Source organism: Micromonospora sp. NPDC049203 (genome assembly GCF_043197215.1).
Lineage (GTDB): Bacteria > Actinomycetota > Actinomycetes > Mycobacteriales > Micromonosporaceae > Micromonospora.
Genome location: NZ_JBICSV010000004.1, coordinates 505,706 through 562,258 on the forward strand (window position 1 = coordinate 505,706; position 56,553 = coordinate 562,258).

A 56,553-nucleotide genomic window follows, 5' to 3' on the forward strand; every position below is an offset into this window, starting at 1 on the left:
AGTAGGTGCCGGGCAGCGGGTCGCCCGACCAGGGTTCGGCCCACGGCCGTACCCGGCGCAGCGTGCAGCCCAGCGCGACACTCGTCGCCGACGCGCCGGCGGTGGGGGTCTGCGCGCCCGCGGTGCACGCCTGCCGGCGGCGCAGCCCGTCGAAGACGTCCACGGTCCAGGTGGAACCGCCGCTACGCGGCTTCGGGAACGTGACGGTGGCGGTGATCTCGTGCACCTGCCCGGCGTCGGCGCGGAACGACCAGTACAGGTGGTCGCCGGTCGACGCGCCCACCCGCACCGGCTGGCCGGCGGTGACGGTCGTGGCGGTGAGGAACGAGGTGCCGGCCTTCGTCACAGTGGTCGCGCCCGGTGACGGGCTGGGCGCGGCCAGGGCCGCCGCCGGGGTGAGGGCGAGGCCGGCGGCGGTCGTGGCCGCCGCGGCGCGGATCAGCGTACGCATACTCAGTTCGTCCTCCACGTGTGCACCCACCAGCGGGTGAGCAGCCCGGCGACCAGCCCGGTGAGCAGTCCGGCCAGCGTGAGCAGGAGCAGCAGCACCCAGCCGCGGCCGAGGTCCGGCCCGTCCGGCGCGGGGGAGGCGGCCACCACGTCGATGGTCAGCTCCACCGGCATGCCGGGCCGGGCCTGGGTGCCGGGCTTGGCCGCGAACGAGTTGCTGACCACCAGGCAGACGGTCCGTACGGCCTGCTCCGCGCCGGGCGTCGGTTCGGCGCTCGGGCCGTCCTCCTCCTCGGCGGCCGACCAGCGCAGCCCGGCGGAGACCACGTCGGTACGGCCGCTGCCGGCGTCGACACCCCTGACGAGTTCCCGCCCGTCCGGCGCGGTGGCGCGGAGCAGCACGCCGTAGTCCGGGTTGACCGGCCGGTCCAGCGCGACGCTCACCGAGGCGCGCAGCTCCTGCCCCTGACGCACCGGCACCCGGTACCAGCGGTGCTCGGAGAACGCCTCCCGGTCGCTGTAGACGCCGGGCGCGAGCAGCGGGGCACCCTCGCAGGCCGTGCCGCCACCCACCACCGCCGGGGCGGCGGTGTACGTGTCCCGGGCCCGGTCGACGAGCTGCTTGATCCGGCCGGTCAGCTCGTCGGCGCTCTGCGCGGCCGTGTAGGTGCCCCCGGTCGCGCCGGCGATGCAGAGCAACTGCTTGCGTACCTTCTCGTCCGGCGCCAGGCCGAGCGTGTCGACCACCAGCCGGGTGCCCTGGGCGGCCAGTTCGCGGGCCACCTCGCACGGGTCCGGCGGGGCGCAGGTGTCCTCGCCGTCGGTGATCAGCACGATCCGGCGGGCGGTGCTGCCGGTGCCCAGGTCCTGCGCGGCTGAGCGCAGCGCCAGTCCGACTGGTGTGAAACCGGTCGGACGCAAGCCGGCGACCGCTGCCTTGGCCTGGGTACGGTCCACCGGGCCGACCGGCACGATCTGCTGGGTGTCCAGGCAGCCCTGCTTCTTGTCCTTGCCGCGGTAGGTGGCGCCGAGCACCCGGATGCCGAGCTGTGTCTCGTCCGGCAGGGCGTCGACCACCTCGTTGAACGCCTGCTGCGCGACGGAGATCCGGCTGCGCCCGTCGATGTCGCGGGCCCGCATCGACCCGCTGACGTCCAGGACCAGCTCGACCTTCGGTGGTTCGGCGACGGGTTCGGTGGTCTCGTCGTCGGCCCCGGCGGGGCTCGGCCCGATCAGCGCGGCCGCCGCCAGCAGTCCGATGAGGACAGCCGTCGATCGTCTCTTGTTGATCACCGGGCGAAGTGTAGTGAGATCCACTTTGGAGGATCATTCGGGTCGGAGGTGCCCGGCGGGGCCGCTTCCCGGCCCCCGGCGGACCGTCACGCCCGCTCGCGGGGACCCACCGTCAGCTGCACCATGTAACCCTTTCGGCCGGTGGTGCACTCGTCGGAAATCTGACCGCCCCGCACCCGTTGTGCCGTCGCCGGAGTGTGGCTAAGCTCTGTCTTGCGCGCCCCAATCGCCCGCTTCCCCCGTGGCAGGCGATCGGGGCGCGCTTTTCTGTGCGCCCGCCGCCCCGCGTCAGATCCAGCGGCCGTCCAGCCACATCCGGGCCGACCAGTCCGCGTACGGCAGCACCCGGCCCACGAAGATCGGGTAGAAGTAGGCGAAACAGAGCGCCACGAGCAACACGTACGCGCCCGCGATGATCCCGCCCACCAGCCGCCGGTCGTGCGCCTGCTGCGGATCCGGTGGCGCGGCCGTGCCGGTGACCGGCGCCGGGGTGGCGATCGCGCCGAGCACGTAGACCACGGCGAGCACCAGGAACGGCACGGCCGGGGCGGCGTAGAAGGAGAACATCGTCCGCCCGTCGAGGGCGAACCAGAACCAGGGCAGCAGGCCGGCGGCGACGCTGAGCAGGATCGCGCCCGCACGCCAGTCCCGCCGGGCCAGGCCGAGCCAGGCGGTCGCGGCCAGCGCCGGCAGGAACGACCACCACAGCAACGGCGTGCCCAGCAGCAGCACCTCCGAGGCGCAGCTCGGCGCGCCGCAACTGCCGTCCCCGGACCAGTGGAACGCCACCGGGCGGCCGAGCAGCAGCCACTGCCACGGCCAGGACTGGTACTTGTGCGGGTCGTCGAGCTGGGTGTGGAAGCCGTACGCGGCCTTGTGGTATTCCCACAGGTTGATCAGCGCGCCGACGAAGGGGGTGTCGCTCAGCTCCGGGTTGTTCGGGTAGCGCTCCGCCAGGCGGTAGTAGCCGTCCTGGCCGAGCAGCCAGCCCGACCAGGTCGCCACGTAGGTCACCAGCATCAGCACGCCGGCGGCGAGCAGCCACGGCAGTTCGTCGAGCACGGCGTCGCGCCACGGCCGGCGTACCCCGGACGAGCGGCGGACACCGACCTCCCAGAGCAGCACCAGCAACGCGAACGCCGGGACGAAGTAGACCGCGCTCCACTTCACCGAGCAGGCGCAGCCGAGCAGCACACCGGCCGCCAGCCGCCACCACGGCCAGTCCCGCCAGCCCGACGACGGCCGTCCGGCCCGGCCCGGCTGTGTCGGGTCGAGCCCGGCCTCCAGCGCCCGGGCCCAGCGCCGCCGCCGGGCGTCCCGGTCGAGCACCAGCGCGCCGAACGCGGCGAGCACGAACAGCAGCAGGAAGATGTCGAGGATGGCCGTGCGGGACAGCACCAGGTGGTAGCCGTCGAGGGCGAGCAGCAGGCCGGCCGCGCAGCCGAGCACCGTGGAGCGGAACATCCGCCGCCCGATGCGGACCAGCAGCAGCACCGACAGCGTGCCGGCCACCGCCGCGCCGAAGCGCCAGCCGAACTCCGGCGAGGTGGTGATCAGGTGGCCCGGCACCGAGACGCCACTGTCGGCGTCCTGGTAGCCGAAGGCCCACTCGCCGATGCCGATCATCCACTTGCCCAGCGGCGGATGAACCACGTACGAGGGGCCGTTGTCCTTGTAGTTCCACTCGAAGCCGCGGTCGATCAGCCCGTACGCGTCCTTGGCGTAGTAGGTCTCGTCGAAGATCTTGCCGGGCGGGAAACCGAGCCCCACGAAGCGCAGGATCGCCGCGATGGCCACCACCACGCCTGTCGCCAGCCACGCCTGACCCCGGCCGATGCGGTCGTCGACGGTGGCGAGCCGGCGCCGCACGGCGGCGGGGATCCCGCCCCCGGCGCCGTCGTCCCGGTCGGTGGTGGAAGGGTCCGGGTTCGCGCTCTGTGCTGTCGACGCACTCGTCACCCGGCGATCGTAGGCTGCGAGGGTGCCCGGTGGCGTCCATCGTCTCCGAAATTGGTACGACCATCGATGAGGGAGCGCACGTCGTGGGGGAAATGTCCGAGGTAGGACGGCTCGTGTTGCTCGGCGCGCCGCTCGGCAACCCGGCCGACGCGTCCGCCCGGTTCCGCGAGGTGCTGGCCGCCGCCGACGTGGTCGCCGCCGAGGACACCCGGCGGCTCACCCGGCTGGCCCGCGACCTGGACGTGACGGTGCCCGGCCGGATCGTCTCGTACTTCGAGGGCAACGAGGAGCGGCGTACGCCCGAGCTGGCCGAGGTGCTCGCCGCCGGCTACACGGTCGCGCTGGTCACCGACGGCGGCATGCCGAGCGTCTCCGATCCCGGCTACCGCCTGGTCCGGGCCGCGCTGGACGCCGGCGTGCCGGTCACCGCCGCGCCCGGACCGAGCGCCGTCACCACCGCGCTGGCGCTCTCCGGGCTGCCCTGCGACAGGTTCTGCTTCGAGGGCTTCCTGCCGCGTACCCCCGGCACCCGCCGTTCCCGGCTGCGCGCGCTCGCCGCCGAGGACCGCACGCTCGTGTTCTTCGAGGCGCCGCACCGCATCTCCGGCGCGCTCGCCGACCTGGCCGAGGCGTTCGGCCCGGACCGGCCCGCCGCGCTGTGCCGCGAGCTGACCAAGACGTACGAGGAGGTGGTCCGCCGGCCGCTCGGCGAGCTGGCCGAGTGGGCCGCCGAGGGCGACCCGCGCGGCGAGATCACGCTCGTCGTGGCGGGCGCCCCGGCCACGCCGGCGGTCCGGCCGGACGACGAGACGCTGCGCGCGGCGGTGGCCGAACGCGAGGCGGGCGGGCTGTCCCGCCGGGACGCGATCACCGAGGTCGCCACCGCGTACGGGCTGCGGCGGCGCGAGGTGTACGCGGTCGTGCACCAGTGAAAGGAAGGGCCCCCTGTTAACGCCTGCGGTAGAGGAAGGGCCCCCTTCTAACACCTCATCTCACCAGGCGGCGGCCAGGAACCCGACCGTGATCAACGCCGGCCCGGCCAGCGCCAGGCCGACCGCCCAGCGCCGCTGCCGTTCGTCGGCGAGCCGGGCTGCCCCGGTCCACCTGGCGATGCCGGCGGCGCAGCCGGCCACCAGGGCCAGCCCCAGCAGCCAGCGCAGGTGCCGTCCGGCGCCGGTGTCCGCATAGGCGGTGGACCCGCCCGGCCCGGTCATCCGCGCGCGCAGCGAACTGCCGGTGCCGGTGCGTCCGGCCGGTACGCCGCTGACCCGTACCCCATGGGCCTGGAACCGGTCGCCGTCGGCGGAGAAGATGCCCCGGCAGCGCTGGGTGAGCCCGCCGCCCGCGCACTGCGTGATCATCACGGTGCCGCCTGTCGAGTGACCCACCGCCAGCCAGAACGGCCCGGCGCTCACCCAGGCGAAGAACGCGGCGAGCAGGCTCAGCGTCAGCAGTACGGCCAGCCCGGCGGGCGGGCTCGGCGGCGCGACCGGGCGGGCGCGCTCCCGTCGCGCCGGGTGCCGGGCGGGATGCGGGCGCGGCTCGTCGCGCAGCGGCGTGCCGTCCCAGTGCACCTCCTCGATCGGCGCCCAGCCGCCGGACGGCGCGGACGCGCGCTGCCAGCGCGGCTGGCGTACCGGCACGCGGTTCGGCACCGCGTCCACCGGCGCTCCGGTGGTCGGCTCCACCTCCACCGGCGGGTCCGCCGGGTCGAGCCGTGGCTGCGGGGCGACGGGTCCGCCGGGCGGCGCGGGCCGTGCCGCACGCCGGGGGGCGGCGGCGGACGGCTCGGGCGCCGCTGGTCTGCTGGTCACGATGTTCATTTCACACCGGTACGTCGGGCTTGTCGGGCAGCTCACGCCGCGTGTCGGCGACAAATCGGACGTACGGTCGGAGCGCGCACCCCATTGGTTCGCGGCGCACCCACGTCAATCACTAGGCTTGCTGCTCATGAGTCACGTTCTCGCCGCGGTCGCCTGGCCCTACGCCAACGGCCCGCGCCACATCGGCCACGTATCCGGATTCGGCGTTCCCTCCGACGTCTTCGCCCGGTACATGCGGATGGCCGGTCACGACGTGCTCATGGTCTCCGGCACCGACGAACACGGCACCCCGATCCAGGTGCAGGCCGACGCGGAGGGGGTCACCCCGCGCGAGCTGGCCGACCGCTACAACCGGGTGATCGCCGAGGACCTGCGGGCGCTGGGCCTGTCGTACGACCTGTTCACCCGCACCACCACGCGCAACCACTACGCGGTGGTGCAGGAGCTGTTCACCGGCCTGCACCGCAACGGCTACATCGTCCCGAAGGTCACCACCGGGGCGATCTCCCCCTCCACCGGCCGGACGCTGCCCGACCGCTACATCGAGGGCACCTGCCCGATCTGCGGCTACGACAGCGCGCGCGGCGACCAGTGCGACAACTGCGGCAACCAGCTCGACCCGATCGACCTGATCGACCCCAAGTCGAAGATCAACGGGGAGACGCCGGAGTTCGTCGAGACCGAGCACTTCTTCCTCGACCTGCCCGCGCTGGCCGACGCGCTGCGGCAGTGGCTGGACACCCGCGACGGCTGGCGCCCGAACGTGCTGCGGTTCTCCCGCAACCTGCTCGACGACCTCCAGCCGCGAGCCATCACCCGCGACCTGGAGTGGGGTGTGCCGATCCCGCTCGACGACTGGCGCGACCGCCCGGACAAGCGGATCTACGTGTGGTTCGACGCGGTCATCGGCTACCTGTCCGCCTCCATCGAGTGGGCCCGCCGCACCGGTGACCCGGAGGCGTGGCGCAAGTGGTGGTCCGCCGACGCGGAGGGGAAGGACGCCCTTTCCTACTACTTCATGGGCAAGGACAACATCGTCTTCCACTCGGTGATCTGGCCGGCGCTGCTCGGCGGCTACTCCGGCGAGGGCGCCCGCGACGGCGAGCCGGGCGAGCTGGGCCGGCTCAACCTGCCCACCGAGGTCGTCTCCAGCGAATACCTGACCATGGAGGGCCGGAAGTTCTCCTCCTCCCGCAAGGTGGTCATCTACGTACGGGACTTCCTGGAGCGCTACGACGCCGATGCCCTGCGCTACTTCATCGCGGTGGCCGGGCCGGAGAGCAACGACACCGACTTCACCTGGGCCGAGTTCCTGCGCCGCAACAACGACGAGCTGGTCGCCGGCTGGGGCAACCTGGTCAACCGGTCGGTGTCGATGGCGGCGAAGAACTTCGGCGCGATCCCGCCGGTCGACCCGGCCGGGCTCACCGAGGCCGACCAGGCGCTGCTGGACACCGCGAAGGCGGGCTTCGCCACCGTCGGCGACCTGATCGCGCGGCACCGGCAGAAGCAGGCAATCGGCGAGGCCATGAAGGTCGTCGCCGAGGCCAACAAGTACCTCTCCGAGCAGGCGCCCTGGAAGCTCAAGGGCGAGGACGACAAGCCCCGGATGGGCACCATCCTGCACGTCGCGCTCCAGGTGGTCAGCGACGCCAACACGCTGCTCACCCCGTTCCTGCCGCACTCCGCGCAGAAGATCCACGAGCTGCTCGGCGGCACCGGCACGCACGCCCCGATGCCGGTGATCGAGGAGGTCGACGACCTCGACGGCGGGCCGTCGTACCCGGTGCTGACCGGCGACTACACGGTCGGGGCGCGCTGGGAGTCCGTACCCCTGGAGGTGGGCCGGCCGCTCGCGGCGCCGAAGCCGGTGTTCCGCAAGCTCGACCCGTCGATCGTCGAGGAGGAGCTGGCCCGCCTGGCCGGCTGAGCACACGCGCGGCAGCGGCCCGGGTGTTCCCCGGGCCGCTGCCGTCTCGCCGGTCAGGCGTGGGCCATGCGCGGCTTGCCGATGAACTCCAGCACCGCCTCGTTGACCTCGCCGGCGTGCGTCCACGGGAGGCCGTGCGGCGCGTCCGGCAGCGTGACCAGCCGGGCGTCGGGCAGCATGTCCACCAGCCGCTGGCCGGTCGCGGCGAACGGCAGCACCGCGTCCTTGGTGCCCTGGATGATCAGCACCGGCACGTCGATGTTCGGCAGGTCGGGGCGGAAGTCGGTGAGCCAGGCGTCCACCGAGTCGTGGGTGCCCTTCGCCGACGCCTGCGTGCCGATCTGCCAGTGGGCGTGGTACGCCTCGTTGCTGACCGCCCGGTCCCGCTTCCCGCCGGAATCGAAGAACGCGTCGCAGAACGCGGTCAGGTAGGCGAACCGGTCCGCCAGGATGGCCTGCTGGAAGCCGTCGAACACGCTCTGCTCCACGCCCTGCGGATCGTCGGCGGTCTTCAGCAGGTACGGCGCCAACGGCGAGATCAGCACCGCCCGGTCCACCCGGTCCGACCCGTACGCCCCCAGGTAGCGGGTCACCTCACCGGTGCCCATGGAGTGTCCGACCAGGATCGCGTTGCGCAGGTCCAGCTCCGTCATCAGCACGTCCAGGTCGGCCGCGAACGTGTCGTAGTCGTAGCCCATGGCCGGCTGGGCGGAGTTGCCGAATCCACGCCTGTCGTACGTGATCACCCGGTATCCGGCGTTCAGCAGGTTGCCGCTCACCTTCTCCCAGGTCGCCCCGTTGAACGGGAAACCGTGGATCAGCACGATCGGCTGGCCGGAACCGTGATCCTCGTAGTACAGGTCGACGGGTGCGGAGTTCTCCGTACCGACGGTGACGAAAGGCATGTCGGGATTCCCCCTCGCGCGGGTTTCTCGGATGCCCACGCCTTCCCGACCCGCACCCGTCTATGCGTGCCGGGCCGGATAGGGCAGGTCCACCACCCGGTCGTCGGTCAGCTCGCCGCCGGGCGCCCAGACCTCGTACACGCCGCGTTCCAGACACTGCGCGCCGGTCGCGGCCACCGCGTCCGGATCCGGGCGGCGCAGCCGCAACCGCAGCCAGCCGCCCTCCTCCCGCAGCACCAGGCACTGCGCTCCGCGCCAGGCCGCCGTGCGCACCCGGCGGGCCGCCGCGTCCACCGGGTACCGGGCCGCACGGGTCATCGCCAGCACCCGGAACCCGCCCGGCTGGTCCGCGACCGCCTCGTACTCCGAACCCGCGTACGTGCCGACGAGCCGGGTCGAGCGCGGCGCCTCGCCGGTCGGCACGTACTCCTGGTCGGCGGCCAGACCGGGCACCGCCGCGAGCAGGTGCCGCCACTGCGGGCCGGCCAGGCGCAGCCAGCCCCGCTGCTCCGCCTGGTAGGTGTAGAGCACCACCTCCACCCCCTCGGCCGGGTAGGCGAGCAGCGTGGCGTTCGCCGGCATCGGCAGGTCGGCGAACTCCCGGGTGACGAACTCCGGCACGAGCTGCCCGTTACTCGGCACGAACCCGGTGCCGAGCACCGGCGGCCCGAGCCGGTCCCGGGGCGGCAACGCCATGAGCCCCCGGTGCGCCTCACCCACCGGCACGTCGTAGTCGGCCGGGTCGGCGGCCCGCCAGCGCAGCGCGTACGCCACGTCGCCGCCCTCGGAGTCGCCGCGCAGCACCGCCATCCCGGCCGGCGTCCGCAGGTGCGCCACGTCGTGCTCCCGGTAGCAGAAGCCGTGCGGCAGCCAGCCCCGCACGTATCCGGCGAGCTGCCGGGCGGAGAGCACCTTCACCATCCGGGTACCGGGCCGGATCACCGCCGAGGCGCGCACCGCCGCGAGCGTCGGGTCGGCCGCCGCGCCCGGCTGCTGGCTGAGCTGGTGTACGTACTCCCACCCCCGGTCCCGGTGCACCGGCATCAGCAGCGGCGCGTCCGTCTCGTCGGCCGTCCCGGGGCCCCCGTGCACCGCGTCGACCTCTGTCGCGTGCACGAACCGGCGCCACGGATAGCCGTTGCCGGGCCGGGGACACCACTCGAACCCGGGCGCCTCGTCGGCGCTGAACAACTCGTACGCCGCGCCCCGGGCGATCTCCTCGGCCGGGTGCGCGCGCCCGGCGTACGTCACGCGCAACCCGGCCCGGTCGGAGGCGGGCCCGCCGGCCTGGTCGGTGACGGTCACTCCAGGACGCTAAGCCCGCCACATGTGGGCGACGTGAACGGCCGGTGGCGGTCCGGGAACGCCGCCCCGGGCCGGTGTGTGATGCTGGCCGCGATGAGCGAGCAGACCGAGACCCGCAAGCAGCGCGCCGCCCGCCGGGCGGGGGAGTTCCCGCCCGTCCCCGAGCCGCTGCCCGTACCCGTGCCGGACAGCCACACCCACCTCGACATCACCGTCGGCGAGTTCGGCACGCCGCCCGGCGGCTCCGGCGACGACCCGCTGGCCGCCGCGATCGAGGTCGCCACCCGGGCCGGCGTGGACCGGCTCGTCCAGGTCGGGGTGGACGTCGACTCGTCCCGGTGGAGCGCCGACGTCGCCGACCGGTACGCGGCGGTGCTCGCCACCGTGGCGCTGCACCCGAACGAGGCGCCCCGGCTGGCCGACCTGGACGAGGCGCTGCGCCAGATCGAGACGCTCGCCGGCCGGGACCGGGTCCGGGGCGTCGGCGAGACCGGGATGGACTTCTTCCGTACCGGCGAGGAGGGGCGAGCCGCGCAGGAGGAGAGCTTCCGGGCGCACATCGCCATCGCCAAGCGGCACGGCAAGGCGCTCGTCATCCACGACCGGGACGCGCACGCCGACGTGCTGCGCATCGTCGACGACGAGGGCGCCCCGGAGACGGTGGTCATGCACTGCTTCTCCGGCGACGCCGACTTCGCCCGCGAGTGCGTCCGGCGCGGCTTCCTGCTCAGCTTCGCCGGCACCGTCACGTTCGGCAGCGCCGCCGCGCTGCGCGAGGCCGCAGCCGTCACCCCGCCGGCGCAGATGCTCGTGGAGACCGACGCGCCCTACCTCACCCCGATGCCGTACCGGGGGCGGCCCAACGCGTCGTACCTGATCCCGCTGACCGTCCGCTTCCTCGCCGAGACCACCGGCACCGACGTGGAGGCCCTCTGCGCCGCCCTCTCCACGAACGGTGAGCGCGCGTTCGGCCCGTGGCGTTAAGAAGGGGCCCCTCCATATCGCGAGGCGTTAAGAAGGGGCCCTTCCTTCCCCGCGGGCGGGGGCGCTTACGCTACGGGGCGTGACCGGACTCCTCGGCCCGGCGGAGATCCGGGAACTCGCCGCGCGCCTCGGCGTCACGCCGACCAAGAAGCTCGGCCAGAACTTCGTGCACGACCCGAACACGGTGCGCCGGATCGTCACCACCGCCGGGCTGACCCCCGACGACGTGGCGCTGGAGGTCGGCCCCGGGCTCGGCTCGCTCACACTCGCCCTGCTCCCGGTCGCCGCGCACGTGCACGCCGTGGAACTCGACCCGGCGCTGGCCGCCGCGCTCCCGGAGACCGCCGCGCGCTTCGCCGGTACGGCCGCCGAGCGCCTCACCGTCCACCCGGCCGACGCGCTGCGGGTAACCGCCGCCGACCTGGCCGGCCCGGCGCCGACAGCGCTGGTGGCGAACCTGCCCTACAACGTCGCCGTGCCGGTCGTGCTGCACCTGCTCGCCGAGCTGCCCACGCTGCGCCACGGCCTGGTGATGGTGCAGAAGGAGGTAGCCGACCGGCTCGTCGCCGGTCCCGGCTCCAAGGTGTACGGCATCCCGTCGGTCAAACTCGCCTGGTACGCCCGCTCCCGCGCCGCCGGCAAGGTCCCGCCGAACGTGTTCTGGCCGGTGCCGAACGTCGACTCCGGCCTGGTGGCGTTCACCAGGCGTGAACCGCCCCGGCCGGACGTACCCCGGCGGGCGGTCTTCGCCGTCGTCGATGCCGCGTTCGCGCAGCGCCGCAAGACGCTGCGGGCCGCCCTGGCCGGCTGGGCGGGCGGCGCCGACCGGGCCGCCGCCGCGCTCACCGCCGCCGGCGTGGACCCCGGTGCGCGGGGCGAATCGCTTACCGTCGAGCAGTTCGCCGCCATCGCCGCGTCGGCCCCGGACGCCCCCGGCGGCGAGCAGTAGGCTGGCGCCGTTGCCCGACCCCTCGCCGAGGAGCTGACAGTGCCGAAGCCGCTCGACATCCGCCCACGTCCGGTGGGGTCCGCCCGGTGACCGAGGCATGGCGACCGGAGGACGAGGACGGGCAGCGGCGCGGGTCCAGCGGCCCGGTCAAGGTGCGGGTGCCTGCCAAGGTCAACCTGCATCTCGGGGTCGGGCCGCTGCGGCGTGACGGCTACCACGAGCTGAACACCGTCTACCACGCGATCTCCATCTACGACGAGCTGACCGCCCGCCGCGGCGACACGCTCACCCTCACCATGGAGGGCGAGGGCGCCGGCGAGCTGGCCCTGGACGACACCAACCTGGCGCTGCGCGCCGCGCACGCGCTGGCCGGCTACGCGGGCGTCGCCCCGCACGCCCGGCTGCACCTGCGCAAGCAGATCCCGCTCGCGGGCGGGCTGGCCGGTGGCAGCGCCGACGCCGCCGCCGCGCTGGTCGCCTGCGACACGCTCTGGGGCACCGGGCTGTCCCGTGACGAACTCGCCGGCATCGCCGCCGACCTCGGCTCCGACGTCCCGTTCCTGATCCACGGCGGCACCGCGCTCGGCACCGGCCGGGGCGAGGCGGTCAGCCCGGTGCTGGCCCGCCCCACCTCCTGGCACTGGGTGGTGGCGATCGCCGACGGCGGCCTGTCCACCCCGGCCGCCTACCGGGAACTGGACCGGCTGCGCGACACCGGCGCCGCCGGCACGCCGCTGGGCAGCACCGACGCGCTGCTCGCCGCGCTGCGCCAGCGCGACCCGAGGGTGCTCGCCGCCACGCTCGGCAACGACCTCCAGGACGCCGCGCTGACCATGCGCCCGGCGCTGGCCGAGACACTCAAGGCCGGCGAGGCGGCGGGCGCGCTGGCCGGCATCGTCTCCGGCTCCGGCCCCACCTGCGTCTTCCTCGCCACCGGCGAGTCCGACGCGGTCCGGATCGCCGCCGAGATCACCGCCGCCGGGGTGTGCCGGGAGGCCCGCGTCGCGCACGGCCCGGTCGCCGGCGCCCGCGTGGTCTGACGCCCCGTACCCTTGACTCAGGCGTCCCGGGCCCCCGGGACGCCTGAGTCGTGAGGGGTGGGTCAGTGGCCAACATCGTCAACCTGGACCGGGTGTCCAAGGGGTACGGCGCCGCCGGGCCGCTGCTCACCGACGTCTCGCTCGGCCTCGACGACGCGGACCGGGTCGGTGTGGTCGGCCTCAACGGCGCCGGCAAGTCGACGCTGCTGCGGCTGCTCACCCGCACCGAGGAACCCGACGACGGCCGCGTCACGCACCGCCGCGACCTGCGGGTGGCCTGGCTGCCGCAGCGCCTCGACCTGGCCCCCGACCTCACCGTGCGGGACGTGGTGCTCGGCACCGCCTGGCTCGGCGAGAGCATGGGCGCCGAGCACGAGTGGGCCGGCGACGCGGGGGTGCGTGCCATCCTCGACGGCCTCGGCATGCCCCACCTCGGCCTGGACACCCCGGTCGGCCCGATGTCCGGCGGGGAACGCCGCCGGGTCGCGCTCGCCGCGCTGCTGGTCCGCGACGCCGACCTGCTCGTCCTCGACGAGCCCACCAACCACCTCGACGTCGGCGGCGTCGACTGGCTGGCCCGGCACCTCGTCACCCGCAAGGGCGCGCTCGTCGTGGTCACCCACGACCGCTGGTTCCTCGACGCCGTCTGCACCACCACCTGGGAGGTCGCCGACCAGACCGTCCGGGCGTACGAGGGCGGCTTCGCCGCGTGGACGCTGGCCCGCGTGGAGCGGCAACGCGTCGCCGCCGCCACCGAGGCCCGCCGGCAGAACCTGCTCCGCAAGGAGATCGCCTGGCTGCGCCGGGGCGCTCCGGCACGCACCTCCAAGCCGAAGTTCCGCATCGACGCGGCGAACGCGCTCATCGCCGACGTGCCGGAACCCCGCGACACCATGTCGCTGCAACGGCTCGCCACCGCCCGGCTCGGCAAGCAGGTGTACGACCTCGAACACGTCCGGCTGCACGCCGGCCCGAAGGAGATCCTGCACGACACCACCTGGCAGGTCGGTCCCGGCGACCGGGTGGCGATCCTCGGCCGCAACGGCGCCGGCAAGACCACACTGCTGCGGATGCTCGCCGGGGTGACCGGCCCCGACGGTGGGCGCTTCGCCGCCGGGCAGACCGTCCGGCCGGCGTTCCTGTCCCAGGAACTCGCCGAACTCCCCGGCCACCTGCGCGTGCTGGAAGCCGTCGAGGAGGTGGCCCGGCGCGTGCAGTTCGGCGACCGGGAGATCAGCGCCGCCCAGCTCGCCGAGATCTTCGGCTTCGACGACAAGCGGCTCTGGACCCCGGTGAGCGACCTGTCCGGCGGTGAGCGCCGCCGTCTCCAGATGCTGCGGCTGCTCGCCGGGGAACCCAACGTGCTGCTGCTCGACGAGCCCACGAACGACCTGGACACCGACACGCTCGCCGCGCTGGAGGACCTGCTCGACTCGTGGCCCGGCACGATCGTGGTGGCCAGCCACGACCGCTACCTGATCGAGCGGGTCACCGACGTCGCGTACGGCATGTTCGGTGACGGCCGGCTGGTGCACCTGCCCGGCGGCGTCGACGAGTACCTGGCGCGCGCCGCCGCGGCCGGCGGCCCGGCGCCCGCCGACCTCACCCCGGCCACGGCGGCGCCGGCGCGCGAGGGCATGTCCGCCGCCGAGGTACGCGTCGCGAAGAAGGAACTCAACCGGCTGGAACGGCAGATCGCCAAGCTCGAACAGAAGGAGGCGGGCCTGCACGAGCAGCTCGCCGCGAACGCCACCGACTACGCCCGGGTCGCCGAGCTGGACGCCCAGCTCAAGGAGGTACGGGCGGAGCGGGACCGCACCGAGGAGACCTGGCTGGCCCTGGCCGAGGAGCTTCCGGGCGGCTGACCTGCCGCCGGGGTGGGGGGTGTGCGGCGTCACTGACCGGCGTACGGGACAATCACCGGTGGAACCCTCGTCCGAACGGTCTTTTGGAGACGCAGAGATGGCCCACACCCCCGTCAACCACCCCGCGCGGCCGATCTACCGGGCGATCGGCGGGATCGTTGGTCTGTACTTCGTCGTCTTCGGCGGCCTCGGCATCATCGCCAGCGCCGGCAACGACTTCCTCGCCCAGGACGACACCAAGGTCCTCGGCCAGGGCACCAACATGGCGTTCTCGCTGCTGTCGGTGCTGGTCGGCGTCGTGATCCTGGCCGGCACCGCGATCGGCCGCAACCTCGACGTGGCGATCAACCAGTGGCTGGCCTACACGCTGATGGTGATCGGCCTGGCCGCGCTGGCGTTCCTGCAGACCGACGCCAACATCTTCAACTTCTCGATCATGACCGACGTCGTGGTCCTGACCCTGTCGCTGGTGCTCCTGATGGTGGGCATGTACGGCAAGGTCGGCTCCGACGACGAGCACGAGGCCTGGCAGAAGGCCCGCCTGGTGCTCTGACCCCGTCGTACCGAAGGCCCGGCGCAGCGCGCCGGGCCTTCGGGGTTTTCCGGACGTGAGCGGACGACCCGGGCGACAATTGCCCCGAATCAGTCACAGGGCTGGAGGGCATCATGGCGCACTTCCCGGTGAACCACCCCGCGCGGCCGCTCTACCGGGTGCTGTCCGGGCTCATCGGCCTCTACATCCTGGTCTTCGGCGTCTTCGGCGTCTTCCAGACCTGGGGCGAGGGACTGTTCGGCCGGGACAGCGACTGGGCGCTCGGCCTGCGTACCAACCTGGCATTCTCGCTGGTCTCGGTGGTCTTCGGCGCGGTCCTGCTGGTCGGCGCCTCCCGCCGCGGCAACCTCGGCCACTACATGAACCTCACCGCCGGCGTGGTCTTCCTGGTCACCGGCGTCCTGATGATGTCGGTGCTGCAGACCCCGGCGAACTTCCTGAACTTCTCCATGTCGACCGTCATCGTGTCGCTGCTGTTCGGGCTGGTCCTGCTCGCCACCGGCCTCTACGACAAGGTCGGCACGTCGGAGCACGCCGAGGAGGAACGGCAGCGCCGCTACCACCCGGTCGCCGAGGGGCCTCGATGACTACCGCCGGCCGTGGAGCGCGCGAAGCGCGTCGAGTGCGACAGCTGTGAGAACGCCACGGCCGACACCGGCGCGGCCGAGCAGCTCCATCCCCCGGGTGACGGCGACGAAGTAGACCGCCAGCGACTGCACGTTCGCGTCCTCCGGGAGATCCCCGTTCTCCCGCGCGTGTTCCAGGCACTGCGCGTAGACCCCGGCGAGCTGTTCGATGCCGGCCTTGGTGACCGTCGAGAGCGCGTCGTCCTCGCCGGTCGACTCGACAAGCGCGCGTGTGGTGAGCGAGACGCGTCGATCACCGCTGCTGAACTCGATCGCCATGCGGAGCATGTGACCCCGGATTCGTTCCAGCGGCGAGGCGCCCTCGTGCCCGAGCGCTTCCGAGACGGCGCGCGTCGCCTCCTCCCGGTCCTCGGAGAGCGCCCGGAGGAACAGTTCCCGCTTGCCGCCGAACGCGTTGTACAGGCTCTGCTTGCCCAGGCCGGTCGCCCGCACCAGGTCGTCGAGGGTCGCGGCGGCGAGGCCGTGCACGGCGAACACCTCGCTGGCGCTGCTCACGACATCGCTCTCGAGGAACTTGCGGGGGCGAGGCACGTGGGCAAGCCTACGTTATTGACCATACGGTCAAAAACTTGCTAGCGTGGTGGAGCACGCATCGACGGGAACTGCTCCCCTCGGCGGCACGACGATCAAGGACGGGCAGAATGAAGAGCAACGAAGAGATCGTTCGCGAGGCGTACCGGCTGGCGGAGGGGGACGTCCTCGACGGGCCCGGTTTTCGCGCCCTGTTCACCGAGGACGGCACCTTCAACGACGTGCCCAACTCGATGACCTTCCGCGGGGACCAGATCCCGCAGGCGCTGACGGGCTTCGCCGGGGTCTTTCCCGACGTCCACCGCGAGCTGCTCGACGTGCACGCGCTCGGTGACGTGGTCGCCGTAGCACTGCGCATTCAGGGCACACACCTCGGCGCGTTTCCCACCCCGGTCGGTGAGATCCCGCCGACCGGCAACCGGATCGACGTGCCGACGGCCGACCTCTGGTATCTCCGTGACGGAAAAATCGAAAGGTTCGACTGCTACAACGCGGCGAACGTGCTGCTCGCCCAGATCGGGGCCGGCCCCGACTTCACCTCGGCGATCGAGGCCGCCAGGACGGCCGCCGCAGGGGCGTAGCTCAACTCCGGATCGGGCCCGGCTGCGAATCCAGGTGCGACAACCCGTTCCAGGCCAGGTTCACCAGGTGTGCCGCCACCGTCTCCTTGCGCGGCTTGCGCACCTCCAGCCACCAGCGGCCGGTCAGCGCCACCATGCCCACCAGTGCCTGCGAGTAGAGCTCCGCCAGCTTCGGGTCGTAGCCCCGGATGGAGAACTCGCCCGCCAGGATGTGCTCCACCTGGTGCGCCACGTCGTTCATCACGCTGCTGAAGTTGCCCGTCGCGGACATCAGCGGTGATTCGCGGACCAGCACCCGGAAGCCGCTGGTCTCCTCCTCGATGTAGGTCAGCAACGTCAGCGCGGCCTGCTCCAGCAACTCCCTCGGATGACCCGCGGTCAGCGCCGTGGTGATCCGGTCCAGCAGCGAGCGGACCTCCCGGTCCACCACCACCGCGTAGAGCCCCTCCTTGCCGCCGAAGTGCTCGTAGACCACCGGCTTGGAGACCTTCGCGCGCGCCGCCACCTCCTCGATCGAGGTCGCGTCGAAGCCGCGCTCGGCGAAGATCTGCCGGGCGATCACGATCAACTGCTCGCGCCGCTGCGTCGCGGACATGCGCACCCGGGAGGGCTTGGTCGCCGGCACGGGCCGCCGGCGGGCGCGGTCGTTGCCGGAAACGTCGGTCACCCGTCCATCCTGCCAGGCGCGGCGCTCGCGGTCAGACCGGCCGCTGTCGTACGCCCGTTCTAATCTGCGGCCGTGGTCGCTGAGGAGTCCAATCCCCGCTCACGCCCTTATCGGGGCTGGAAGCCGGAACTGCACGCGCAGGCGCTTGCTCTGCGGCGAGCCGGCTGCCCGGTGGGGGAGATCGCCAGGGCGCTCGACGTCTCGAAGTCCACGGCATATCTGTGGACTCGGCATCTGCCACTGGACCCGGAACTGGTGCGCCGGCGCCGGCGGATCGCCCAGCGGGCGCGGGCTGACGCTCAGTGGAGCGCACATCGGGCGGCGCGAGACGCAGCCCGGGCTGAGGTGGTGGCGGCGTCGGCGGAGTGGGTGCGGCAGATCGATCGGCGCGAGCTGATGCTGATCGGTGCGGCGATCTACTGGTGCGAAGGCGGCAAGGCGAAGCCGTGGCGTCCGAACGACTGCCGGATCAAGTTCGTCAACAGTGATCCACTGCTGGTGATGCTCTTTCTGCGCTTCCTGGACGTCGTCGAGGTGCCGGCAGAGGACCGGAGGTTCCGGGTGAGCATCCACGAGACGGCGGACGACGCGGCCGCGGTGCGCTGGTGGGCGGCTCGGGTGGGCGTGCCGGCGGAGAGCTTTCAGCCCACCACGATCAGGAGGCATCGACCGCTGACCACGCGCAAGAACAGGGGCGTCGACTACCACGGCTGCCTGACCGTGCAGGTCGTCGGCGGGGTCCGGCTCTACTGGAGGATCGAAGGGATCATGAAAGGAATGAGCGATGAAGATCCACCTCGTGACCGGTAAGGTGTAGGCAGCCGGCGGGTGGATTGCTGTTTGCCCGTTTTCGACCATCCCGGGTCGTCTAATGGCAGGACGTCAGGTTTTGGTCCTGATTATAGGGGTTCGAATCCTCTCCCGGGAGCTTCTGCTGTTTGCCCTCCGTCGCGTGGTTAGCATGACCGCGAGACTGTCGCCGTCCCGACGGGAGCACGTCGTGTCCCAGCCCCACCTCCGCACCGTTGTCGTGCTCGCCGCCGGTGAGGGCAAGCGGATGAAGTCGTCCCTGCCCAAGGTGCTGCACCCGCTGCTCGGCCGTACCCTGCTCGGTCACGTCCTGGCCGCGGCCGGCCCGCTCGGCGCGGACCGCACCGTGGTCGTGGTCGGCCACGGCGCCGACCGGGTACGGGAGCACCTGACCGAGGTCGCCCCGGCCGCCACCCCGGTGCTCCAGGAGCAGCAGCTCGGCACCGGGCACGCGGTACGCATCGCGCTGGACGCGGTGCCGGACGCGACCGGCACGGTCGTGGTGATCAACGGGGACGTGCCGCTGCTGCGGCCGGAGACGGTCCAGGCGCTCGTCGAGGCGCACGAGGAGGCCGCCGCCGCGGCGACGGTGCTGGCCGCCGAGGTGCCGGACCCGACCGGCCTGGGCCGGATCGTGCGGGACGTGCAGGGGCGGCTGGAGCAGATCGTCGAGGAGCGCGACGCCACCCCCCAGCAGCGCGCCCTGCGGGAGATCAACGCGGGCATCTACGCGTTCGACGCGGCCCGGCTGCGGGAGGCGCTGGGCAAGCTCTCCACCGACAACGACCAGGGCGAGGAGTACCTGACCGACGTCTTCGCGCTGCTGCGTGACGCCGGTGAGCCGGTGGCCGTGCACTGCGCCGCCGACCACGTGGAGACGCTCGGCTGCAACGACCGGGTCGAGCTGGCTGCGCTGCGCCGGCTGCTGCGGGACAGGATCAACGAGGGCTGGATGCGTACCGGGGTCAGCATCCTCGACCCGCACACCACCTGGATCGACGTGACGGTGACCGTCGAGCGGGACGCGGTGATCGACCAGAACACGCAGCTCCAGGGTGCCACAGCGGTCGGCCAGGGCGCGCTCGTCGGCCCGGACACCACGCTCGTGGACACGGTGGTGGGCGCGGGGGCGAGCATCGTGCGCAGCCACGCGCTCGGCGCCGAGGTGGGCCCGCAGGCGAGCGTCGGCCCGTACGCGTACCTGCGGCCGGAGTCACGGCTGGGCCGCAAGGCGAAGGTCGGCACGTTCGTGGAGACCAAGAAGGCGTCGATCGGTGACGGCTCGAAGGTGCCGCACCTGTCGTACGTGGGTGACGCGACGATCGGCGACCACAGCAACATCGGCGCGGCGACCGTCTTCGTCAACTACGACGGGGTGCGCAAGCACCACACCACCATCGGCAGCCACGCCCGTACCGGAGCGGACAACATGTTCGTGGCGCCGGTGCGGGTCGGCGACGGCGCGTACACCGCTGCCGGTTCGGTGATCACCGGGGACGTGCCGCCGGGCGCGATGGCGGTGGCGCGTGGCCAGCAGCGCAACGTGGAGGGCTGGGTGCTGCGCAAGCGGGCCGGCACGGACGCCGCCGAGGCGGCGCGGCGGGCCGGTGAGAGTGTGCCGGACACGGGCGGCGCCGCAAGCGAAGGTGACTGAACCCACGGGGATCGGCGGGCTGTGGGTGGATCGCTGAACCGGGGGCATACTGCAACCGAACAGTCCCCGGCCCCACCGCCGCCGGGCACCACCGACATACGGGAGCAGACGGGCCCATGGGCAGCATCGTCGCCGAAAACCGCAAGAGCCTGATGCTCTTCTCCGGGAGGGGTTTTCCGGAGCTGGCCAAGGAGATCGGTGAGGTGCTCGGCGTCGCGCCGACGCCGGCCGACGCGTACGACTTCGCCAACGGCGAGATCTTCGTACGGTACAAGGATTCGGTCCGTGGTTCGGACGCCTTCGTGGTGCAGTCCGTGACGCACGGCGTGAACACCTGGGTCATGGAGACCCTGATCATGGTCGACGCGCTGAAGCGCGGCTCGGCCAAGCGGATCACCGTGGTGCTGCCGTTCTACCCGTACGCGCGGCAGGACAAGAAGCACCGTGGCCGGGAGCCGATCTCGGCGCGGCTGATCGCGGATCTGCTGAAGACCGCCGGCGCGAACCGGATCCTGACCGTCGACCTGCACACCGCGCAGATCCAGGGCTTCTTCGACGGCCCGGTGGACCACCTGTTCGCGATGGACGTGCTGGCCGAGTACGTGGAGCACAAGTACGCGGGCCGGCCGATGACGGTGGTCGCGCCGGACTCGGGCCGGGTCCGCGTGGCGGAGCGCTGGACCGACCGGCTGGGCGGCTGCCCACTGGCGTTCATCCACAAGACCCGCGACCCGCTCAAGCCGAACCAGGTGGTGGCGAACCGGGTGGTCGGTGAGGTCGAGGGCCGGGTGTGCCTGATCGTGGACGACATGATCGACACCGGTGGCACGATCACCAAGGCGGCGGACATCCTCAAGGAGCAGGGCGCGGCGGAGATCGTGGTCGCCTCGACCCACGCGCTGCTGTCCGACCCGGCCACGGAGCGGCTGAAGAACAGCCCGATCAGCGAGGTCGTGGTGACGAACACGCTGCCGCTGCCGTCGGAGAAGCAGCTGGACAAGCTGACCGTGCTGTCGATCGCCCCGCTGCTGGCGCGGGCGATCCGGGAGGTCTTCGACGACGGTTCGGTGACCACCCTGTTCGGTGGCCTGAGCTGACCGTTCCGGTCCGGTCGCCGGTGCTCCGGCGGCCGGGCCGATGCCCTGCGGAACCGGCGGGGCGGTGATATGGGGGACTGCCGGAGAGCCGGGAATTCCCTCGGGTAGACTGGTGCGGTTGCCACGGCGAGGGTGCCCGGCGGGCTGCTGACAAGCACCGCACGGAGGCGCCGTCATCGACGCGGTGCTCCGGGCGGTCGTTCATGACCCTAGCCCCAGCGAGCCCCTCGCCCCAGCACCGCCAGACGACAAGCCGCCGCAGCGAAGCATCAGGAGTTTCCCCGTGTCCGAGGTAAAGATCAGCGCCGAGCCCCGTACCGAGTTCGGCAAGGGTGGTGCCCGTCGTACCCGCCGGGCCGGCAAGGTGCCCGCCGTGCTGTACGGCCACGGCGAGAAGCCCAAGCACATCGCGCTTCCGGCGCGCGAGTTCGCCGCCGCGATCCGCAAGGGCGGCGCGAACCAGCTCTTCGCGATCGAGGTCAGCGACGGCACGCAGGTGCTGGCGCTGCCGAAGGCGATCCAGCGTGACCCGATCAAGGACACCTTCGAGCACGTGGACCTGCTGCTGGTCCGCCGGGGCGAGAAGGTCACCGTCGAGGTCCCGGTCCAGCTGACCGGTGAGGCCGCGAAGGACACCCTGATCGTGCACGACCACGACACGCTGTCGGTGACCGCCGACGCGACCAAGGTGCCGGACCACCTGGAGGCGTCGATCGAGGGCGCCGAGCCGGGCACCACGATCACCGCCGCCGACGTCGAGCTGCCGTCCGGCGTCGAGCTGGCCACCGACGACAGCACCGCTGTCGCCTCGGTGACCGCCGCTCCGACCGCCGAGCAGCTCGAGGCCACCCTCCCCGAGGTCGAGGAGGCCACCGAGGAGGCCGAGGCCGAGGCCGGCGAGGAGACCGCCGAGGGTGCCGAGGGTGCTCCGGCCGCCGAGGGCGAGGAGGCCCCGGCCGAGGCGAAGACCGAGGCCTGACCGGTCCGCAAGGCTGTGCGACAGGCGTCCCCGTTCCCGGGGGCGCCTGTCGGCGTATCGGGACGGCTGGTCGGAAGCGAGCGGGAAGGGGCGTCGGGTGACGGACGAGGCGGGACCGTGGCTGGTGGTCGGCCTGGGCAACCCCGGCCGGGAGTACGCGAACAACCGGCACAACGTCGGGTTCATGGTGGCCGACCTGCTGGCGGCCCGGGTGGGCGCGAAGTTCGGGCGGCACAAGCGCGCGATGGCCGAGGCCGCCGAGGGGCGGCTGGGGTTCGGCGGCCCGAAGCTGGTGCTGCTCAAGCCGTTGACGTACATGAACCTCTCCGGCGGCCCGGTGGCCGGGCTGGCGCAGTTCCACAAGATCCCGCCGGCGCACGTGATCGCTGTGCACGACGAGCTGGACATCCCGTACGGGCAGGTGCGGGTGAAGTGCGGCGGCGGCGAGGGCGGGCACAACGGCCTGCGCTCGATGTCGAAGTCGCTCGGCACCAAGGACTACGTGCGGGTGCGGTTCGGCATCGGCCGGCCGCCGGGCCGGCAGGACCCGGCTGACTACGTACTCTCGGATTTCTCCCCGCCGGAGCGCAAGGAGCTGGAGTTCCTGGTGGACCGCGCGGCGGACGTGGTCGAGTCGGTGGTTCTCAAGGGCGTGGAGCCGACGCAGAACCTCTACCACGGGGGCTGACCGGCGGCCGGTAGTCTGCGCCTCGGTTGACGGGAGCGAAGGTCGGCGACGGGAGCATCATGGGCAGTCCTCCGATGATCGACGGCGGGTTCGCCCGGTGGCTGGCGTCCCGGGCCGGTCAGGCGCTGACGGAACTGCGCGCGGAGATGGGCTTCGCCGACGCGGGCGCGCTCCGGTCGGCCGGTGACAAGGTGTCGCACGACCTGATCCGGACCGAACTGGCGAAGTGGCGGCCGGCGGACGCGGTGCTGTCGGAGGAGGACGAGGGCTCGCGGCTGGCCCGGACGGCCGAGCTGACCGACGCGGCGCTGTCGCGCCTGAACGCGGACCGCGTCTGGATCGTCGACCCGCTGGACGGCACCCGGGAGTACGCGGAGGAGGGGCGCGCGGACTGGGCGGTGCACGTGGCGCTCTGGTCGCGTAACGCGTCGGCGTCGCACGGCCTGGTGGCGGGCGCGGTGGCGCTGCCGGCGCAGCACCGGGTGCTGGGCACGGACCACCCGCCGGCGTATCCGCCGATGACAGTGGAGGCGGCCACCGGGGGCGGCGCGCGGGTCATCCGGTTGGCGGCCAGCCGTAGCCGTCCGCCGGTTTTCCTGACCGACCTGGCAGAGGACGTCGGCGCTCATCTGGTTCCGATGGGCTCGGCGGGCGCGAAGATCGCCGCCGTGGTCACCGGCGAGGTCGACGCGTACATCCACGCGGGCGGTCAGTACGAGTGGGATTCGGCCGCTCCGGTCGCTGTGGCGACGGCCACCGGTCTGCATGCTTCCCGGATCGACGGTTCTGCGCTGAAATACAACGGGGCCGACCCGCGCCTACCGGATCTGCTGGTCTGCCGCAAGGATCTCGCGAGTCGGTTGCTTGCAGCGTTGCAGCGGCATTCCGGGTAACCTGAGCGTTCTTCCTCACGACTCCGACCTGAAAGGTCTGGAATCCGATGTACGGATCCGAGCGAATCGAGTTCGTGTCATGACGTCCCCCGCCGCGTACCAGGTGTCGCATCTCGACGCGCTCGAGGCGGAGAGCATCTTCGTGATGCGCGAGGTCGTCGCCGAGATGGAACGGCCGGTGCTGCTGTTCTCCGGCGGCAAGGACTCGATCGTGATGCTCCGGTTGGCCCAGAAGGCGTTCGCGCCCGCCAACATTCCCTTCCCGGTGATGCACGTGGACACCGGGCACAACTTCCCCGAGGTGCTCGACTACCGCGACCAGCGGGTGGCCGAGCTGGGCCTGCAGCTCATCGTGGCGAGCGTGCCGGAGGCGCTGAACAAGGGCCTGGTCCGCGAGTCCGCCGACGGCATGCGCAACCGGATCCAGACGCCGGTGCTGCTGGAAGCGGTGGAGAAGCACCGCTTCGACGCGCTGTTCGGCGGCGCCCGGCGCGACGAGGAGAAGGCGCGGGCCAAGGAGCGGGTGTTCAGCTTCCGCGACGAGTTCGGCCAGTGGGACCCGAAGAACCAGCGTCCGGAGCTGTGGGCGCTCTACAACGGCCGGCACCACCCGGGCGAGTCGATCCGGGTGTTCCCCCTGTCGAACTGGACCGAGCTGGACGTCTGGCACTACATCGCGCGGGAGCGGATCCCGCTGCCGTCGATCTACTACTCGCACGAGCGCGAGGTGATCGAGCGCGACGGCATGCTCTACGCGGTGAACGAGTTCTTCCGGGCCCGCGCCGGTGAGCAGCCGTTCAAGGCCCAGGTGCGGTACCGGACCGTGGGTGACGCCTCCTGCACCGCGGCGGTCCGCTCGGACGCCGACACGGTGGAGAAGGTGATCGAGGAGGTGGCCGCCACGCGGATCACCGAGCGCGGCGCGACCCGCGGTGACGACCGGGTCAGCGAGGCCGCCATGGAGGACCGCAAGCGAGAGGGCTACTTCTGATGAGCGTCGAGACCCTGGCCCCGGCCGAGAGCGAGACCGCGCGGCCGATGGACCTGCTGCGGTTCGCCACCGCGGGCAGCGTCGACGACGGCAAGTCGACGCTGATCGGCCGTCTGCTCTACGACACCAAGTCGCTGTTCAGTGACCAGCTCGCCGCCGTCGAGGCGGTCAGCGCGGCCCGGGGCGACGAGTACACGAACCTGGCGCTGCTCACCGACGGCCTGCGTGCCGAGCGGGAGCAGGGCATCACGATCGACGTGGCGTACCGCTACTTCGCCACGCCGCGCCGGAAGTTCATCATCGCCGACACCCCGGGGCACATCCAGTACACCCGGAACATGGTCACCGGCGCCTCCACCGCCGACCTGGCGCTGATCCTGGTGGACGCGCGCAAGGGCCTGGTGGAGCAGTCCCGCCGGCACGCGTTCCTCTGCTCGCTGCTGCGGGTGCCGCACCTGGTCCTGTGCGTCAACAAGATGGACCTGGTGGACTGGTCGCAGGAGGTCTACGAGCGGATCGCGGACGAGTTCACCGCGTTCGCCGCGAAGCTCGACGTGCCGGACCTGACTGTGGTGCCGGTCTCCGCGCTGCAGGGCGACAACATCGTCACCCGGTCGGAGAACATGCCGTGGTACGAGGGCCCGTCGCTGCTGCACCACCTGGAGCGGGTGCACATCGCCTCGGACCGCAACCTGGTCGACGTGCGGTTCCCGGTGCAGTACGTGATCCGGCCGCAGTCCACCACCGTCACCGACTACCGGGGGTACGCCGGTCAGGTGGCCTCGGGCGTGCTCAAGCCGGGCGACGAGGTGATGGTGCTGCCGTCGGGCTTCACCAGCCGGATCGCGGCGGTGGAGACCGCCGACGGCCCGGTGGACGAGGCGTTCCCGCCGATGTCGGTGACGGTCCGGCTGACCGACGAGCTGGACATCTCCCGCGGCGACATGATCTGCCGGCCGAACAACGCCCCGATGGCCGTGCAGGACATCGAGGCGATGATCTGCTGGATGGACGAGACGCGGCCGTTGCAGGTCGGCGGCAAGTACGCGATCAAGCACACGACCCGCTCGGCGCGGGCGATCGTGCGCGGGCTGCACTACCGGCTGGACATCAACTCGCTGCACCGCGACGAGACCGCCGGTGAGCTGAAGCTCAACGAGATCGGCCGGGTCCGGCTGCGGACCACTGTTCCGCTGCTGGCCGACGAGTACCGGCGTAACCGCACCACCGGCGGCTTCGTGATCATCGACGAGTCGACGAACCGTACGGTCGGCGCCGGCATGATCGTCGAGGCCGGCTGACCCTGGGTTGTAAGGAAGGGCCCCTTGTTAACAGTGCGCTGTTAACAAGGGGCCCTTCCTCTACCGCAGGCGTTAATAAGGGGCCCTTCCTTACACCTCACCCGAGGCGGGTGACGCCGCCGGCCGGGAGGACGGTCAGCGTGCCGGGGGCGGTGAAGCCGCGCTCGGCGTACGCCTCGGTGACGGCGGCGGCCACCGCTTCGGCGGCGCCGGCGTCGACCAGGGCGAGCACGCAACCGCCGAAGCCGCCGCCGGTCATCCGCGCGCCGTACGCCCCGGCGGACAGCGCCGCCTCGACCGCTGTGTCGACCTCCGGCACGGTGATCTCGAAGTCGTCGCGCATGGAGACGTGCGAGGCGGTCAGCAGCGGGCCGGTGTCGCGGACCCGGCCGGCGCGCAGCAGCGCGACCGTGTCGAGCACCCGCTGGTTCTCGGTCACCACGTGCCGGACCCGGCGGCGGGTCTCGTCGTCGTCGAGGCGGGCCAGGGCGGCGTCGAGGCCGGCCACGTCGACGTCGCGCAGCGCGGTCACCCCGAGCGTCTCGGCGGCCCGCTCGCAGCTGCGGCGCCGCGCGGCGTACTCGCCGTCGGCGTGCCGGTGCGGCGCCCGGCTGTCGATCACCAGCACGGCCAGCCCGGCGTCGTCCAGGTCGAACGGGATCTGCTCGATCTCCTCGGTGCGGCAGTCGAGGAACAGCGCGTGCCCGGCCCGGCCGCGGATCACGGCGGACTGGTCCATGATCCCGGTGGGCGCGCCGACGTAGTCGTTCTCGGCCCGCTGGGCGAGCCGGGGCCACCGCTCGGCCGGCAGGTCGAGGTCGCCGAGGTCGACAAGGGCGGCCAGCACCGCCGACTCGATCGCGGCCGAAGAGGAGAGCCCGGAGCCGACCGGCACGTCGGAGGCGACGGCGAGCCGCGCGCCCGGCACGTCGTGGCCGTCGGCGCGCAGCGCCCACACCACCCCGGCCACGTAGGCGGCCCACCCGTCGACCCGGCCGGGCTCGTCGGCCTCCGCCGCGTCGAACTCGACCGGCCGCTCGTCCAGCTCCGACCAGACGGTCCAGCGGCCGTCGGGGGCGGGCGCGGCGGCGACGACGGTACGCAGCGGCAGCGCGAAGGGCAGCACGAAGCCGTCGTTGTAGTCGGTGTGCTCGCCGATCAGGTTGACCCGCCCGGGAGCCGCCCAGCGGCCCGCCGGTTCGGCGCCGTACCGCTGCCGGAAGCCGGCCGTGGCGCGGTCGGCGACGTTCATGAGGGCTGCCCCGCGACGTGTGCCCGGTAGAACTCCCAGGCGTCGCCGACCATGTCGTGCAGGGTCGGCTTGGCCGGCGTCCAGCCCAGCTCGTCGCGGGCGAGCGACGAGGACGCGACCAGCTCGGCCGGGTCGCCCTCGCGGCGGGGAGCCACCTCGACCGGCACCGGGTGCCCGGTGACCTCGCGGACCACGTCGACCACCTGCCGGTTGGTGAAGCCGTTGCCGTTGCCCAGGTTGTAGATCCGGTGCCGGCCCGGGGTGGCCGCGTCCAGCGCGAGCAGGTGGGCGCGGGCCAGGTCCTCGACGTGGATGTAGTCGCGGACGCAGGTGCCGTCGACTGTGGGGTAGTCGTCGCCGAAGAGCTGGAGCTTCTCCCGCCGCCCGGCGGCCACGTCGAGCGCGATCGGGATGAGGTGCGTCTCCGGGTCGTGCCGTTCGCCGATGGCCAGCCCGTCGCGCAGGTACGCCCCGGCGACGTTGAAGTAGCGCAGTGAGACGGCGGCCAGGTCGTGCGCGATCGCCTCGGAGGTGAGCGCCATGTCGACGGCCAGCTTGGTCGCGCCGTAGGTGCTGGTGGGGGCCTTGACGGCGGTCTCCGGGATGGGCAGCTCGGTGGGGTTGCCGTAGACGGCGGCGGTGGAGGAGAAGACCATCCGGGGCACCCGGGCGGCGCGGACCGCGTCGATGAGCGCGATCGAGCCGACCGTGTTGTTGTGCCAGTACAGCTCGGGGCGGATCATCGACTCGCCGGCGGCGATCAGGGCGGCGAAGTGCAGCACGCCGTCGAACCCGGCGTCGGGGGTGAGCACCTGGGCGGCCTCGTGCACCGGCAGGTCGACGTGGGTGGCGTCGGGGGCGAGGGCCTCCCGGTGACCGGTGCGCAGGTCGTCCAGCACGGTCACCCGGTGTCCGTGGTCGAGCAGCATCCGGGTCACCACGCTGCCGATGTAGCCGGCGCCGCCGGTGACGAGCAGTTTCACGTCGGTCCTCCTGCCTGGGCCGCGTCCCGCGGCGGCCGTCCCGCGCTCACCCTACGGCCGGGGGCGGGGTCGCGGCTGTCATGTTGAGCGCGCCTCCATTCCATCATAATCCTTCACGATTGAACAGATTCGAACATTCGGCCACCCGTACGGTGGCCGCTGTCTACCATCCATCTCATGCGGGAGGGTGGTGGTCCCGGGCCCCGGCGGCGACCGTCGGGGCGGCCCCGACGCGAACCCGGCCCGCTGGCCCGTACCGTGGCGCGTCTCGTGGTGCGCGGCGCCGACGGCGCGACCCGCCTGGTGACCGCCCTGCTCGGGGCCAGCCCCACCGCCGGGCGGGAGCGGATCAGCGAGGCCGAACTGCGTGACCTGGTCGCGGCCAACACGCTGCTCGACCCGGACGAACGGCGGATCATCGACGAGGTGCTGGTGGCCGGCGCCCGCCTCGTCCGCGAGGTGATGGTGCCCCGCACCGAGGTGGTCTTCCTCAGCGCGGCGCTGCCGCTGGCGCAGGCGCAGCGGCTGGTCCGGACCGACCCGCACACCCGCTACCCGGTGGTCGACGGCACCCACGACGACGTGGTCGGCCTGGTGCGCCTGCACGACGTGCTGCTGCGGCCGGAACCGGACCGGTCGCTGCTCGTCGGCGACCTGATCCGGGAGGTCAAGCGCCTGCCGGACAGCAAACGCGTGCTCGCGGCGCTCACCGAGATGCGCCGGGAGGGCCACCACTTGGCCGTTGTCGTCGACGAGTACGGCGGCACCGCCGGCATCGTCACCTGCGAGGACCTCGTGGAGGAGTTGGTCGGGGAGATCCGGGACGACGAGCACGGCCCGCTCGAACCGGAGCCCGCCGGCCTGCCCGCGGTCGTCGACGGCCGGCTCAACCTGGCCGACTTCGTCGAGCGCACCGGGGTGCCGCTGCCCGCCGGGCCCTACGAGACGGTGGGCGGGTACGTGATGGCCGCCCTGGGCCGGCTGCCGGTAGCCGGCGACGAGGTGCCGGTGGCTGTCGACCCGGCCACCGGATCGGTGGTCGCCGATCCGGCGGGCTGGCTGCTGCGCGTGCTCACCCTCGACGGCCGGCGGGTGTCCCGCCTGGCGGTCTCCGCCGCGCGGCTGCCCGAGCCCCGCCGCGAGCTCAACGGCCCGCTTCCGTCCGTACCCGCCCGATCCACCGGCCCGTCATGACGGACGCCGGGGCTTGCTGACAGAATTGCCGCCATGTCCGACGTACCCGCCCGCCCGCGCGTCTTCTCCGGCATCCAGCCGACGGCCGACTCGTTCCACCTCGGCAACTACCTGGGCGCGCTGCGGCACTGGGTCGCGTTGCAGGACAGCCACGACGCCTACTACTGCGTGGTCGACCTGCACGCGATCACCGCCGGGCACGACCCGTTGGTGCTCAAGCGCCGCAGCCGGGTGGCCGCCGCGCAGTTGTTCGCGCTCGGCCTCGACCCGGAACGCAGCACGCTGTTCGTGCAGTCGCAGGTGCCCGAGCACTCGCAACTGGCCTGGGTGCTGGGCTGCATCACCGGGTTCGGCGAGGCCGGCCGGATGACCCAGTTCAAGGACAAGTCGCAGAAGCAGGGCAGCGAGCGGGCCAGCGTCGGCCTGTTCACGTACCCGATCCTCCAGGCAGCCGACATCCTGCTCTACCAGGCGAACGCGGTGCCGGTCGGCGAGGACCAGCGGCAGCACCTGGAACTCTCCCGCGACCTGGCGCAGCGGTTCAACTCGCTGTTCGGCAGCACCTTCACGGTGCCCGCCCCGCACATCGTGAAGGACACCGCAAAGATCACCGACCTGCAGGACCCGACGGCCAAGATGTCGAAGTCGTCGTCCTCCCCGGCCGGCATCATCGACCTGCTGGAGGATCCGGCCCGCTCGGCCAAGAAGATCCGCTCGGCGGTCACCGACACCGGCCGTGAGATCGTCTTCGACGCCGAGGGCAAGCCGGGGATCACCAACCTGCTCACCATCTACTCCGCGCTGTCCGGCCGCTCCATCGACGACCTGGTCGCCGCGTACGACGGCAAGGGCTACGGCGACCTGAAGAAGGACCTCGCCGAGGTGGTGCGGGAGTTCGTCACGCCGATCCAGGAACGCACGAACGCCTACCTGAACGACCCGGCCCAGCTCGACAAGCTGCTGGCGCGGGGCGCGGAGAAGGCCCGGTCGGTGGCCGCCGGGACGCTGCGGGACGCGTACGAGCGGGTCGGTTTCTTCCCGCCGGTGCGGTTCGAGTAACGGCCCGGAGGGGCGGAGACGGGTGACGCAGCCGGTGGCCGGAGGGATGGCACGCGACGTGGCGGGCAGTGACACGGCGCCGGGCGGCGCGGACACGATCCAGATCGGGATCGCTGTCGACGTCCCCGAGCCCTGGGGCGGGATGCTCACCCGCCGCCGGGTCGAGGCCGGCGATCCACTCGCCGTACCCGCGCACGTCACCCTCCTCGGGCCCACCGAGATCCCGGTACGCGCGCTGCCCGCCGTCGAGGAGCACCTGGCCGGGGTCGCCGCCACGCACCTGCCGTTCACGCTGCACCTGCGCGGCACCGGCACGTTCCGCCCGGTCACCCAGGTGGTCTTCGTGGCGGTGGCGGCCGGGATCAGCGAGTGCGAACTGCTCGCCGCCGCCATCAACTCGGCCCCCGAACTGCGGCGCGAGCTGCGCTTCCCGTACCACCCGCACGTCACGGTGGCGCAGGACGTGCCGGCCGAGGTGCTCGACAAGGCGTACGAGGACCTGGCCGACTTCTCCGCGTTGTTCCAGGTGGAGGCGTTCACGCTGTTCTCGCACAGCGGCGCGACCCGGTGGCAGCCCCGCCGCGACTTCCGGCTCGGCGGCCGGAGCTGAACATCCGACCGGCCGGGGCCCCTCCACCACGGGCGGAGATCGGCGAGGATGACGGGGTGAACGTCTTCGGCCGGATCGAGGCGGCGGTGGGGCGCCGCATCGACGCGGCCCGGGGCCGGTCGTCGGCCTTCGACCACGTCTGGCGGGCCGGGACGCTCTACGCCGACCTGCTCGCCGGGCGGCTCGCCGCCGCCATCGCGTACTACGGCTTCTTCGCCGTGTTCGCGCTCGCGCTCGTCGCTTACTGGGTCTTCGGCGCGGTGCTGCGGGACAACGAGGAGGTCAGCCGCGGCGCGGCGCACTTCCTGGAGGAGAACCTGCCGTTTCTCGACCCGGCCCAGATCGCCGAGAGCAGCGGCACGGTGGGCGTGGTCGGCCTGGTCATCCTGGTCTTCACCGGCATCGGCTGGGTGGAGGCGATCCGCTCCTCGCAGCGGCTGATGTACGGCTTCAACCAGCAGCCCGGCAACCTGGTGGTGCGCCGCCTCGTCGACCTGGGCGTGCTGGTCGCGGTCTTCGTGCTGCTGTTCGTCTCGGTCGCCGCGGTGGACGCGCTGGAGTCGCTGCTGCGCTTCCTGCTGCGCAGCACCGGCTCGGTGGGCCTGACCACGATCAGCGCGGTGCTGAGCGTGCTCGTCAACGCCGTGCTCGCCGCCGCGCTGCTGCTCGCCGTGCCCCGGCTGCGGATGAGCCGCCGCCGGCTGCGCCCGGCGATCCTGACCATCGCCGTCGGGATCACCCTGCTGAACACAGTGGGGCGCTACTACGTGGTACGCACCGAACGGAACCCCGCGTACACCGTGGTCGCCACCGCAGTGGGCCTGCTGCTCTACCTCTACCTGCTCAACCAGCTGGTGCTCTTCGGCGCGGCGCTCGCCGCCACCAGCCCGTACGGCCGGGTGGTGGACCTGGCCGAGGGCGGTGCCCGGGAGGTGGACGTGGAGGCGGACGTGCTCGACGAGGAGACCGAACCGGGCACGCCGGGAGGGGCGGGATGAGCGCACGGATCCGGATCGACGCCGAGTCGGCGGTGCCGCCGTACGAGCAGGTGCGGGCGCAGTTCGCGGCGCGGATCGGCGACGGGCGGCTGCCGGTGGGCACCCGGCTGCCGGCGGTGCGGCAGCTCGCGGCGGACCTGGGGCTGGCGGTGAACACGGTGGCCCGGGCCTACCGGGAGCTGGAGGCCGCCGGGCTGGTCCAGACGCGCGGCCGGCACGGCACGGTGGTCGCGCCGGGGCGGGACGACGCCGTCGACCGGTTGCAGCAGGCCGCCGCCGGGTACGCCGCCGAGGCGCGCCGCCTGGGCGTCCCGCCGGAGCGGGCGGTCGCCCTGGTCCGTGCGGCGCTGGACGCCGGTACACGTGGCTGAGCGTGGTCCCCTGAGCGGGGAGTCTCCGCCGATGCGTTCCCCGGGGCGGATCCCGGCCGACGATGATGGGCCGGTGGGCGCACTCGTGACACTCGACCTGCCGGACGACTCGCCGATGCTCGGCCTGCCGTGGATCATCACGTTCGGTCCGCTCGGCGCCGACGACGAGTGGGAGCCGGTGGTCTGCGGCCCGTACGAGCGGGCGCACGCGCTGGCGCTGGCCGAGGCGGTGGTGGCCGAGGAGCAGCTGATGGCGGTGGTGGAGCCGCTGCTGCCCGCGCTCACGCCGGAGGAGATCCGGGGCGAGATCGCCGCCGCGCAGATCGCCGCCGAGGACGAGGCGGCCGAGATCGACCAGGCCGACCTGTACGGCGACTTCGAGGACGTCATCGACGAGGAACTGGAACGGGCCGCCGAGCGCGAGCCGGAGCCCGAGCCGGCGAAGGCACCCGACCGGGAGGAGATCCGGGCCGGGTTCGCCCGGATCGCCGCGCTGCTCACCGCCAAGGGCGGCTGAGGACGCTCAGCGCGGCGGCCCGTCGAGCACGCAGAACTCGTTGTCCTCCGGGTCGACGAGCACCACGAACCCCTCCGCGCCGGTCTGCCCGACGTCGGCGAGCCGGGCGCCGAGCCCGATCAGTCGCTTGACCTCCGCCGTCTGCCCCTCGTCGGCGACCAGGTCCAGGTGGAGCCGGTTCTTGCCGCGTTTCGGGGTGCCGCTGCCCTGCAACCAGACGGTCGGGCCGGGCCGGCCGGGCGGCGGGTAGAGCTTCGCGTTGCCGTCGTCGCCCTGGGAGACGGTGTAGCCGAGGGCGGCCGACCAGAACCGGGCCATCAGGTCCAGGTCGCTGACGTCGAGGGTGTACTGCGCGACGTGTGCGGTCATCCCCCGGTGGTACCCCGGGCCCTCGGGACGGACACCGGCCCCCCGGGAGCGGACTCCCGAGGGGCCGGGGCCACCTCACCCCCCACCACAAGGGGTCGGCAGCCCAGCCGCCCGTCGGCGCGGGGCACAACGGACGGCCAGGTCGATGGCGGGTTACCCGGCTGGACGCCGTTCGAACCACGCGGCCGCGTCCACCGGCAGGACGTGCCCGTCGCCCCGCTCGGTGAGCTCGGCGCTCGCGACCAGCGGGCGGCCGTGGCCGCTCACCGTCACGTCGGCGCCGCTGATGTTGACCACACAGGTCACCTCGGCGTCCCCGGCGGCGCGGCGGAACGCCAGTACGCCGGGCTCGGTCTCCAGCCAGGTGATCCCGTCCAGGCCGGCCAGCGCCGGGTGCTCGTGCCGGGTGCGCAGCGCGGTCCGGTACAGCTCCAGCGTCGAGCCGGGCACCCCGGTCTGGGCGGCCACCGACAGCGACCGCCAGGTCGCCGGCGCCGGCAGCCAGCTCAGCTCGCTGCCGTCGGGCCCGAAGCCGTACGGGGGCAGGTCGCCGCCCCACGGGATGGGTACCCGGCAGCCGTCCCGGCTCTCCCCGGTACGCCGGAACGCCGGGTCCTGCCGCAGCTCGTCGGGGAGGTCCAGCACCTCCGGCAGGCCCAGCTCCTCGCCCTGGTAGACGTACGCGCAGCCGGGCAGCGCGAACATCAGCAGCGCGGCGGCGCGGGCACGGCGCAGGCCGACCTCGCCGTCGCCGTACCGGGTGACGTGCCGCTGCCGGTCGTGGTTGGAGAGCACCCAGGTGGTGGGCGCGCCGACGATCGTCGCCTCGGCCAGCGCGGTGTCGATCACCTTGCGGAACGAGTCGGCCGACCAGGTGGCGTCGAGGAAGTCGAAGCTGAACGCCTGGTGCAGCTCGTCCGGGCCGATGTAGCGGGCCAGCCGCTGCGGGGTCTCGGCCCACGCCTCGGCGACCGCCATCCGGCCGCCCGGGTAGCTGTCCAGGATCGGGCGCCAGGCGCGGTAGATGTCGTGCACCTCGTCCTGGTCGAAGTACGGCAGTCGGCCCTTGCCCAGCAGCTCGGACTGGCGCTGGCCGGTGGTCATCGAGTTGAAGCCGACGTCCGGCAGGCCCTCGGCCTTGATCATCCCGTGGGCCACGTCGATCCGGAAGCCGTCCACGCCCCGGTCCAGCCAGAAGCGGAGCACGTCCTCGAACTCGGCCCGCACCTCCGGGTGGCGCCAGTTCAGGTCCGGCTGCGCCGGGTCGAACAGGTGCAGGTACCACTGGCCGTCGACCACGCGCGTCCAGGCCGGGCCGCCGAAGATGCTCTCCCAGTCGTTCGGCGGCAGCTCGCCCTGCTCGCCCTTGCCGTCGGCGAACAGGTAGCGCTCGCGCTCCGGCGAACCCGGTCCGGCGGCGAGCGCGGCGGTGAACCACGGGTGCGCGCTCGAGGTGTGGTTCGGCACCATGTCGACGATGATCCGCAGACCGAGCGCGTGGGCGTCGGTGATCATCTCGTCGAAGTCGGTCAGGTTGCCGAACAGCGGGTCGACGTCGCGGTAGTCGGCCACGTCGTAGCCGGCGTCGACCTGCGGCGAGGTGTAGAACGGCGTCAGCCAGAGCGCGTCCACGCCGAGGTCGCGCAGGTACGGCAGGCGCTGCCGGATGCCCTGGAGATCACCCACACCGTCGGAGTTCGCGTCAGCGAAGCTGCGGACGTACACCTGGTAGACGACAGCGGACCGCCACCAGTCGTCGTCGGCGGTGCGTGGGGTGGCGCTGGGGGCGGAGGTCATCGCTGTCGATCCCGTTCTGTGGCGGCTTCTGGTGCGGCGCAGGGTGTCAGAGCAGAATGCCGCCACGGCCCTGCAAGAGTCAAGCATTCCTTGCGCAAGAAATGACGGCCATCACCCACGGGCTGGCGCCACCGCCCGCCGCCCCGTCTCCCGCATCCCGAGACGCCCCACCTCTCGCGCCCCGCTCTCGGCTCTTCCGCTCCGAGGGGTGATCAAGGGGTTTGTGCCCGGGATGGAGATCGACTCGGCCACGAACTCCTTGATCAACCGCAGGAGGGGGGTGCGGCGGCGGGGAGGGGAGAGGAGAGGGGTGTCAGGCGGGGATGGGAAGGGAGGGGGAAGGGGTGGCGGGGCGCTGGCGGGCCGGCGGGCTCGCGGGCTTGGCCACCGCTGTCGAGCCGCGCACCACCAGCTCGGGGCGGAACAGGTATTCGGAGTTGGGGGAGGGGTGACCGTTGATCTCGTCGACCAGGGCGCGGACCGCGGCGACCGCCATGGCGGCGACCGGCTGGCGCACCGTGGTCAGCGGCGGGTCGGTGAAGGCCATGAGCGGGGAGTCGTCGTACCCGACCACGGAGATGTCGCCGGGCACCGACAGCCCGCGCTGGCGGGCGGCCCGGATCGCGCCGAGCGCCATCAGGTCCGAGCCGCAGACGAGTCCGGTCACGCCACGCTCGATGAGCCGGCCGGCGGCGGCCTCGCCACCCTCGACGCCGAACAGCGACAGCTCGGTCAGCTCGGACAGCTCGTCGGAGGTGATGTCGGTCAGGCGCCCCATCGCGGCCTTGTAGCCGGCGACCTTGCGCTGCACCGGCACGAACCGGTCCGGGCCGGTGATCAGGCCGATCCGGCGGTGCCCGAGCGCGACCAGGTGGGCGACCGCCAGTTCGGCGGACTCCCTGTCGTCGCAGGAGACGAACGGCGCGGGGATCCCCGGCGCGTACCCGTTGATCATGACGATCGGCAGCGGCCGGGCCAGCAGCGTGCGGTAGCGGTCGTGGTCCGCCGCGGTGTCGGCGTGCAGGCCGGAGACGAAGACGATGCCGGAGACCTGCCGGTCCAGCAGCATCTCCACGTACTCGTCCTCGCGGACGCCGCCCGGTGTCTGCGTGCAGAGCACCGGTGTGTAGCCGGTGGGGGCGAGCGCGGACTCGATGATCTGGGCGAACGCCGGGAAGATCGGGTTGTCCAGCTCCGGCACGACCAGGCCGACAAGTCCGGCGCTGCGCTTGCGCAGCCGGGCCGGTCGCTCGTAGCCGAGCACATCGAGGGCGGTCAGGACGGCCTGCCGGGTCTCGGGGGCCACACCGGGGCGGTCGTTGAGCACCCGCGACACCGTGGCCTCGCTGACTTCAGCCTGTTGGGCGATGTCGGATAGTCGAGCGCGCATGTGCGGCACTTTAGCCCAACGGCAAAGTCTTGCGTACACTTCTGCAAGCCCTTCCATTCTCTGCAACCTCTTGCTAACGTCCCCGCAACATGCGAGAGCAGCGGCGCAGCATCTCGGCGCCGGTCAGCAAGAAATTTCAGAGGTTTCCACTGGCGGGCCGCCCTTCCCCCGGCGGGCCGCCATGACGACAGGAGTACCGATGCGCATCCGTACCGCGGGTGTGGTCGCCGTCCTCGGCCTGGCGCTCGCCGCCTCCGGCTGTGGTGACAGCGGCAGCGACGACAAGCCGGCCGCCGGCGAGTCCGCCAAGGCGACCGGCGGCAAGCTGGTGATCTGGGCCGACGACAAGCGCACGGCCGCGCTCAAGCCGTTCGCCGAGGAGTTCGGCAAGGAGAACGGCGTGACCGTCGAGGTCCAGGCCGTCTCCAAGGACCTGCAGACCAACTTCGTCACCGCCTCGCAGCAGGGCAGCGGCCCGGACGTCGTGGTCGGCGCGCACGACTGGATCGGCAACCTGGTCCAGAACGGCGCCATCGACCCGGTGCAGCTCCCGGCCGAGCAGAAGTCCGGCTTCAACGAGACCGCGATCAAGGCGGTCACGTTCAACGGCCAGCTCTACGGCGTGCCCTACGCCACCGAGAACGTGGCGCTGATCCGTAACACCGAGCTGGCCCCCGAGGCGCCGAAGACGATCGAGGACCTGGTCGCCGCCGGCAAGAAGCTCAAGGCCGAGAAGAAGGCCAGCGAGATCCTGTGCCTGCAGTCCGGCCAGAACGGCGACGCGTACCACATCTACCCGCTCTACACCTCGGGCGGCGGCTACCTGTTCGGCACCGCGGCGAACGGCGACTACGACCCGAAGGACCTGGGCGTGGGCAAGCCGGAGTCGATCGCTGCCTTCCAGAAGATCGCCAAGCTGGGTGAGAAGGGCGAGGGTGCGCTGAAGCGCTCCATCACCGGCGAGAACTCCATCGCCACCTTCACCGGCAAGAAGTGCGCGTTCCTGGTCTCCGGCCCGTGGGCCGTGGCCGACGCCAAGAAGGCCAACATCTCCTACGACATCTCCCCGGTCCCCGGCTTCGCCGGTGGCAAGGAGGCCCAGCCGTTCGTGGGCGTCCAGGCGTTCTACGTGGCCGCCAAGGGCAAGAACAAGGCCCTGGCCCAGGAGTTCGTCACCAACTACGTGACCAAGCCCGAGCTGGCCGTCGCGCTGTACAAGGCCGAGCCGCGCCCGCCGGCGCTGACCGCCGCCTTCGACCAGGTCAAGGGCGAGGACCCGGACCTGGCCAAGTTCTCCGAGGCCGGCAAGAACGGCCAGGTGCTCCCGGCGATCCCGGCCATGGCCGCGATCTGGGACCCGTTCGGCAAGGCGGAGGCCGCCATCATCGGCGGCGCCGACCCGGCCAAGACGATCACGGCCGCCGGCAAGACCATCCAGGGTCAGATCAAGTAATGAGCGCGCCGCTGTCCGGCCCGGGGTCTGCACCGCAGGCCCCGGGCCGGGAGCCCGTACGCCGTGGGCTCCCGCGCACGTCCCGTACCGCGCGGCAACACGCGCCGATCACCGCGACCGGCCTCGTCGTCAAGGTGATCCTGCTCGGCCTGGTGGCCGGGATCGCGATCTGGGCGGCCTTCCCGCTCATCGAGGCCGAGCACTGGATCGCGCTGGGCGTCCTGGCGGTCACCACCGCCGGCCTGTTCTACCTCTACCTGAGCCGCCGGCACATCCCGGCCAAGTACCTGGTCCCCGGCACCCTCTTCCTGATCGCCTTCCAGGTCTTCCCGGTGCTCTACACCGCGAGCACCGCGTTCACGAACTTCGGCGACGGCCACCGGGGCAGCAAGGACGACGCGATCGTCGCCGTGCAGACCTCCTCGGTGAAGCAGGTGCCCGGCTCGACCGAGTACAACCTCACCGTCGCCACCACCGGCGACCCGGCGACCGGTGACCTGGTGTTCCTGCTCGGCGACCCGAAGACCAAGGAGGTCTTCGCCGGCGACGCGGGCGGGCTGCGCAAGCTCGACGCCGCCGACGTCGAGGTGAGCAGCCTCAGCGGCAAGATCACCGCCGCGGACGGCTACACCCTGCTGAACATCGGACAGGCCAGCGCCCGCAGCGAGGCGGTCACCGCGCTCGTCGTGCCCACCGACGAGGGCGCCATCCGCTCCAACGGCCTGACCCGGGCGTACGAGGGCAAGGCCATCCGGGCGTACGACGCCGGATGCGACTGCGTCAAGGACAGCGAGACCGGCAAGACGTGGACCGCGGACGAGAGGTCCGGCTCCTTCGTCGCCGCCGACGGCGAGCGTCTCGCCCAGGGCTGGAAGGTCGACGTCGGGCTGAAGAACTTCAGCGCCGTGCTCACCGACCCGAACATCTCCGGCCCGTTCTTCGGCACGCTGGCCTGGAACTTCGCGTTCGCGATCGGCTCCACCGGGCTGACCTTCCTGCTCGGCATGGCCATCGCGCTCGCGCTGCACTCACCCCGGATGCGCGGCACCAACCTCTACCGGATGGTGCTGATCCTGCCGTACGCCATGCCGTCGTTCGCCATGCTGTTGATCTGGCGGGACATGTTCAACACGGACTTCGGTCTGCTCAACAACCTGTTCGGGCTGAACGTCGACTGGTTCGGCGGCAACTGGTCCGCCCGGATCGCCGTGCTGCTGGTGCAGTTGTGGCTCGGCTACCCGTACATGTTCCTGGTGGCCACCGGCGCGTTGCAGGCCATCCCCCGGGAGCTGACCGAGGCGACCTCGGTCGACGGCGCGTCGCCCTGGCAGTCGTTCCGGGCGGTCACCCTGCCGCTGCTGCTGGTGGCGCTGTCGCCGCTGCTGATCGCGTCGTTCGCCTACAACTTCAACAACGTCAACGCGATCCTGTTCACCACCGAGGGCGGCCCGTTCGCGCCGGACAACCCGACGAACGGCGCCACCGACCTGCTGATCACCTACACGTACCGGCTCGCGTTCGGCGCGCAGGGCGCCGAGTTCGGCCTGGCCGCCACCGTCTCGATCTTCATCTTCGCGATCGTGGCGACGGTGTCGGCGATCAGCTTCCGGCGGACCCGCAAGCAGGAGGAGGTGTACTCGTGACCACCATCGCGGAGACGCCCGCACCCACTGGCACCCGCACGCCGGCCCGCCGCTCGCGCAGCCGCTGGTTCGCCCAGGTGGGCTGGCGGCACCTGGTCGGAGTGGTGGCTGTGGCGTTCAGCCTCTTCCCGATCCTGTTCGTGATCTCGGCGGCGTTCAACCCGCTCGGCACGCTCTCCTCCACCGAGCTGCTGCCGACCGGGGCGTCGCTGGAGAACTTCACCAACCTGTTCGACAACACCGCGTTCGGCCACTGGTTCCTCAACTCGCTGCTGCTCGCGGGCGTGGCCAGCTTCGCGTCGATCTTCCTGTCGTCGCTCGCGGCGTACGCGTTCTCCCGGATGCGTTTCGCCGGGCGCCGGGTCGGCCTGCTGGCACTGCTGCTGATCCAGATGTTCCCGCAGTTCCTGGCGATCGTGGCGATCTTCCTGATCTTCACCACGCTCACCGACCTCTACCCGGCGATCGGGTTCAACACCCCGTGGGGCCTGTTCCTGCTCTACATGGGTGGCGCGCTGGGTGCGAACACCTGGCTGATGAAGGGCTTCTTCGACACGCTGCCGAAGGAGCTGGACGAGTCGGCCACCATGGACGGCGCGTCGCACGTGCAGGTCTTCTTCCGGATCATGCTGCCGCTGGTGGCGCCGATCCTGGCGGTGACCGGCCTGCTCGCGTTCATCGGGTCGATCAACGAGTTCATCATCGCCAACGTGTTCCTCACCGAACCCGAGTCGAAGACCCTCGCGGTCGGCATGTTCGGCCTGGTCGCGGGCGAGCGCAACAACAACTTCGGGATGTTCGCGGCGGGCACGCTGCTCACCGCGATCCCGACGGTGCTGGTGTTCCAGCTGCTCCAGCGCTACATCGTCTCCGGGCTCACCTCCGGAGCGGTAAAGGGCTGAGCCTCCTCGGCTCACGCTGCGGCAAGGGCGTCGTGTCGGCGTACACCGGAGCGGTTCTCGGGCGGACCGCCGCGGTCGGGTGAAACCGGCCGCGGCGGGTGCCCGCCCCTCTCCCTGTCGGTACGACGCGAAAGGCAGCACCATGTCCCTTCAGCCGCACCACGACGGTTCCGCCACCTACGTCCCGGAGCAGGAGCCCGCGCTCGGGCAGACGGTGCCGGTCCTCGTCCGGGTCCCGGCCGGCACCGGCGTCTCCCAGGTGCACGTGCGCACTACAGGCGACGGCGAACCGCGCTTCGCCGAGGCACGGATCGACCGCACCGACGGCGGCGACGTGTGGTGGCGGGCCGACGTCGAGGTCCGTAACCCGGTCAGCAACTACCGCTTCCTGCTCGACGGCGAACGCGGCACCCGCTGGCTGAACGCCGCCGGCCTGGCCGGGCACGACGTGCCCGACAACGGCGACTTCAAGCTGGTCAGCTACGCTCCGCCGCCGGCCTGGGCCCGCGACGCGGTGATCTACCAGATCTTCCCGGACCGGTTCGCCCGCTCGGCCGCCGCCGATGGCCGGACCGTGCCGGACTGGGCCATCGGATGCGACTGGGACACCCCTGTCATCGGACGCGGCCCGGAGACGCCCCGGCAGTTCTACGGCGGCGACCTCGACGGGATCACCGAGCGCCTGGACCACCTGGACCGGCTCGGCGTCAACACCGTCTACCTCACGCCGGTCTTCCCGGCCCGTTCCAACCACAGGTACGACGCGTCGAGCTTCGACACCGTCGACCCGCTGCTCGGCGGCGACGCGGCGCTGGCCCGGCTCGCCGACGCGGTGCGCGCCCGGGGCTGGCGGCTGCTCGGCGACATCACCAGCAACCACACCGGCGACGCCCACGACTGGTTCACCGCCGCCGTCTCCGACGTGCACGCGCCGGAACGCGACCTGTACTACTTCGACCTGGCCGGCGGCGACTACGAGTCGTGGAACGGGGTGAAGTCGCTGCCCAAGCTCAACTGGGGCAGCGCGGAGCTGCGCCGACGGTTCGCCACCGCCGAGGACTCGCTGCTGCGCCGCTGGCTGCGCCCGCCGTACGGGCTGGACGGCTGGCGTGTCGACGTGGCGAACATGACCGGCCGGCGCGGCGCGGACGCGTACACCCACGAGGTGGCGCGGCTGCTGCGCGAGGTGGTCGCCGAAACCCGGCCGGACGGCCTGCTGCTGGCCGAGCACGGCCACGACCACACCGGTGACCTGGACCGCGACGGCTGGCACGGGACGATGAACTACGTCGGCTTCACCGACCCGGTCTGGTCCTGGCTGCGTCACGGCGACGACCCGGTGCCGAACTTCCTCGGCACCCCGGGCGGGGTCCGGCGGCGCGACGCGGACGCGGTGCTCGCCACCATGAACACCTACCGGTCGCTGGTGTCGTGGCGGTCGTACACGCACTCGTGGCAGCTGCTCGGCTCGCACGACTCGGCCCGGATCCGCACCGTGGTCGGCGACGCGGCCCGGCAGGAGGTGGCGGCCGGGCTGCTCGCCACGATGCCCGGCACGCCTGTGGTCTTCGCCGGGGACGAGCTGGGCCTGACCGGTACGAACGGGGAGGGCTCGCGTACCCCGATGCCGTGGCACCGGCCCCAGAGCTGGGACCGGCGCACGTTCGACGCGTACCGTGCGTTGCTGACGCTGCGCCGCGACGAGCCGGCGCTGCGGCACGGCGGCCTGCGGTGGGTGCACGCGGACGCGGACACGCTCGTCTTCCTGCGCGAGGCGCCCGGGTCGACGGTGCTGGTGCTGGCGAGACGCGCCCCCGGCACCCGGGTCCGCCTGGCCGGCCTGCCCGCCGCCGAGAACGTCTACGGCGACGCCCCCGCCCTCCACCCCGATGCCGAGGACGCGGTGATCCTCCCCGCCGACGGCCCCACCTTCCAGGTCTGGCGCCTGCACCAGCCCTGACCTCTCGCGATCTTGCGGTTGCGGCCCTTGTGGCGCGGCTTTCGCCCGTTGTGTCGGGGCGGTAACCGCAAGATCGCGGGGGAGGTGGTCACGGTATGACGGCAGCTCGGCCGGGTCATTACTACAAAGCGTCGTTGATGAGGGAGGATGGGACGCGTGGAAGCTCTTCGACTGATTCTTCTCTACGTCCATCTGATCGGTTTCGCGTTGCTGCTCGGCGGTGGGATCGCCCAGTACGTCAGCGGCCGGCTGCGGATCAACGCGGCCATGCTCTGGGGCGCGATCATCCAGGTCCTCACCGGCATCGGGCTGTCCGCCCCGCTGCGTGACGGCGACGAGCCGGCGCCGGCGAAACTTGTTACCAAGTTGGTGCTCGCGCTGGTCATCTTCGTCATGGTCTTCTTCTCCCGGAAGCGGGAGACCGTCAACCGTGGCCACTTCCTCGCGATCGTCGGGTTGACGCTGGTCAACGCGGCCGTCGCGGTGTTCTGGCGTTAGTCCGCCAGGCGTCGGGGAAGCTCGGGAAAACGGACGTTCGCGACACCATCGCGCACGCCCACCGGCCGGATAAGTGACGTGCCCCACGCAAGGGTTACACCGAGGTAACGGACGCTCAACAGTCGTGCACGATTGTCGGCCGGTGGGTGGGCGCGGGCGTACGCTCCCGTCCGTAACGTGGGACGCCGGCGGCACATCGCACGCCGGCGCAAGGGCTGCACACCGCGCACGACGCGGGTGCAAGGGGAAGGAGACGTCTTGCGCTCTGTGCGTGGGATGCGGATCGCCTCCGCCATCGTGGCGGGTGGACTCGTGCTGGGCGCTGCCGCGTGTGGTGAGGCTCCGGACGACGACAACAACGCCGGCGGCGACGGCGGCAAGAAGTTCAGCGCCTGCATGGTGACCGACGTCGGCGGCGTCGACGACAAGTCCTTCAACGCCTCGGCCTGGAAGGGCCTGCAGGAGGCGCAGAAGGAGAACGACAAGATCGACATCAAGTACGTCCAGTCGAAGGCCGAGGCTGACTACGAGGTCAACCTGACCGGGTTCGTCAACCAGAAGTGCGACTTCATCCTGGCCGTCGGTGGCCTGATGTCGGACGCCACCAAGGCGGCGGCTGAGAAGAACCCGAACCAGCAGTTCGCCATCGTCGACGCCAACCCGGGTGTGTCGAACGTCTACCCGATGCAGTTCGACACCGCGCAGGCCGGGTTCCAGGCCGGCTACCTGGCCGCCGGGATGAGCAAGTCCGGCAAGGTCGGCACCTACGGCGGCCTGCCGATCCCGCCGGTCACCATCTTCATGGACGGCTTCGCCGACGGCGTGGCGTACTACAACAAGGCCAAGAGCAAGAACGTCCAGGTGCTGGGCTGGGACAAGGCCACCCAGAAGGGCTCCTTCGCCAACTCGTTCGAGAAGCAGGACGAGGGCAAGAAGGTCTCCGACGCGCTCGTCGCGCAGGGCGCCGACATCGTGATGCCGGTCGCCGGTGGCGCCGGTCTCGGCACCACCTCCGCGGCCAAGGCCTCGGGCGGCAAGTACTCGGTCGTCTGGGTGGACATCGACGGCTGCGAGAGCACCCCGGACTGCTCGGCGATCCTGACCACCGTGGTCAAGAACATCCCGGACGCCGTCAAGGAGGCCGCTCTGAAGGCCGCCGGTGGCGAGAAGCTCCAGGCCACGCCGGGCTTCGTGGGCACGCTCGCCAACAACGGCGTCTCGATCGCCCCGTACCACGACTTCGACAGCAAGGTCCCGGCGGACCTGAAGGCCGAGGTCGACAAGATCAAGACGGACATCGCCGCCGGCACCATCACTGTCACCTCGAAGGCCCAGCCGACCAAGTGACAGTCCCGCCGGCCGCCGCGATGCCATCATCGGCAGCGAGGGCCGGCGGGCACCAGGCATGACGATCCGGCCGTCCCGGCGCAACGGGGTCCCGAACCCCGGCGCCGGGGCGGCCGATCACCTTGAATCCCCCGAACATCCCCACCCGGCGCGGTGGCGGCGCGGCAGGTCGCTACGCTGCACCATCGCTCGCACTCCAGGAGGTTGCGCTGAGACTCGAACTGCGCGGCATCACCAAACGGTTCGGTGATCTGGTCGCCAACGACCACATCGACCTGACGGTGGAGCCTGGAGAGATCCACGCCCTGCTCGGCGAGAACGGCGCCGGCAAGTCGACCCTGATGAACGTGCTCTACGGCCTCTACCAGCCGGACGAGGGCGAGATCCTGGTCGACGGCAAGCCGCTGAAGCTGAAGGGCCCGTCGGACGCGATCGCCGCCGGGATCGGGATGGTGCACCAGCACTTCATGCTCGTGCCGGTCTTCACCGTGGCCGAGAACGTGATGCTCGGCGCCGAGCAGGTCAGGGGGCCGTTCGCCGGCATCCTCGACCGGCGACGGGCCCGGCGCGAGGTCGCCGAGGTGTCCGAGCGGTACAACCTGCGGGTCGACCCGGACGCGGTGATCGAGGACCTGCCGGTCGGCATCCAGCAGCGGGTGGAGATCGTCAAGGCCCTCACCCGCGACGTCGACCTGCTGATCCTCGACGAGCCGACCGCCGTGCTCACCCCGCAGGAGACCGAGGAGCTGCTCACGGTCATGCGGTCGCTCAAGGCCGCCGGCAAGTCGATCGTGTTCATCACCCACAAGCTGGGCGAGGTGAAGGCCATCGCCGACCGGATCACCGTGATCCGGCGCGGGAAGACGGTCGGCACCGCCGAGCCGAGCGCCAGCCGGGACGAACTGGCCGCGCTGATGGTGGGACGCAGCGTCCGGCTGACGGTGGACAAGAAGCCGGCCACGCCGGGCAGGCCGGTCCTGGAGGTCGCCGGCCTGGTTGTGGACGACGACCGGCAGGTACGCGCTGTCGACGGCGTCGACCTGACAGTGCACGCCGGTGAGGTGCTCGGCGTGGCGGGCGTGCAGGGCAACGGCCAGACCGAGCTGATCGAGGCGATCATGGGCCTGCGCCCGACGCTCGCCGGCACGATCAGCCTCGACGGCGAGCCGACGTCCGGCTGGTCGACGAAGAAGGTGCTCCACGCCGGCGTCGGCTACGTGCCGGAGGACCGCAGCGTGGACGGCCTGGTCAAGGAGTTCTCCGTGGCGGAGAACCTGGTGCTGGACATCTACGACCGGCCGCCCTTCGGCAAGGGCCTGTCGCTCAAGCCCGAGGCCATCGCGAAGTCGGCCCGGGAACGGATCGAGCAGTTCGACGTCCGTACCTCCTCGGCCGACGCGGCGGTCGGCACGCTCTCCGGCGGCAACCAGCAGAAGGTGATCGTGGCGCGGGAGCTGTCCCGGCCGCTGAAGCTCTTCATCGCGGCCCAGCCCACCCGGGGCGTGGACGTCGGCTCGATCGAGTTCATCCACAGCCGGGTCATCCGCGAGCGGGACATCGGTACCGCGGTCATGGTGGTCTCCAGTGAGCTGGACGAGGTGATCGGCCTGGCCGACCGGATCGCGGTCATGTACCGCGGGCGGATCATCGGCGTCGTCGGCCCGGACACCCCGCGCGAGGAGATCGGCCTGCTGATGGCCGGCATCACCCCGGACGCCGCCACCCCGGACGCCGCCACCCCGGACGCCGCCACCGCGACCGACGACGGCCCTGGCAACGAGGACGAGGCATGACCAACCCGAACCCCGTCTCGGGCTCCCCGGACAAGGAACCGGCGACCGAGGCGCAGGAGTCGCTGAGCGAGGCCCGGGCGACGCCGACGCAACCGGCCGGTGACACCGAGCAGACGGTGCCCGCCACCGCGACCGCGAAGAAGCCGGCCCCGGCGGGAGAATCCCGCCCCGGCATGGGCCGGATGTTCCTGGACAACCTCTGGGCGGCCAACACGGTCACCGTGACAGTGCTCGCGGTGCTGCTGGCCATGGTGGTCGGCGCGGTGCTGATCATCGTGTCCGACCCGGAGGTGCTGGCCACCTACAGCTACATCACGGCTCGCCCCTCGGACGCGCTGAACGCCAGCTGGACGGTGGTCAGCGAGGCGTACGCGAACCTGTTCAAGGGCGCGATCTTCGATCCGGAAGCGGTCGGCTTCACCGCCGCCCTGAGCCCGATCTCGGAGACGCTCACCTACGCCGCGCCGCTCGTCTTCACCGGTCTGTCGGTGGCGCTGGCCTTCCGCGGCGGCCTGTTCAACATCGGCGCCCAGGGACAGGCGACGATCGCCGTCATCCTGGCCGCCGTGGCCGGCTTCGCGCTGCCGCTGCCGCCCGTCGTGCACCTGCTGGTGGCGCTGATCGCCGGCGCGCTCGGCGGCGCGCTCTGGGGCTTCATCCCCGGCATCCTGAAGGCACGGGCGGGCGCGCACGAGGTGATCAACACGATCATGCTCAACTACGTGGCGGTCTACTTCCTGTCCTGGATCATCGTCCAGAACGGGGTGCAGAACCCGAACCGGTCGGACGCGATCAGCAAGCCGGTCGAGTCCACCGCGCAGCTGCCCCGCCTGCTCGGCGACGACCTGCGGGTGCACGCCGGCATCCTGCTCGCGGTGGCGGCCACCTGGTTCATCGCCTGGCTGCTCAACCGCTCCACGCTCGGCTTCGAGCTGCGGGCCGTGGGCGCGAACCCGGACGCGGCCCGGACCGCCGGCATCAGCGTCACGAAGACGTACGTCCTGGTGATGGTGTTCGCCGGCATGCTTGCCGGTCTCGGCGGCTCGACCATGGTGCTCGGCACCACCGCCACCGCGCTGACCCCGCTGGTGATCGCGCAGATCGGCTTCGACGGCATCCTGGTCGCGCTGCTCGGCCGCGTGAAGCCGTGGGGCGTCCTCCTGGCCGCGCTGCTGTTCGGCGCGCTCCAGGCCGGCGGCAACCGGATGCAGTCCTACTCCGGCATCTCGCTGGAACTGGTCACCGTGCTCCAGGCGCTCATCGTCATCTTCATCGCCGCGCCTGCCCTGGTGAAGACGATCTTCCAGCTCCGGGCGGCCCGCGCCGCCCGGTTGCAGACGAGCCTCGCGAAGGGCTGGTGAGCATGTCCACCACCGCTGTCCCCGAGGTCGCCGTTACCGCGGTCGACGAGGGTTTCTGGACCCGTAACCGGAAGATCGGCGCGGTCCTGCTGGCGCTCGGTGTGCTCGCGGCGGTGCTGTTCGGCGCGCTCGCGACCGACCAGCACGCGCGGTTCACGCTCAGTGAGACCGAGGGCGGGGCCGCCCTGGAGATCAACGGTACGGTCGGCGCGATCCTGTTCGGGCTGATCACCGCCGCGGCCGGAGGCGCGCTGCTGGCCGGTGTGCCCAAGCGCTGGTTCATGCTGCTGCTCGGTGCCGGGCTGGTCGCCTTCGTGCTGAGCTTCCTGTGCTGGCAGGTCTCCGCCGCGCCCGAGGGGCGCAACTTCATGCCGCTGGTGAACGTCGTCCGCGGCACGTTCATCCTGGCCCTGCCGCTGATCTTCGGTGCGCTCGCCGGTGTGCTCTGCGAGCGTTCCGGCGTGGTGAACGTGGCGATCGAGGGCCAGCTCCTGATGGGCGCGTTCTCCGGTGCGCTGTTCGGCAGCATGTCCGGCAGCGTCTGGGTGGGTCTGGTGGCCGCCGCCGTCGGCGGCGCGTTCATCTCGTTCCTGCTGGCCGTGTTCTCCATCCGCTACCTGGTCGACCAGGTGGTCATGGGCATCGTGCTCAACCTGCTCGCGGTCGGCATCACCGGCTTCCTCTACGAGCGGCTGATGCAGACCGACGCGGCGAAGTACAACAGCGCGCCCCGGTTCGGCAACTGGGAGATCCCGCTGCTGTCCGACATCCCGCTGCTCGGTCCGGCGCTGTTCCGGGGCAACATCTTCCTCTACCTCGGTCTGCTGCTGGTGCTGGTCATCCACCTGGCGCTGTTCCGTACCCGGTGGGGCCTGCGGACCCGCTCGGTGGGTGAGCACCCGACCGCGGCGGACACGCTGGGCGTGAAGGTGCTGCGGCTGCGCTACCGCAACGTGATCCTGGCCGGTCTGGTGGCCGGCGTCGGCGGCGCCTCGTACACGCTGGCGCTCTACTCGTTCACCAAGAACATGATCGGCGGTAAGGGCTTCATCGCCCTGGCCGCGCTGATCTTCGGCCGGTGGAGCCCGACCGGCGCGCTGCTGGCGGCGCTCTTCTTCGGCTTCGCCGACCAGCTCGCCACCTACCTCGGGGCGATCGGCAGCAGCATCCCGAGCCAGTTCCTGGCGATGCTGCCGTACCTGGCGACGATCCTGGCCGTGGCCGGGCTGGTCGGCAAGGTCCGGGCACCGGCCGCCGACGGCAAGCCGTACATCAAGGGCTGACCGCCCGCCGCGACACCGATGCCCGGCGGGGCGACCCGCCGGGCATCGTCGTCTCCGGCCGCAACCGCGACCGATCGGCGTTGACTGGGCAGAATGGGGATTGTGATGGAGATCGACTGGGAGCGGCTGCGGGCCGCCGCCACCGAGGTGATGCGGCACGCCTACGTGCCGTACTCGAAGTTCCCGGTGGGCGCCGCCGCGCTCGTCGATGACGGCCGGGTCGTGGTCGGCTGCAACGTGGAGAACGCCGGCTACGGGGTCACCCTCTGCGCCGAGTGCGGTGTGGTCTCGCAGCTGCACGCCACCGGCGGCGGCCGGATCGTGGCGCTGTCCTGCGTCGACGCCACCGGTGAGCCGCTGATGCCGTGCGGCAGGTGCCGGCAGTTGCTCTGGGAGCAGGGCGGGCCGGAGTGCCTGGTCGAGGCGAAGGGCGGGCCGTTGCGGATGGCCGAGCTGCTGCCGCACGCCTTCGACGTGGCCGACATCGAGGCGGTGACCGGCGAGCACCCGGTGCCTGTGGTGCCGGACCGGCTGGCCGCCTGGCGGGGCCGGGGCACCGTGTTCGTGCACCCCGACCTGTCGGCCGGGCAGCAGGTGTGGACCGCGTACTGGGAGCGGTCGTCCGGTGAGACCGGCGCCGAGACCGGCGTGCTGGAGGAGGGCTCGACCTGGGACGACCCGGCCGGGGCGATCGAGTGGGGGCTGGCGCGGACGCCGCGCGTGGTGGTGGTGGACGCTTCGGGGACGATCTTCTGGGCTGGTGAGGGTGAGCCTCCTACGGAGATTCCGGTTCGTTGGGGTTGAGCCGGTTGAGTCGGGGGTTGCGGTTGGGGCCGGGGGCCGACCGCGCCCGGCTCCGGGCGGTCAGGCTTGATCCCTCCGCCGGGCACGGTCGGCCCCGGCCCGACGTGGGCACCGAACGCGGCGAGTGCGGCCGACGTTGTTGATCTATTGATGGGAACTCAAAGGTGAGTGCTTTTACGGCGGTTGATGTCATTCGGGCCAAGCGGGACGGGGGTGTGCTGAGCGACGGGCAGATCGACTGGGTGGTCGACGCGTACACCAGGGGCCTGGTCGCCGACGAGCAGATGTCGGCGCTGGCCATGGCGATCCTGCTGCGCGGCATGACCGCTCCGGAGATCGCCCGGTGGACCGCCGCCATGATCGCCAGCGGCGAGCGGCTCGACCTGTCGCCGGTGTCCCGGCCGACAGTGGACAAGCACTCCACCGGCGGCGTCGGTGACAAGATCACCCTGCCGCTGACCCCGCTGGTGGCCGCCTGCGGCGCGGCGGTGCCGCAGCTGTCCGGCCGGGGCCTGGGCCACACCGGCGGCACGCTGGACAAGCTGGAGTCGATCCCGGGCTGGCGGGCGGCGCTCACGAACGACGAGTTCATCGCCCAGCTCCGCGACGTGGGCGCGGTGATCTGCGCGGCCGGCGACGGGCTCGCCCCGGCCGACCGCAAGCTGTACGCGCTGCGCGACGTCACCGGCACCGTCGAGGCGATCCCGCTGATCGCCAGCTCGATCATGAGCAAGAAGATCGCCGAGGGAACCGGCGCGCTGGTGCTCGACGTGAAGGTCGGCTCCGGCGCGTTCATGAAGAACGTCGACGACGCCCGCGAGCTGGCCCGCACCATGGTCGAACTGGGCGGCGCGCACGGCGTACGGACCGTCGCCCTGCTCACCGACATGACCACCCCGCTCGGCCTCGCAGTGGGCAACGCCGTCGAGGTGACCGAGTCGGTGGAGGTGCTCGCCGGTGGCGGCCCGGCCGACGTGGTGGAGCTGACGCTGGCGCTGGCACGGGAGATGCTCGACGCGGCCGGCCTGCCGGACGCCGACCCGGCCACCGCGCTGCGCGACGGGCGGGCGATGGACGCCTGGCGCACGATGATCCGGGCGCAGGGCGGTGACCCGGACGCCCCGATGCCCGTCGCGAACGAGGTCGAGGTGGTCACCGCGACCGAGGACGGCTGGGTCGCCGAGGTCGACGCGTACGCGATCGGGGTGGCCGCCTGGCGGCTCGGCGCCGGCCGGGCCCGCAAGGAGGACCCGGTGAGCATCCCGGCGGGCGTGGTGCTGCACAAGCGCCGCGGTGACCGGGTGCGGGTCGGCGACCCGCTGTTCGAGCTGCGCGCCGAGCACGCCGAGCGGATGCCCGCCGCGCTGGCCGAGGCACGCGCCGCGGTGCGGGTGGCGCCGGACGCGCCGGAGGCGACGCCGCTCGTCGTCGAGCGGATCGGCTGAGGGCCATGGTGCCGCCCCGGTCGGAGTCGCTATCCTCCCAGGCCAGGGGGGACCGACCGGCGAGGACCCGAACAGACAGGGACTGACCGTGCGCGTACCCGCTCCCGACCCCCGGGCCGTCCGGGAGGCGAGCCTGGACGAGTTGTCCCGGCTGGGCCTTCCGCTGCCACCGCCACAGTTCCCGCTGGTGTGGGAGCCGGACGACGAGATCGAGCTGCGTCCGACAGCGGAGATCGAGGCCCGGATAGCGGTCCTGCACGTGATCCTGGCCCGCTGCTTCGGGATGCCCGCGCAGGCGGCGATGGGCTGGCTGCTGGAGTCGCACCTGGTCGACTCGGTGACGCCGCCGGAGTGGCAGTTCGTGATGGGCGGCCGGGGTGACCACAGGTCGTTCGTGCTGCACCACGACGCCCTGTTCTCGCTGGCCTGGGTGCTCGGGCTGGCGAAGGAGCTGGACCCGACGGTGCCGGTGGACGAGCGGCTGGTCGAGCGGATGCCGAACCTGGTCGCGGGGGAGACGTTCGGCCAGTGGCAGGCCCGGATCCTGGCCGCGCCGCAGCATCCGGGCGACGCGGCGGCCCTGCTCGACCTGCACTACTGCCTGGACTGGGCGTACCTGGAGACGGAGAAGGCCGGCGGGCCGCTGCCCGGGCTGGTGGACGCCAACGCGATCGGGCAGCGCCGGTGGGCGCTGGAGTGGGCGGTGGTGCTGCGCGGGCCGTACCACGAGGAGCCGCCGGGCTGGGAAGAGGTCGACCTGTCCACCTGAGCGCGGTCAGCGCGGGCGGTGCACGCCGAGCCGGACCGAGAGCGTGACCGGCACCGGTTCGGGCAGCGTGGCGATGCGCGCGGCGAGCCGTTCCGGGTCGGCGTGCCAGGCGCTCGGTCCCATCCCGACGAGCGTGGCGACCTCGGCGCGGGTCAGCGCGAGCCGGGCCCGGTGCCCGGTGGCGGACTCCTCGGTGAAGTGGGCGCCGAGGCTCCCGGCAACCCGCTCGGCCTTGTCCGGGTCCACCCGCAGCAGGTCCAGCGCGTCGACGAGTTCGGTCAGGTGGTCGGCGGCCGGGGTGACCACGAGCAGCGCGCCGCCGGGGTCGAGCACCCGGTGGAACTCCGGGCCGTTGCGCGGCGCGAACACGTTCAGCAGCACGGCGGTGGACCGGTCGGCCAGCGGTAGTCGCTGCCAGGTGTCGGCCAGCGCGGCGGCGGCCCGCGGGTGGGCCTTGGCTGCGCGGCGCAGCGCCGGCTTGGAGACGTCCAGGGCCAGGCCGGCGGCGTCCGGCAGCGCCGCCAGCACCGCCGCGAGGTAATGCCCGGTCCCGGCGCCGGCATCGACGACCAGGGGGTACGGCTCGACGCCCGCGACGCGTACCGCTGTGGTCGCGAGCGCGGCGGCGACGGTGTCGTAGTGGCCGGCGGCGAGGAAGCCGGCGCGGGCGGCGACCATCTCGGCGCTGTCCCCGCTGTGCGGGGCGCGGCCGGCGAGCAGGTTGACGTATCCCTGCCGGGCCATGTCGAAGCTGTGCCCGCGCGGGCAGCGCAGCGCGCGTGCGGTGCCGGCGGTGGTCTCGGTGAGCGGTTCGGCGCAGACCGGGCAGCGCAGCCGGTCGAGGATGCGATCGTCCACGGCTCAGTGCTCCGCAGCCGGGCGGCCGGTGAGGTGGCCGATCACGCGCTGGCTGAGCGTGCCGAGCGCGGACACCTCGGCCGGGGTGAGCCGGTCGATCAGGTGCCGGCGGACGGCTGCCACGTGCCCCGGCGCGGCGGCCTCGACGGCCCGGCGCCCGGCCGGGGTGAGCACGACGACCGAGCCGCGGCCGTCGGTGGCGCACTCCTCCCGGGTGACCAGGCCGCGTTGCTGCATGCGGGAGATATGGTGGGACAGGCGGCTGCGGGACCAGAGCATCCGGTCTGCCAGCTCGCTGAGCCGTAGCCGCTGCTCCGGGGTCTCGGAGAGGTCGCTCAGGACGTCGTAGTCGGGCTCGGAGAGCCCGGCGTCCTGCATCAGCTCCCGGGCCAGTTCCAGGTCGAGCAGGCGGCGCATGCGGCGGTAGCCGCGCCACGCGCGGTCCTCCTGCTCGTCCAGCCAGCGGGGTTCGTCCACAGACCGATCCTACCGGTGTTGTTGACATGTCACCAAGTTGCGGCCTAGGTTGATGACATGTCAACCAAACTGCCGTCCCGGCTGGTGCGGCTGTCGGCCGGCCTGGCCCTGTTCGGCGGCAGCGTCGCGCTGATGGTCCGCGCCGACCTCGGGCTCGCGTCCTGGGACGTGCTGCACCAGGGCCTCGCCGACCGCACCGGCCTGCCGATGGGCCTGCTGGTAAACGGCGTGGCGCTGCTGGTGCTGCTGCTGTGGATCCCGCTGCGGCAACGCCCGGGCGTCGGCACCGTCGCGAACGTCGCGCTCGTCGGCCTGGCCCTCGACGCGACGCTTGCCCTGCTGCCGCCGGTCGACCCGCTCGCCGGCCGGATCGGCCTGCTGGTCGCGGGCGTCCTGCTCAACGGCCTCGCCACCGCGCTCTACCTCGGCGCCCGCCTCGGCCCCGGTCCGCGGGACGGGCTGATGACCGGCCTGGCCGCCCGCGGCCTGCCACTCGGCCCGGCACGCACCGGGATCGAGGTGACGGTGCTGACGGTCGGCTGGCTGCTCGGCGGTGCCGTCGGCCCCGGCACCCTGCTCTACGCGATCGGCATCGGGCCGATCGTCGCCTGGCTCGTTCCCCGGCTCACCGCGCCGGCCCCGGCCGCCGTCCCGACAGGAGTGACCTCACCATGCCCCGCCTGAACGTCGTCGTCGCCAGCACCCGCCCCGGCCGGGTCGGCCGTCGCATCGGTGACTGGTTCACCGCCGCCGCCGTCCGCCACGCCGGCTTCGACGAGGTACGCCTGGTCGACCTGGCCGAGATCGGGTTGCCCTTCCACGACGAGCCGCAGCACCCGTCCGAACGGGACTACCTGCACGAGCACACCCGCGCCTGGAGTGCCGAGATCGACGCGGCGGACGCCTTCGTCCTGGTCATGCCGGAGTACAACTACGGCTTCAGCGCGCCGTTGAAGAACGCGATCGACTACCTCTACCACGAGTGGCAGCACAAGCCGGTCGGCTTCGTCAGCTACGGCATGACCTCCGGGGGCCTGCGTGCGGTGCAGATGATCAAGCAGGTGGTGACCACGTTGAACATGACGCCGGTCAACGACCAGGTGGTCGTCTTCCTGCGGCAGGCGCTGGACGAGTCGGGTGAGCTGCGACCCGACCCCGGCCGTGAGGAGGCCGCCGCGCTCATGCTCGACCGGCTCGCGCGGCTGGCCGTCGCGCTCGCGCCGCTGCGGTCCGAGGTGGCGCGGTGAGCGCGGTGAGCGCCCGGCTCTGGGAGCTGTTCGGTGAGCGCGGGCGCGGGGTGCTCGCCACGCTGCGCCGGGACGGCCGGCCCCAGCTGTCGAACCTCGACTACCTGGCCGAGCCGGGTCTGATCCGCTGCTCCACCACCGGCGACCGGGCGAAGGTGCGCAACCTGCGTCGCGACTCCCGGGCCAGCTTCCACGTCACCACCGCCGACGGCGGGGCGTACGCGGTGGCCGAGGGCACCGTGACGCTCACCCGGCCGGCCGCCGCCACCGACGACGCCACGGTCGAGGAACTGGTCGAGGTCTACCGGCGGATCCGGGGCGAGCACCCGGACTGGGCCGAGTACCGGGCCGCCATGGTGGCCGACGGGCGGGTGGTCCTGCGGCTCGCGGTGGAGCGGGTGTACGGCTGGCGTCCCTGACCGGCCCGGTCGGCCGCCCGGCGGGCACCGGGGGTGACTAGGGTCTGAGCATGGTCGCAATCTCGTACGAGGACATCGTCAAGGTCCCGAAGGCGCTGCTGCACGATCACCTCGACGGCGGCCTGCGGCCCGCGACGATCGTGGAGCTGGCCGCCGAGGTCGGTCACGAACTGCCCACCACCGACCCGGCTGCGCTCGGCCTCTGGTTCACCGAGGCGGCGAACTCCGGCTCGCTGGAGCGCTACCTGGAGACGTTCGCGCACACGGTGGCGGTCATGCAGACCCCCGCCGCGTTGCGCCGGGTCGCCCGGGAGTGCGCGCTGGACCTGGCCGCCGACGGTGTGGTCTACGCCGAGGTGCGGTTCGCGCCGGAGCAGCACCTGGAGCAGAACCTGACCCTGGACGAGGTGGTCGACGCCGTCGTCACCGGCTTCCGGGAGGGCAGCGCGCTGGCCGCCGAGGCGGGCACCCCGATCCGGGTCGGCACCCTGCTGACCGCGATGCGGCACGCGGCCCGCTCGCAGGAGATCGCCGAGCTGGCCGTGCGGCACCGCGACACCGGGGTGGTCGGCTTCGACATCGCCGGCGCCGAGGCGGGCTTCCCGCCCACCCGGCACCTGGACGCGTTCGAGTACCTCCAGCGGGAGAACTTCCACTTCACCATCCACGCCGGTGAGGCGTTCGGCCTGCCGTCCATCTGGCAGGCGATCCAGTGGTGCGGCGCCGACCGGCTCGGCCACGGCGTCCGCATCGTCGACGACATCACCCCGGGCAACCCGCCGGTGCTGGGCCGGCTGGCCGCGTACGTGCGGGACAAGCGCATCCCGCTGGAGCTGTGCCCGTCGTCGAACGTGCAGACCGGGGCGGCGGCCTCGATCGCCGACCACCCGATCGGGCTGCTGCGCGACCTGCGGTTCCGGGTGACGGTGAACACCGACAACCGGCTGATGAGCGGCACCTCGATGTCGCGGGAGATGGCGCTGCTGGTGGAGGCCTTCGGCTACGGCTGGAAGGAACTCCAGTGGTTCACCATCAACGCGATGAAGAGCGCGTTCATCCCGTTCGACGAGCGGCTGCGGATCATCGACGAGGTGATCAAGCCGGCGTACGCCGAGCTGATCGGCTGATCACGACTGGCGGGGGTGGCCGGAGAGCAGCGCGGCCACCCCGCGCAGCACCTGCCCGGCCCGGGCCGCCTCGGCGCCCAGTCCGGTCTGCCGGCGCAGCACGGCTGGTTCGGCGCGCAGCAGCGCGACGCCGCGCCGGAGCAGCACCCGGGGCGCCTTGCGCTGTTCGGCGAGATCCCGGGCGAGGCGGCGCAGGAACGTCGCGCCACGCGGGCGGCGCAACGCGTACGCCCCGGCGAGCAGCCCGCGTCGCCGGCACTCGGCCACGATCTCGGCCGCGAAGATCCCCTCGGCGACGAAGATTGGCGATCCGTCGACATCGAATGGCCGGGTGGCTACCCGGCGGTCCGCGCCGATCGCATAAACCGGCACTTCGGCCTTGCCCTCACGGGCCAGTCGGGTGATTGTTTGCACCGCTGTGTCCGCATCCCAGGACAGTGGGGACTCCCAATCCACCTGTCCGTTTCGACGTGGACACGTAGGGTCATCGCCGTCCTTGTAGAAGTCGTCCAGGCAGAGCACCGGAAGTCCGGTTCGCTGGGCTATGTATGACTTTCCCGACCCGGAGGGGCCGGCTAGCAAGACGACGCGGTGCGGGTGATTCATTACCTTCAGTGACTCCGGCCAGACGGATTGCTATCAAATTGCATCAACATCTCATCACACCTCCGGCGAGGGACAACCTGGTCTTTCTCTTTGCGGAGCGGCGTGATGGAATCTCGGAGGTCCGAC

The 56,553-nt window shown here is 72.0% G+C and carries 54 protein-coding genes, 1 tRNA gene and 1 pseudogene (1 of these 56 running past the window's edge); 40 read left to right on the forward strand and 16 right to left on the reverse strand.

Features of this window, described 5'->3' with window-relative positions; genetic code table 11:
* The 3 genes from ACGFIA_RS14880 to ACGFIA_RS14890 all read right to left on the reverse strand — a co-directional run.
* Positions 1-451, reverse strand: partial view of a peptidase gene (locus tag ACGFIA_RS14880; protein ID WP_357381790.1) — the 5' portion only. The gene continues 326 nt to the left of window position 1, outside the view; 451 of the gene's 777 nt are visible here — the first part of the coding sequence; it begins with the start codon at positions 449-451; its stop codon lies off the left edge, out of view.
* Between the two features lie 2 nt (positions 452-453).
* Entirely contained in the window at positions 454-1,743 is a 1,290-nt protein-coding gene (locus ACGFIA_RS14885; protein WP_357381381.1) for a VWA domain-containing protein, read from the reverse strand.
* A gap of 288 nt (positions 1,744-2,031) precedes the next feature.
* Entirely contained in the window at positions 2,032-3,702 is a 1,671-nt protein-coding gene (locus ACGFIA_RS14890) for a phospholipid carrier-dependent glycosyltransferase (protein ID WP_357479001.1), read from the reverse strand.
* 92 nt (positions 3,703-3,794) lie between these two features.
* On the opposite strand from ACGFIA_RS14890, the gene rsmI reads away from it, so the two are divergent.
* On the forward strand, positions 3,795-4,634 hold the full coding sequence (rsmI, locus tag ACGFIA_RS14895; protein WP_393260465.1) for a 16S rRNA (cytidine(1402)-2'-O)-methyltransferase: 840 nt from the start codon (positions 3,795-3,797) through the stop codon (positions 4,632-4,634).
* A 60-nt stretch (positions 4,635-4,694) separates the two neighbouring features.
* Here rsmI and ACGFIA_RS14900 read toward each other — a convergent pair whose 3' ends face one another.
* Positions 4,695-5,525 (reverse strand): hypothetical protein, encoded by an 831-nt coding sequence (locus ACGFIA_RS14900; RefSeq protein WP_357381387.1) that lies wholly within the window; start codon positions 5,523-5,525, stop codon positions 4,695-4,697.
* Between the two features lie 127 nt (positions 5,526-5,652).
* On the opposite strand from ACGFIA_RS14900, the gene metG reads away from it, so the two are divergent.
* Complete coding sequence (gene metG / locus ACGFIA_RS14905) at positions 5,653-7,455, forward strand: methionine--tRNA ligase (RefSeq protein ID WP_357381389.1); 1,803 nt, start codon at positions 5,653-5,655, stop codon at positions 7,453-7,455.
* A gap of 53 nt (positions 7,456-7,508) precedes the next feature.
* Here metG and ACGFIA_RS14910 read toward each other — a convergent pair whose 3' ends face one another.
* Positions 7,509-8,360, reverse strand: coding sequence for an alpha/beta hydrolase (locus ACGFIA_RS14910; protein WP_357473091.1), 852 nt, complete (start codon positions 8,358-8,360; stop codon positions 7,509-7,511).
* 60 nt (positions 8,361-8,420) lie between these two features.
* Positions 8,421-9,665, reverse strand: a complete 1,245-nt coding sequence (locus ACGFIA_RS14915; protein ID WP_357381393.1) for a hypothetical protein — start codon at positions 9,663-9,665, stop codon at positions 8,421-8,423.
* A gap of 81 nt (positions 9,666-9,746) precedes the next feature.
* Between ACGFIA_RS14915 and ACGFIA_RS14920 the strand changes: the two genes are divergently transcribed.
* The 6 genes from ACGFIA_RS14920 (at position 9,747) to ACGFIA_RS14945 (ending at position 15,643) form a co-directional block, all read left to right on the forward strand.
* Positions 9,747-10,649 carry a TatD family hydrolase gene (locus ACGFIA_RS14920; RefSeq protein WP_393260324.1) on the forward strand — a complete coding sequence of 301 codons (903 nt, stop codon included), beginning with the start codon at positions 9,747-9,749 and terminating at the stop codon, positions 10,647-10,649.
* A gap of 79 nt (positions 10,650-10,728) precedes the next feature.
* Positions 10,729-11,598, forward strand: a complete 870-nt coding sequence (gene rsmA, locus ACGFIA_RS14925) for a 16S rRNA (adenine(1518)-N(6)/adenine(1519)-N(6))-dimethyltransferase RsmA (RefSeq protein ID WP_357478992.1) — start codon at positions 10,729-10,731, stop codon at positions 11,596-11,598.
* An 86-nt stretch (positions 11,599-11,684) separates the two neighbouring features.
* Complete coding sequence (locus tag ACGFIA_RS14930) at positions 11,685-12,638, forward strand: 4-(cytidine 5'-diphospho)-2-C-methyl-D-erythritol kinase (protein ID WP_357381399.1); 954 nt, start codon at positions 11,685-11,687, stop codon at positions 12,636-12,638.
* A gap of 65 nt (positions 12,639-12,703) precedes the next feature.
* Positions 12,704-14,503 (forward strand): ABC-F family ATP-binding cassette domain-containing protein, encoded by a 1,800-nt coding sequence (locus tag ACGFIA_RS14935; protein ID WP_393260328.1) that lies wholly within the window; start codon positions 12,704-12,706, stop codon positions 14,501-14,503.
* 97 nt (positions 14,504-14,600) lie between these two features.
* On the forward strand, positions 14,601-15,056 hold the full coding sequence (locus tag ACGFIA_RS14940; RefSeq protein ID WP_135243248.1) for a DUF4383 domain-containing protein: 456 nt from the start codon (positions 14,601-14,603) through the stop codon (positions 15,054-15,056).
* A gap of 113 nt (positions 15,057-15,169) precedes the next feature.
* Complete coding sequence (locus ACGFIA_RS14945; protein ID WP_357381403.1) at positions 15,170-15,643, forward strand: DUF4383 domain-containing protein; 474 nt, start codon at positions 15,170-15,172, stop codon at positions 15,641-15,643.
* Here the strand turns inward: ACGFIA_RS14945 and ACGFIA_RS14950 are convergent, their stop codons facing one another.
* Positions 15,644-16,198: a TetR/AcrR family transcriptional regulator gene (locus ACGFIA_RS14950; RefSeq protein WP_357381405.1), complete on the reverse strand. Its 555-nt coding sequence runs from the start codon at positions 16,196-16,198 to the stop codon at positions 15,644-15,646.
* A gap of 146 nt (positions 16,199-16,344) precedes the next feature.
* Here ACGFIA_RS14950 and ACGFIA_RS14955 point away from each other — a divergent pair, with 146 nt between their 5' ends.
* The gene (locus ACGFIA_RS14955; RefSeq protein WP_393260332.1) at positions 16,345-16,815 is read left to right on the forward strand and encodes an ester cyclase; all 471 of its coding nucleotides are present in this window, start codon (positions 16,345-16,347) and stop codon (positions 16,813-16,815) included.
* Position 16,816: 1 nt separating this feature from the next.
* Here ACGFIA_RS14955 and ACGFIA_RS14960 read toward each other — a convergent pair whose 3' ends face one another.
* Positions 16,817-17,482, reverse strand: coding sequence for a TetR/AcrR family transcriptional regulator (locus tag ACGFIA_RS14960; RefSeq protein WP_357381409.1), 666 nt, complete (start codon positions 17,480-17,482; stop codon positions 16,817-16,819).
* 72 nt (positions 17,483-17,554) lie between these two features.
* Between ACGFIA_RS14960 and ACGFIA_RS14965 the strand changes: the two genes are divergently transcribed.
* From ACGFIA_RS14965 to ACGFIA_RS15005, 9 genes and pseudogenes are all read left to right on the forward strand, one after another.
* Positions 17,555-18,292 (forward strand): resolvase, encoded by a 738-nt coding sequence (locus tag ACGFIA_RS14965; protein ID WP_393260335.1) that lies wholly within the window; start codon positions 17,555-17,557, stop codon positions 18,290-18,292.
* A gap of 47 nt (positions 18,293-18,339) precedes the next feature.
* A tRNA-Gln gene (locus tag ACGFIA_RS14970) sits at positions 18,340-18,410 on the forward strand.
* A gap of 33 nt (positions 18,411-18,443) precedes the next feature.
* A pseudogene (glmU, locus tag ACGFIA_RS14975) lies at positions 18,444-20,006 on the forward strand (bifunctional UDP-N-acetylglucosamine diphosphorylase/glucosamine-1-phosphate N-acetyltransferase GlmU); the annotation flags it as partial.
* A gap of 56 nt (positions 20,007-20,062) precedes the next feature.
* Positions 20,063-21,043 (forward strand): ribose-phosphate diphosphokinase, encoded by a 981-nt coding sequence (locus tag ACGFIA_RS14980; RefSeq protein WP_030501163.1) that lies wholly within the window; start codon positions 20,063-20,065, stop codon positions 21,041-21,043.
* Between the two features lie 283 nt (positions 21,044-21,326).
* On the forward strand, positions 21,327-22,022 hold the full coding sequence (locus ACGFIA_RS14985; RefSeq protein WP_357381414.1) for a 50S ribosomal protein L25/general stress protein Ctc: 696 nt from the start codon (positions 21,327-21,329) through the stop codon (positions 22,020-22,022).
* Positions 22,023-22,119: 97 nt separating this feature from the next.
* Positions 22,120-22,710, forward strand: a complete 591-nt coding sequence (gene pth, locus ACGFIA_RS14990; RefSeq protein ID WP_357381416.1) for an aminoacyl-tRNA hydrolase — start codon at positions 22,120-22,122, stop codon at positions 22,708-22,710.
* 59 nt (positions 22,711-22,769) lie between these two features.
* Positions 22,770-23,603: an inositol monophosphatase family protein gene (locus tag ACGFIA_RS14995; protein ID WP_357381418.1), complete on the forward strand. Its 834-nt coding sequence runs from the start codon at positions 22,770-22,772 to the stop codon at positions 23,601-23,603.
* Between the two features lie 79 nt (positions 23,604-23,682).
* Positions 23,683-24,594 (forward strand): sulfate adenylyltransferase subunit CysD, encoded by a 912-nt coding sequence (gene cysD, locus ACGFIA_RS15000; RefSeq protein WP_357381420.1) that lies wholly within the window; start codon positions 23,683-23,685, stop codon positions 24,592-24,594.
* Entirely contained in the window at positions 24,594-25,895 is a 1,302-nt protein-coding gene (locus ACGFIA_RS15005; protein WP_013283961.1) for a sulfate adenylyltransferase subunit 1, read from the forward strand. Before cysD ends, ACGFIA_RS15005 begins: the two co-directional genes overlap by 1 nt.
* A gap of 97 nt (positions 25,896-25,992) precedes the next feature.
* Here the strand turns inward: ACGFIA_RS15005 and galK are convergent, their stop codons facing one another.
* Both galK and galE read right to left on the reverse strand, forming a co-directional pair.
* Positions 25,993-27,147, reverse strand: coding sequence for a galactokinase (gene galK / locus ACGFIA_RS15010; protein ID WP_357381423.1), 1,155 nt, complete (start codon positions 27,145-27,147; stop codon positions 25,993-25,995).
* Positions 27,144-28,130 (reverse strand): UDP-glucose 4-epimerase GalE, encoded by a 987-nt coding sequence (galE, locus tag ACGFIA_RS15015; protein ID WP_357381425.1) that lies wholly within the window; start codon positions 28,128-28,130, stop codon positions 27,144-27,146. Before galE ends, galK begins: the two co-directional genes overlap by 4 nt.
* A 177-nt stretch (positions 28,131-28,307) precedes the next feature.
* Between galE and ACGFIA_RS15020 the strand changes: the two genes are divergently transcribed.
* The 6 genes from ACGFIA_RS15020 (at position 28,308) to ACGFIA_RS15045 (ending at position 32,879) form a co-directional block, all read left to right on the forward strand.
* Positions 28,308-29,324, forward strand: a complete 1,017-nt coding sequence (locus tag ACGFIA_RS15020; protein WP_357381427.1) for a hemolysin family protein — start codon at positions 28,308-28,310, stop codon at positions 29,322-29,324.
* A 33-nt stretch (positions 29,325-29,357) separates the two neighbouring features.
* On the forward strand, positions 29,358-30,383 hold the full coding sequence (trpS, locus tag ACGFIA_RS15025) for a tryptophan--tRNA ligase (protein WP_357381429.1): 1,026 nt from the start codon (positions 29,358-29,360) through the stop codon (positions 30,381-30,383).
* 46 nt (positions 30,384-30,429) lie between these two features.
* Entirely contained in the window at positions 30,430-30,993 is a 564-nt protein-coding gene (locus tag ACGFIA_RS15030) for a 2'-5' RNA ligase family protein (RefSeq protein WP_357473167.1), read from the forward strand.
* Positions 30,994-31,049: 56 nt separating this feature from the next.
* Positions 31,050-31,991, forward strand: a complete 942-nt coding sequence (locus tag ACGFIA_RS15035; RefSeq protein ID WP_357381431.1) for a YhjD/YihY/BrkB family envelope integrity protein — start codon at positions 31,050-31,052, stop codon at positions 31,989-31,991.
* Positions 31,988-32,362: a GntR family transcriptional regulator gene (locus ACGFIA_RS15040; RefSeq protein ID WP_174534838.1), complete on the forward strand. Its 375-nt coding sequence runs from the start codon at positions 31,988-31,990 to the stop codon at positions 32,360-32,362. The genes ACGFIA_RS15035 and ACGFIA_RS15040 overlap by 4 nt, the downstream gene beginning before the upstream one ends.
* 73 nt (positions 32,363-32,435) lie before the next feature.
* Positions 32,436-32,879, forward strand: coding sequence for a hypothetical protein (locus ACGFIA_RS15045; RefSeq protein WP_043326791.1), 444 nt, complete (start codon positions 32,436-32,438; stop codon positions 32,877-32,879).
* 6 nt (positions 32,880-32,885) lie between these two features.
* On the opposite strand, the gene ACGFIA_RS15050 is transcribed toward ACGFIA_RS15045, so the two are convergent.
* From ACGFIA_RS15050 to ACGFIA_RS15060, 3 genes are all read right to left on the reverse strand, one after another.
* On the reverse strand, positions 32,886-33,248 hold the full coding sequence (locus ACGFIA_RS15050; RefSeq protein WP_357473059.1) for a VOC family protein: 363 nt from the start codon (positions 33,246-33,248) through the stop codon (positions 32,886-32,888).
* Positions 33,249-33,401: 153 nt separating this feature from the next.
* Entirely contained in the window at positions 33,402-35,045 is a 1,644-nt protein-coding gene (locus ACGFIA_RS15055; RefSeq protein WP_393260344.1) for a glycoside hydrolase family 13 protein, read from the reverse strand.
* 313 nt (positions 35,046-35,358) lie between these two features.
* Entirely contained in the window at positions 35,359-36,435 is a 1,077-nt protein-coding gene (locus ACGFIA_RS15060; protein WP_357381441.1) for a LacI family DNA-binding transcriptional regulator, read from the reverse strand.
* Positions 36,436-36,634: 199 nt separating this feature from the next.
* Here ACGFIA_RS15060 and ACGFIA_RS15065 point away from each other — a divergent pair, with 199 nt between their 5' ends.
* The 12 genes from ACGFIA_RS15065 to ACGFIA_RS15120 all read left to right on the forward strand — a co-directional run bounded on the left by ACGFIA_RS15065 (position 36,635) and on the right by ACGFIA_RS15120 (position 51,693).
* Positions 36,635-37,888 (forward strand): maltose ABC transporter substrate-binding protein, encoded by a 1,254-nt coding sequence (locus ACGFIA_RS15065; protein WP_013283972.1) that lies wholly within the window; start codon positions 36,635-36,637, stop codon positions 37,886-37,888.
* Positions 37,888-39,531: an ABC transporter permease subunit gene (locus tag ACGFIA_RS15070; RefSeq protein ID WP_357381444.1), complete on the forward strand. Its 1,644-nt coding sequence runs from the start codon at positions 37,888-37,890 to the stop codon at positions 39,529-39,531. Before ACGFIA_RS15065 ends, ACGFIA_RS15070 begins: the two co-directional genes overlap by 1 nt.
* On the forward strand, positions 39,528-40,433 hold the full coding sequence (locus tag ACGFIA_RS15075; protein WP_393260348.1) for a sugar ABC transporter permease: 906 nt from the start codon (positions 39,528-39,530) through the stop codon (positions 40,431-40,433). The genes ACGFIA_RS15070 and ACGFIA_RS15075 overlap by 4 nt, the downstream gene beginning before the upstream one ends.
* A 142-nt stretch (positions 40,434-40,575) precedes the next feature.
* Complete coding sequence (locus ACGFIA_RS15080) at positions 40,576-42,393, forward strand: glycoside hydrolase family 13 protein (RefSeq protein ID WP_393260351.1); 1,818 nt, start codon at positions 40,576-40,578, stop codon at positions 42,391-42,393.
* A gap of 156 nt (positions 42,394-42,549) precedes the next feature.
* The gene (locus tag ACGFIA_RS15085) at positions 42,550-42,891 is read left to right on the forward strand and encodes a hypothetical protein (RefSeq protein ID WP_357381450.1); all 342 of its coding nucleotides are present in this window, start codon (positions 42,550-42,552) and stop codon (positions 42,889-42,891) included.
* A 276-nt stretch (positions 42,892-43,167) separates the two neighbouring features.
* Entirely contained in the window at positions 43,168-44,238 is a 1,071-nt protein-coding gene (locus ACGFIA_RS15090) for a BMP family protein (RefSeq protein ID WP_393260468.1), read from the forward strand.
* Between the two features lie 122 nt (positions 44,239-44,360).
* Positions 44,361-46,031 (forward strand): ABC transporter ATP-binding protein, encoded by a 1,671-nt coding sequence (locus ACGFIA_RS15095; protein WP_393260354.1) that lies wholly within the window; start codon positions 44,361-44,363, stop codon positions 46,029-46,031.
* A gap of 173 nt (positions 46,032-46,204) precedes the next feature.
* Positions 46,205-47,392: an ABC transporter permease gene (locus tag ACGFIA_RS15100; protein ID WP_393260470.1), complete on the forward strand. Its 1,188-nt coding sequence runs from the start codon at positions 46,205-46,207 to the stop codon at positions 47,390-47,392.
* A 2-nt stretch (positions 47,393-47,394) separates the two neighbouring features.
* Positions 47,395-48,675 carry an ABC transporter permease gene (locus ACGFIA_RS15105; protein WP_393260357.1) on the forward strand — a complete coding sequence of 427 codons (1,281 nt, stop codon included), beginning with the start codon at positions 47,395-47,397 and terminating at the stop codon, positions 48,673-48,675.
* Positions 48,676-48,768: 93 nt separating this feature from the next.
* Positions 48,769-49,479, forward strand: coding sequence for a cytidine deaminase (locus ACGFIA_RS15110; RefSeq protein WP_357381458.1), 711 nt, complete (start codon positions 48,769-48,771; stop codon positions 49,477-49,479).
* Positions 49,480-49,643: 164 nt separating this feature from the next.
* Positions 49,644-50,924 carry a thymidine phosphorylase gene (locus ACGFIA_RS15115; RefSeq protein WP_393260360.1) on the forward strand — a complete coding sequence of 427 codons (1,281 nt, stop codon included), beginning with the start codon at positions 49,644-49,646 and terminating at the stop codon, positions 50,922-50,924.
* Positions 50,925-51,012: 88 nt separating this feature from the next.
* A complete protein-coding gene (locus ACGFIA_RS15120) occupies positions 51,013-51,693 on the forward strand; it encodes a DUF4272 domain-containing protein (protein ID WP_393260363.1) in 681 nt (226 codons plus the stop codon).
* Positions 51,694-51,699: 6 nt separating this feature from the next.
* Here the strand turns inward: ACGFIA_RS15120 and ACGFIA_RS15125 are convergent, their stop codons facing one another.
* Together ACGFIA_RS15125 and ACGFIA_RS15130 are read right to left on the reverse strand one after the other, a co-directional pair.
* Positions 51,700-52,551, reverse strand: coding sequence for a putative RNA methyltransferase (locus ACGFIA_RS15125; protein ID WP_393260366.1), 852 nt, complete (start codon positions 52,549-52,551; stop codon positions 51,700-51,702).
* Between the two features lie 3 nt (positions 52,552-52,554).
* On the reverse strand, positions 52,555-53,028 hold the full coding sequence (locus ACGFIA_RS15130; protein WP_357381466.1) for a MarR family transcriptional regulator: 474 nt from the start codon (positions 53,026-53,028) through the stop codon (positions 52,555-52,557).
* Positions 53,029-53,085: 57 nt separating this feature from the next.
* Here ACGFIA_RS15130 and ACGFIA_RS15135 point away from each other — a divergent pair, with 57 nt between their 5' ends.
* Genes ACGFIA_RS15135 through ACGFIA_RS15150 form a run of 4 tightly spaced genes read left to right on the forward strand, consistent with a single transcriptional unit; the run spans position 53,086 to position 55,821 of the window.
* Positions 53,086-53,712 carry a hypothetical protein gene (locus tag ACGFIA_RS15135; RefSeq protein ID WP_357381468.1) on the forward strand — a complete coding sequence of 209 codons (627 nt, stop codon included), beginning with the start codon at positions 53,086-53,088 and terminating at the stop codon, positions 53,710-53,712.
* Positions 53,700-54,275: an NADPH-dependent FMN reductase gene (locus ACGFIA_RS15140; RefSeq protein ID WP_393260371.1), complete on the forward strand. Its 576-nt coding sequence runs from the start codon at positions 53,700-53,702 to the stop codon at positions 54,273-54,275. Before ACGFIA_RS15135 ends, ACGFIA_RS15140 begins: the two co-directional genes overlap by 13 nt.
* The gene (locus ACGFIA_RS15145) at positions 54,272-54,694 is read left to right on the forward strand and encodes a PPOX class F420-dependent oxidoreductase (RefSeq protein ID WP_393260373.1); all 423 of its coding nucleotides are present in this window, start codon (positions 54,272-54,274) and stop codon (positions 54,692-54,694) included. Before ACGFIA_RS15140 ends, ACGFIA_RS15145 begins: the two co-directional genes overlap by 4 nt.
* A 50-nt stretch (positions 54,695-54,744) precedes the next feature.
* A complete protein-coding gene (locus tag ACGFIA_RS15150; protein WP_357381474.1) occupies positions 54,745-55,821 on the forward strand; it encodes an adenosine deaminase in 1,077 nt (358 codons plus the stop codon).
* Here the strand turns inward: ACGFIA_RS15150 and ACGFIA_RS15155 are convergent, their stop codons facing one another.
* Entirely contained in the window at positions 55,822-56,235 is a 414-nt protein-coding gene (locus ACGFIA_RS15155) for a hypothetical protein (protein WP_357473046.1), read from the reverse strand. It lies immediately after the preceding gene.
* Between the last annotated feature and the right edge of the window lie 318 nt (positions 56,236-56,553).

Excerpts from the sequence above, each read along its gene's own strand:
- rsmI (WP_393260465.1), top strand. The coding sequence starts at position 3,795 with ATGTCCGAGGTAGGACGGCTCGTGTTGCTCGGCGCGCCGCTCGGCAAC.
- ACGFIA_RS14900 (WP_357381387.1), bottom strand. The coding sequence starts at position 5,525 with ATGAACATCGTGACCAGCAGACCAGCGGCGCCCGAGCCGTCCGCCGCC.
- metG (WP_357381389.1), top strand. The coding sequence starts at position 5,653 with ATGAGTCACGTTCTCGCCGCGGTCGCCTGGCCCTACGCCAACGGCCCG.
- ACGFIA_RS14910 (WP_357473091.1), bottom strand. The coding sequence starts at position 8,360 with ATGCCTTTCGTCACCGTCGGTACGGAGAACTCCGCACCCGTCGACCTG.
- ACGFIA_RS14920 (WP_393260324.1), top strand. The coding sequence starts at position 9,747 with ATGCTGGCCGCGATGAGCGAGCAGACCGAGACCCGCAAGCAGCGCGCC.
- ACGFIA_RS14940 (WP_135243248.1), top strand. The coding sequence starts at position 14,601 with ATGGCCCACACCCCCGTCAACCACCCCGCGCGGCCGATCTACCGGGCG.
- ACGFIA_RS14945 (WP_357381403.1), top strand. The coding sequence starts at position 15,170 with ATGGCGCACTTCCCGGTGAACCACCCCGCGCGGCCGCTCTACCGGGTG.
- ACGFIA_RS14955 (WP_393260332.1), top strand. The coding sequence starts at position 16,345 with ATGAAGAGCAACGAAGAGATCGTTCGCGAGGCGTACCGGCTGGCGGAG.
- ACGFIA_RS14980 (WP_030501163.1), top strand. The coding sequence starts at position 20,063 with ATGGGCAGCATCGTCGCCGAAAACCGCAAGAGCCTGATGCTCTTCTCC.
- ACGFIA_RS14995 (WP_357381418.1), top strand. The coding sequence starts at position 22,770 with ATGGGCAGTCCTCCGATGATCGACGGCGGGTTCGCCCGGTGGCTGGCG.
- cysD (WP_357381420.1), top strand. The coding sequence starts at position 23,683 with ATGACGTCCCCCGCCGCGTACCAGGTGTCGCATCTCGACGCGCTCGAG.
- ACGFIA_RS15005 (WP_013283961.1), top strand. The coding sequence starts at position 24,594 with ATGAGCGTCGAGACCCTGGCCCCGGCCGAGAGCGAGACCGCGCGGCCG.
- galK (WP_357381423.1), bottom strand. The coding sequence starts at position 27,147 with ATGAACGTCGCCGACCGCGCCACGGCCGGCTTCCGGCAGCGGTACGGC.
- ACGFIA_RS15020 (WP_357381427.1), top strand. The coding sequence starts at position 28,308 with ATGCGGGAGGGTGGTGGTCCCGGGCCCCGGCGGCGACCGTCGGGGCGG.
- trpS (WP_357381429.1), top strand. The coding sequence starts at position 29,358 with ATGTCCGACGTACCCGCCCGCCCGCGCGTCTTCTCCGGCATCCAGCCG.
- ACGFIA_RS15030 (WP_357473167.1), top strand. The coding sequence starts at position 30,430 with ATGGCACGCGACGTGGCGGGCAGTGACACGGCGCCGGGCGGCGCGGAC.
- ACGFIA_RS15040 (WP_174534838.1), top strand. The coding sequence starts at position 31,988 with ATGAGCGCACGGATCCGGATCGACGCCGAGTCGGCGGTGCCGCCGTAC.
- ACGFIA_RS15050 (WP_357473059.1), bottom strand. The coding sequence starts at position 33,248 with ATGACCGCACACGTCGCGCAGTACACCCTCGACGTCAGCGACCTGGAC.
- ACGFIA_RS15055 (WP_393260344.1), bottom strand. The coding sequence starts at position 35,045 with ATGACCTCCGCCCCCAGCGCCACCCCACGCACCGCCGACGACGACTGG.
- ACGFIA_RS15060 (WP_357381441.1), bottom strand. The coding sequence starts at position 36,435 with ATGCGCGCTCGACTATCCGACATCGCCCAACAGGCTGAAGTCAGCGAG.
- ACGFIA_RS15065 (WP_013283972.1), top strand. The coding sequence starts at position 36,635 with ATGCGCATCCGTACCGCGGGTGTGGTCGCCGTCCTCGGCCTGGCGCTC.
- ACGFIA_RS15070 (WP_357381444.1), top strand. The coding sequence starts at position 37,888 with ATGAGCGCGCCGCTGTCCGGCCCGGGGTCTGCACCGCAGGCCCCGGGC.
- ACGFIA_RS15080 (WP_393260351.1), top strand. The coding sequence starts at position 40,576 with ATGTCCCTTCAGCCGCACCACGACGGTTCCGCCACCTACGTCCCGGAG.
- ACGFIA_RS15090 (WP_393260468.1), top strand. The coding sequence starts at position 43,168 with ATGCGGATCGCCTCCGCCATCGTGGCGGGTGGACTCGTGCTGGGCGCT.
- ACGFIA_RS15100 (WP_393260470.1), top strand. The coding sequence starts at position 46,205 with ATGGGCCGGATGTTCCTGGACAACCTCTGGGCGGCCAACACGGTCACC.
- ACGFIA_RS15105 (WP_393260357.1), top strand. The coding sequence starts at position 47,395 with ATGTCCACCACCGCTGTCCCCGAGGTCGCCGTTACCGCGGTCGACGAG.
- ACGFIA_RS15110 (WP_357381458.1), top strand. The coding sequence starts at position 48,769 with ATGGGGATTGTGATGGAGATCGACTGGGAGCGGCTGCGGGCCGCCGCC.
- ACGFIA_RS15135 (WP_357381468.1), top strand. The coding sequence starts at position 53,086 with ATGTCAACCAAACTGCCGTCCCGGCTGGTGCGGCTGTCGGCCGGCCTG.
- ACGFIA_RS15140 (WP_393260371.1), top strand. The coding sequence starts at position 53,700 with ATGCCCCGCCTGAACGTCGTCGTCGCCAGCACCCGCCCCGGCCGGGTC.
- ACGFIA_RS15150 (WP_357381474.1), top strand. The coding sequence starts at position 54,745 with ATGGTCGCAATCTCGTACGAGGACATCGTCAAGGTCCCGAAGGCGCTG.